General features: G+C 45.8%; 55 protein-coding genes and 1 tRNA gene (2 of these 56 only partly in view). 22 read left to right on the top strand and 34 right to left on the bottom strand.

Translation table 11 applies throughout. The features are described from left to right. The 3 genes in view from IRJ18_RS19505 to IRJ18_RS19495 are tightly spaced (at most 6 nt apart) and all read right to left on the bottom strand, a layout consistent with a single transcriptional unit that may run on beyond the window. A protein-coding gene (locus IRJ18_RS19505; protein WP_194107961.1) for an MlaD family protein crosses the window boundary here: on the bottom strand, positions 1 to 716 show its 5' portion. It extends 52 nt beyond the left edge of the window; only the first 716 of its 768 coding nucleotides appear in the window; its start codon is at positions 714 to 716; the stop codon falls past the left edge of the window. A 6-nt stretch (positions 717 to 722) separates the two neighbouring features. Further along, entirely contained in the window at positions 723 to 1,505 is a 783-nt protein-coding gene (locus tag IRJ18_RS19500) for an ABC transporter ATP-binding protein (RefSeq protein WP_194107960.1), read from the bottom strand. Further along, positions 1,505 to 2,287: an MlaE family ABC transporter permease gene (locus IRJ18_RS19495; protein ID WP_194107959.1), complete on the bottom strand. Its 783-nt coding sequence runs from the start codon at positions 2,285 to 2,287 to the stop codon at positions 1,505 to 1,507. The genes IRJ18_RS19500 and IRJ18_RS19495 overlap by 1 nt, the downstream gene beginning before the upstream one ends. 215 nt (positions 2,288 to 2,502) lie before the next feature. Between IRJ18_RS19495 and IRJ18_RS19490 the strand changes: the two genes are divergently transcribed. From IRJ18_RS19490 to IRJ18_RS19470, 5 genes are all read left to right on the top strand, one after another. Continuing rightward, positions 2,503 to 3,159 (top strand): oxidoreductase, encoded by a 657-nt coding sequence (locus IRJ18_RS19490; RefSeq protein WP_194107958.1) that lies wholly within the window; start codon positions 2,503 to 2,505, stop codon positions 3,157 to 3,159. Beyond that, positions 3,156 to 5,030, top strand: coding sequence for an ABC-F family ATP-binding cassette domain-containing protein (locus IRJ18_RS19485; protein WP_194107957.1), 1,875 nt, complete (start codon positions 3,156 to 3,158; stop codon positions 5,028 to 5,030). The genes IRJ18_RS19490 and IRJ18_RS19485 overlap by 4 nt, the downstream gene beginning before the upstream one ends. Further along, positions 5,031 to 5,279, top strand: coding sequence for a CBU_0592 family membrane protein (locus IRJ18_RS19480; RefSeq protein WP_228072952.1), 249 nt, complete (start codon positions 5,031 to 5,033; stop codon positions 5,277 to 5,279). A gap of 75 nt (positions 5,280 to 5,354) precedes the next feature. After that, entirely contained in the window at positions 5,355 to 7,217 is a 1,863-nt protein-coding gene (mnmG, locus tag IRJ18_RS19475) for a tRNA uridine-5-carboxymethylaminomethyl(34) synthesis enzyme MnmG (RefSeq protein WP_194108291.1), read from the top strand. A 113-nt stretch (positions 7,218 to 7,330) separates the two neighbouring features. Next, positions 7,331 to 8,983 (top strand): Ig-like domain-containing protein, encoded by a 1,653-nt coding sequence (locus IRJ18_RS19470; protein WP_194107956.1) that lies wholly within the window; start codon positions 7,331 to 7,333, stop codon positions 8,981 to 8,983. A gap of 15 nt (positions 8,984 to 8,998) precedes the next feature. Here IRJ18_RS19470 and IRJ18_RS19465 read toward each other — a convergent pair whose 3' ends face one another. After that, a complete protein-coding gene (locus IRJ18_RS19465; RefSeq protein WP_194107955.1) occupies positions 8,999 to 9,514 on the bottom strand; it encodes a gamma carbonic anhydrase family protein in 516 nt (171 codons plus the stop codon). Positions 9,515 to 9,583: 69 nt separating this feature from the next. Here IRJ18_RS19465 and IRJ18_RS19460 point away from each other — a divergent pair. Then, positions 9,584 to 9,656 (top strand) — tRNA-Gly (locus IRJ18_RS19460). Between the two features lie 2 nt (positions 9,657 to 9,658). Here IRJ18_RS19460 and nadB read toward each other — a convergent pair. Then, a complete protein-coding gene (nadB, locus tag IRJ18_RS19455) occupies positions 9,659 to 11,251 on the bottom strand; it encodes an L-aspartate oxidase (RefSeq protein WP_194107954.1) in 1,593 nt (530 codons plus the stop codon). 407 nt (positions 11,252 to 11,658) lie between these two features. On the opposite strand from nadB, the gene nadA reads away from it, so the two are divergent. Beyond that, complete coding sequence (nadA, locus tag IRJ18_RS19450; protein ID WP_194107953.1) at positions 11,659 to 12,651, top strand: quinolinate synthase NadA; 993 nt, start codon at positions 11,659 to 11,661, stop codon at positions 12,649 to 12,651. Positions 12,652 to 12,984: 333 nt separating this feature from the next. Here nadA and IRJ18_RS19445 read toward each other — a convergent pair whose 3' ends face one another. The 4 genes from IRJ18_RS19445 to IRJ18_RS19430 form a co-directional block, all read right to left on the bottom strand. Then, entirely contained in the window at positions 12,985 to 13,401 is a 417-nt protein-coding gene (locus IRJ18_RS19445) for a hypothetical protein (RefSeq protein WP_194107952.1), read from the bottom strand. A 162-nt stretch (positions 13,402 to 13,563) separates the two neighbouring features. Next, positions 13,564 to 14,847, bottom strand: coding sequence for an acetyl-CoA hydrolase/transferase family protein (locus IRJ18_RS19440; RefSeq protein ID WP_194107951.1), 1,284 nt, complete (start codon positions 14,845 to 14,847; stop codon positions 13,564 to 13,566). Positions 14,848 to 14,944: 97 nt separating this feature from the next. Beyond that, a complete protein-coding gene (locus tag IRJ18_RS19435; protein ID WP_194107950.1) occupies positions 14,945 to 15,676 on the bottom strand; it encodes an LOG family protein in 732 nt (243 codons plus the stop codon). Next, the gene (locus IRJ18_RS19430; RefSeq protein ID WP_194107949.1) at positions 15,676 to 15,888 is read right to left on the bottom strand and encodes a hypothetical protein; all 213 of its coding nucleotides are present in this window, start codon (positions 15,886 to 15,888) and stop codon (positions 15,676 to 15,678) included. Before IRJ18_RS19430 ends, IRJ18_RS19435 begins: the two co-directional genes overlap by 1 nt. Positions 15,889 to 16,112: 224 nt before the next feature. Here IRJ18_RS19430 and IRJ18_RS19425 point away from each other — a divergent pair, with 224 nt between their 5' ends. The 4 genes from IRJ18_RS19425 (at position 16,113) to hemN (ending at position 20,840) form a co-directional block, all read left to right on the top strand. Further along, on the top strand, positions 16,113 to 17,300 hold the full coding sequence (locus tag IRJ18_RS19425) for a PAS domain-containing sensor histidine kinase (RefSeq protein ID WP_194107948.1): 1,188 nt from the start codon (positions 16,113 to 16,115) through the stop codon (positions 17,298 to 17,300). Then, complete coding sequence (locus IRJ18_RS19420) at positions 17,297 to 18,349, top strand: response regulator (RefSeq protein ID WP_194107947.1); 1,053 nt, start codon at positions 17,297 to 17,299, stop codon at positions 18,347 to 18,349. The genes IRJ18_RS19425 and IRJ18_RS19420 overlap by 4 nt, the downstream gene beginning before the upstream one ends. An 80-nt stretch (positions 18,350 to 18,429) precedes the next feature. Further along, complete coding sequence (locus IRJ18_RS19415) at positions 18,430 to 19,470, top strand: 2-hydroxyacid dehydrogenase (RefSeq protein ID WP_194107946.1); 1,041 nt, start codon at positions 18,430 to 18,432, stop codon at positions 19,468 to 19,470. Positions 19,471 to 19,472: 2 nt separating this feature from the next. After that, positions 19,473 to 20,840, top strand: coding sequence for an oxygen-independent coproporphyrinogen III oxidase (gene hemN / locus IRJ18_RS19410; RefSeq protein ID WP_194107945.1), 1,368 nt, complete (start codon positions 19,473 to 19,475; stop codon positions 20,838 to 20,840). A 266-nt stretch (positions 20,841 to 21,106) separates the two neighbouring features. Here the strand turns inward: hemN and adhP are convergent, their stop codons facing one another. The 11 genes from adhP to IRJ18_RS19355 form a co-directional block, all read right to left on the bottom strand. Further along, positions 21,107 to 22,141: an alcohol dehydrogenase AdhP gene (adhP, locus tag IRJ18_RS19405; RefSeq protein ID WP_194107944.1), complete on the bottom strand. Its 1,035-nt coding sequence runs from the start codon at positions 22,139 to 22,141 to the stop codon at positions 21,107 to 21,109. 19 nt (positions 22,142 to 22,160) lie between these two features. After that, the gene (locus IRJ18_RS19400; RefSeq protein ID WP_194107943.1) at positions 22,161 to 22,508 is read right to left on the bottom strand and encodes a hypothetical protein; all 348 of its coding nucleotides are present in this window, start codon (positions 22,506 to 22,508) and stop codon (positions 22,161 to 22,163) included. 216 nt (positions 22,509 to 22,724) lie between these two features. Beyond that, complete coding sequence (locus IRJ18_RS19395; RefSeq protein ID WP_317174108.1) at positions 22,725 to 23,414, bottom strand: YoaK family protein; 690 nt, start codon at positions 23,412 to 23,414, stop codon at positions 22,725 to 22,727. A 52-nt stretch (positions 23,415 to 23,466) separates the two neighbouring features. Continuing rightward, positions 23,467 to 24,156, bottom strand: a complete 690-nt coding sequence (locus IRJ18_RS19390) for a sulfite exporter TauE/SafE family protein (RefSeq protein WP_194107941.1) — start codon at positions 24,154 to 24,156, stop codon at positions 23,467 to 23,469. Then, positions 24,156 to 24,575, bottom strand: coding sequence for a FixH family protein (locus tag IRJ18_RS19385; protein ID WP_194107940.1), 420 nt, complete (start codon positions 24,573 to 24,575; stop codon positions 24,156 to 24,158). Before IRJ18_RS19385 ends, IRJ18_RS19390 begins: the two co-directional genes overlap by 1 nt. Positions 24,576 to 24,577: 2 nt before the next feature. Next, positions 24,578 to 25,951 (bottom strand): cytochrome c oxidase accessory protein CcoG, encoded by a 1,374-nt coding sequence (gene ccoG / locus IRJ18_RS19380; protein ID WP_194107939.1) that lies wholly within the window; start codon positions 25,949 to 25,951, stop codon positions 24,578 to 24,580. A gap of 6 nt (positions 25,952 to 25,957) precedes the next feature. After that, the gene (locus IRJ18_RS19375; protein ID WP_194107938.1) at positions 25,958 to 26,860 is read right to left on the bottom strand and encodes a cbb3-type cytochrome c oxidase N-terminal domain-containing protein; all 903 of its coding nucleotides are present in this window, start codon (positions 26,858 to 26,860) and stop codon (positions 25,958 to 25,960) included. A gap of 2 nt (positions 26,861 to 26,862) precedes the next feature. After that, entirely contained in the window at positions 26,863 to 27,051 is a 189-nt protein-coding gene (locus IRJ18_RS19370) for a hypothetical protein (protein WP_194107937.1), read from the bottom strand. A 4-nt stretch (positions 27,052 to 27,055) separates the two neighbouring features. Beyond that, complete coding sequence (gene ccoN / locus IRJ18_RS19365) at positions 27,056 to 29,185, bottom strand: cytochrome-c oxidase, cbb3-type subunit I (RefSeq protein ID WP_194107936.1); 2,130 nt, start codon at positions 29,183 to 29,185, stop codon at positions 27,056 to 27,058. Positions 29,186 to 29,271: 86 nt separating this feature from the next. After that, complete coding sequence (gene ccoS, locus IRJ18_RS19360) at positions 29,272 to 29,433, bottom strand: cbb3-type cytochrome oxidase assembly protein CcoS (RefSeq protein WP_194107935.1); 162 nt, start codon at positions 29,431 to 29,433, stop codon at positions 29,272 to 29,274. Further along, positions 29,430 to 31,826 (bottom strand): heavy metal translocating P-type ATPase, encoded by a 2,397-nt coding sequence (locus tag IRJ18_RS19355; protein WP_194107934.1) that lies wholly within the window; start codon positions 31,824 to 31,826, stop codon positions 29,430 to 29,432. The genes ccoS and IRJ18_RS19355 overlap by 4 nt, the downstream gene beginning before the upstream one ends. 318 nt (positions 31,827 to 32,144) lie before the next feature. Here IRJ18_RS19355 and IRJ18_RS19350 point away from each other — a divergent pair, with 318 nt between their 5' ends. Both IRJ18_RS19350 and IRJ18_RS19345 read left to right on the top strand, forming a co-directional pair. Beyond that, positions 32,145 to 33,131 (top strand): DUF542 domain-containing protein, encoded by a 987-nt coding sequence (locus IRJ18_RS19350; RefSeq protein WP_194107933.1) that lies wholly within the window; start codon positions 32,145 to 32,147, stop codon positions 33,129 to 33,131. Positions 33,132 to 33,148: 17 nt separating this feature from the next. After that, entirely contained in the window at positions 33,149 to 34,930 is a 1,782-nt protein-coding gene (locus IRJ18_RS19345; protein ID WP_194107932.1) for a hypothetical protein, read from the top strand. Positions 34,931 to 34,990: 60 nt separating this feature from the next. Here IRJ18_RS19345 and IRJ18_RS19340 read toward each other — a convergent pair whose 3' ends face one another. The 3 genes from IRJ18_RS19340 to IRJ18_RS19330 are packed head-to-tail and all read right to left on the bottom strand — an operon-like array spanning position 34,991 to position 37,147. After that, positions 34,991 to 35,836 (bottom strand): universal stress protein, encoded by an 846-nt coding sequence (locus tag IRJ18_RS19340; protein WP_194107931.1) that lies wholly within the window; start codon positions 35,834 to 35,836, stop codon positions 34,991 to 34,993. Positions 35,837 to 35,840: 4 nt separating this feature from the next. Further along, positions 35,841 to 36,266 carry a hypothetical protein gene (locus tag IRJ18_RS19335; protein WP_194107930.1) on the bottom strand — a complete coding sequence of 142 codons (426 nt, stop codon included), beginning with the start codon at positions 36,264 to 36,266 and terminating at the stop codon, positions 35,841 to 35,843. 11 nt (positions 36,267 to 36,277) lie between these two features. Beyond that, positions 36,278 to 37,147, bottom strand: a complete 870-nt coding sequence (locus IRJ18_RS19330) for a universal stress protein (RefSeq protein ID WP_194107929.1) — start codon at positions 37,145 to 37,147, stop codon at positions 36,278 to 36,280. 227 nt (positions 37,148 to 37,374) lie between these two features. Here IRJ18_RS19330 and queD point away from each other — a divergent pair, with 227 nt between their 5' ends. Further along, the gene (gene queD / locus IRJ18_RS19325; RefSeq protein ID WP_194107928.1) at positions 37,375 to 37,737 is read left to right on the top strand and encodes a 6-carboxytetrahydropterin synthase QueD; all 363 of its coding nucleotides are present in this window, start codon (positions 37,375 to 37,377) and stop codon (positions 37,735 to 37,737) included. Then, a complete protein-coding gene (locus IRJ18_RS19320) occupies positions 37,734 to 38,528 on the top strand; it encodes a DUF6920 family protein (protein WP_194107927.1) in 795 nt (264 codons plus the stop codon). Before queD ends, IRJ18_RS19320 begins: the two co-directional genes overlap by 4 nt. On the opposite strand, the gene IRJ18_RS19315 is transcribed toward IRJ18_RS19320, so the two are convergent. Together IRJ18_RS19315 and IRJ18_RS19310 are read right to left on the bottom strand one after the other, a co-directional pair. Continuing rightward, on the bottom strand, positions 38,525 to 39,598 hold the full coding sequence (locus IRJ18_RS19315; RefSeq protein ID WP_194107926.1) for a COX15/CtaA family protein: 1,074 nt from the start codon (positions 39,596 to 39,598) through the stop codon (positions 38,525 to 38,527). The two genes, IRJ18_RS19320 and IRJ18_RS19315, sit on opposite strands and share 4 nt — an antisense overlap. A 31-nt stretch (positions 39,599 to 39,629) precedes the next feature. Then, positions 39,630 to 40,115, bottom strand: coding sequence for a pyridoxamine 5'-phosphate oxidase family protein (locus IRJ18_RS19310; RefSeq protein ID WP_194107925.1), 486 nt, complete (start codon positions 40,113 to 40,115; stop codon positions 39,630 to 39,632). A 128-nt stretch (positions 40,116 to 40,243) separates the two neighbouring features. On the opposite strand from IRJ18_RS19310, the gene IRJ18_RS19305 reads away from it, so the two are divergent. After that, on the top strand, positions 40,244 to 41,191 hold the full coding sequence (locus IRJ18_RS19305) for a universal stress protein (protein WP_194107924.1): 948 nt from the start codon (positions 40,244 to 40,246) through the stop codon (positions 41,189 to 41,191). A gap of 214 nt (positions 41,192 to 41,405) precedes the next feature. Here IRJ18_RS19305 and IRJ18_RS19300 read toward each other — a convergent pair whose 3' ends face one another. The 5 genes from IRJ18_RS19300 to IRJ18_RS19280 all read right to left on the bottom strand — a co-directional run bounded on the left by IRJ18_RS19300 (position 41,406) and on the right by IRJ18_RS19280 (position 45,607). Further along, complete coding sequence (locus tag IRJ18_RS19300; RefSeq protein ID WP_194107923.1) at positions 41,406 to 42,032, bottom strand: YceI family protein; 627 nt, start codon at positions 42,030 to 42,032, stop codon at positions 41,406 to 41,408. 14 nt (positions 42,033 to 42,046) lie between these two features. After that, on the bottom strand, positions 42,047 to 42,454 hold the full coding sequence (locus tag IRJ18_RS19295; protein WP_194107922.1) for a hypothetical protein: 408 nt from the start codon (positions 42,452 to 42,454) through the stop codon (positions 42,047 to 42,049). Positions 42,455 to 42,520: 66 nt separating this feature from the next. Next, positions 42,521 to 43,900: a hypothetical protein gene (locus IRJ18_RS19290; protein WP_194107921.1), complete on the bottom strand. Its 1,380-nt coding sequence runs from the start codon at positions 43,898 to 43,900 to the stop codon at positions 42,521 to 42,523. A gap of 11 nt (positions 43,901 to 43,911) precedes the next feature. Further along, positions 43,912 to 44,535, bottom strand: a complete 624-nt coding sequence (locus tag IRJ18_RS19285) for a YceI family protein (RefSeq protein ID WP_194107920.1) — start codon at positions 44,533 to 44,535, stop codon at positions 43,912 to 43,914. Between the two features lie 190 nt (positions 44,536 to 44,725). Further along, positions 44,726 to 45,607, bottom strand: coding sequence for a universal stress protein (locus IRJ18_RS19280; RefSeq protein WP_194107919.1), 882 nt, complete (start codon positions 45,605 to 45,607; stop codon positions 44,726 to 44,728). Between the two features lie 343 nt (positions 45,608 to 45,950). On the opposite strand from IRJ18_RS19280, the gene IRJ18_RS19275 reads away from it, so the two are divergent. Then, on the top strand, positions 45,951 to 46,559 hold the full coding sequence (locus tag IRJ18_RS19275; RefSeq protein ID WP_194107918.1) for a hypothetical protein: 609 nt from the start codon (positions 45,951 to 45,953) through the stop codon (positions 46,557 to 46,559). A gap of 24 nt (positions 46,560 to 46,583) precedes the next feature. Here the strand turns inward: IRJ18_RS19275 and IRJ18_RS19270 are convergent, their stop codons facing one another. After that, positions 46,584 to 47,078 carry a DUF1003 domain-containing protein gene (locus IRJ18_RS19270; protein WP_194107917.1) on the bottom strand — a complete coding sequence of 165 codons (495 nt, stop codon included), beginning with the start codon at positions 47,076 to 47,078 and terminating at the stop codon, positions 46,584 to 46,586. A gap of 144 nt (positions 47,079 to 47,222) precedes the next feature. Here IRJ18_RS19270 and IRJ18_RS19265 point away from each other — a divergent pair, with 144 nt between their 5' ends. Further along, positions 47,223 to 48,065: a DUF2911 domain-containing protein gene (locus IRJ18_RS19265; protein WP_194107916.1), complete on the top strand. Its 843-nt coding sequence runs from the start codon at positions 47,223 to 47,225 to the stop codon at positions 48,063 to 48,065. Between the two features lie 219 nt (positions 48,066 to 48,284). On the opposite strand, the gene IRJ18_RS19260 is transcribed toward IRJ18_RS19265, so the two are convergent. The 3 genes from IRJ18_RS19260 to IRJ18_RS19250 all read right to left on the bottom strand — a co-directional run bounded on the left by IRJ18_RS19260 (position 48,285) and on the right by IRJ18_RS19250 (position 52,795). Continuing rightward, complete coding sequence (locus IRJ18_RS19260) at positions 48,285 to 49,979, bottom strand: sodium:solute symporter (protein ID WP_194107915.1); 1,695 nt, start codon at positions 49,977 to 49,979, stop codon at positions 48,285 to 48,287. A 108-nt stretch (positions 49,980 to 50,087) separates the two neighbouring features. Further along, the gene (locus IRJ18_RS19255) at positions 50,088 to 50,279 is read right to left on the bottom strand and encodes a hypothetical protein (protein WP_194107914.1); all 192 of its coding nucleotides are present in this window, start codon (positions 50,277 to 50,279) and stop codon (positions 50,088 to 50,090) included. A gap of 77 nt (positions 50,280 to 50,356) precedes the next feature. Next, positions 50,357 to 52,795 carry a PIG-L family deacetylase gene (locus IRJ18_RS19250; RefSeq protein WP_228072951.1) on the bottom strand — a complete coding sequence of 813 codons (2,439 nt, stop codon included), beginning with the start codon at positions 52,793 to 52,795 and terminating at the stop codon, positions 50,357 to 50,359. A 266-nt stretch (positions 52,796 to 53,061) separates the two neighbouring features. Here IRJ18_RS19250 and IRJ18_RS19245 point away from each other — a divergent pair, with 266 nt between their 5' ends. The 4 genes from IRJ18_RS19245 to IRJ18_RS19230 all read left to right on the top strand — a co-directional run. After that, on the top strand, positions 53,062 to 53,688 hold the full coding sequence (locus IRJ18_RS19245; RefSeq protein ID WP_194107912.1) for a TetR/AcrR family transcriptional regulator: 627 nt from the start codon (positions 53,062 to 53,064) through the stop codon (positions 53,686 to 53,688). A 2-nt stretch (positions 53,689 to 53,690) separates the two neighbouring features. Continuing rightward, positions 53,691 to 55,055: a TolC family protein gene (locus IRJ18_RS19240; RefSeq protein ID WP_194107911.1), complete on the top strand. Its 1,365-nt coding sequence runs from the start codon at positions 53,691 to 53,693 to the stop codon at positions 55,053 to 55,055. A gap of 18 nt (positions 55,056 to 55,073) precedes the next feature. After that, on the top strand, positions 55,074 to 56,132 hold the full coding sequence (locus tag IRJ18_RS19235) for an HlyD family secretion protein (protein ID WP_194107910.1): 1,059 nt from the start codon (positions 55,074 to 55,076) through the stop codon (positions 56,130 to 56,132). 88 nt (positions 56,133 to 56,220) lie between these two features. After that, a protein-coding gene (locus IRJ18_RS19230) for a DHA2 family efflux MFS transporter permease subunit (RefSeq protein WP_194107909.1) crosses the window boundary here: on the top strand, positions 56,221 to 57,671 show its 5' portion. 91 nt of this gene lie beyond the right edge of the window; 1,451 of the gene's 1,542 nt are visible here — the first part of the coding sequence; its start codon is at positions 56,221 to 56,223; its stop codon lies beyond the right edge, outside the window.

Below are 57,671 nucleotides of genomic sequence, written 5' to 3'. Positions count from 1 at the left end.
TTTTTTATCGAATCCTGGCGTGCTTTTTCTGCCTTCTTCTTTTTATTAAAAAACCCTTTTAAAAGGAAGTTGTGTTGGGCGGCCTTCAGGTCTTCGTTAAGTGTAGCAGAGGTGTTATGCACATTGGCCATAGTGGTTTTTGCCTGACTTACAGTGCTTTCAAGGCTTCTCGCCATCTTATCGCTATTTAATAACCGGCCTAAGCTGCCTTGGCCATTGTTCACTTTATTTACTATACCTCCCAGTCCTTCCGTTATTACGGCGGCATTATCGGCAATTTTGGTAAGCTTGTTTATTACCTTATCCATATCCAGCGGGTTAACTGCGGCTAATTCATCGCCATTTTTTACGCCGACATTGCTTGTACCCGGGCCTATCACCACCAGTTTATCACCCATCAGGCCATCACTGCCAATGCTCATCCTGGCATCTTTTTTTATAAACTTTTTAACGTCGTCGTTTATGGTTAATGTAACCTTTACCGTGGTATCATTAACAATGTCAATACCATCAACAACACCAATGTTTATCCCCGCAAACCGCACGTTATTGCCAACCTGCAAACCGTTTACATTTTTAAACATCCCATGCACATTAAAGGTAGAACTGAACATGCTTTTTTGGTTGCCAATTAAAAATATGCCCAGTAAAAGTACTACCAGTCCTACTACTATAAATCCGCCTATTTTTACTTTTTGTCCGGCTGTGGTTTTCATATCTGTTTAGATAAAATAAGATTTTACAAATTTGTCTGTCGATTTGTGCAACTCCTCAAAAGTGCCCTCCGCAACATATTTTCCATCGTCCATTATCACTACACGGTCGGCCGTAATTTTGGCGCATTCCATATCGTGTGTAATAATTATCGATGTTGTTTTATATTTTTTCTGCATATCCAAAATCAACTGACTGATCTCACGCGAGGTGATGGGGTCCAAGCCCGTAGTTGGTTCGTCATAAAGCATTATTTCAGGGTTCACTATCAGGGTGCGCGCCAGGCCTATCCGCTTGCGCATCCCTCCCGAAAGATCCGAGGGCATTTTTTCCGCAGCGTCGGGCAAACCCACACTTTCTAATATATCATCCACTCGTTGGTCCAGCTCGCTCTGATCGGTTATTTTTAACACGCGGGTTAATGCAAACTCCATATTCTCGCGCACGGTCATACTATCATACAAAGCCGCGCCCTGGAAAAGGAAACCAATTTTAGTACGCAGTTCTTTCAATTCCTTGTCATCCAGTTTATTTACTTCCTGGCCCAATACGTTCAGCGTGCCCTCGTCTGGAGTAAGCAAACCAACCAGGCATTGTATAGTAACCGATTTACCCTGGCCTGAACGCCCCAGCACCACCACATTCTCCCCACGGTGCACTACCAGATCAATACCCTTAAGCACCTGCTTATCGCCGAAGGCCTTTTTTAGGCCCTTTATCTCAATAACTACTTCCTTTTTCCCTTTTGAAGCGGGTTCGTTAGCAACTGCCTTATGTTCAGCTATTTCCATTATTTATAAAATAATATGGTGGTTATTTGCACCACAATCATGTCAATAAAAAATATCCATAACGATGCCGTTACTACTGCTGAATTTGCTGCTATACCCACGCTCTCGGTGCCCCGGTTACTATGATACCCTTTGTAGCAACCCACAAAACCAATGGCAAAGCCAAAAAAGAATGTTTTAATGAGTGCGGGCAGGTAATCGGTATAATCAAGCGCGGCTATACATTTATTAAAATACAGGTAAAGGCTGATGCTGTCCGTAAAGTTCAGTGCCAGGTAACCGCCAAACAAGCTGATGGCATCGCCTATCATAGCTAATAAGGGAATCATAAAACAAGTGGCCAAAATGCGGGTAACCACCAGGTACTGCACCGGGTTGGCGCCCGATACTTCCATGGCGTCAATTTGTTCGGTCACTTTCATACTGCCCAGCTCGGCCCCAATGCTTGATGCTATTTTACCTGCGCAAATAATGGCCGTTATTACCGGGCCAATCTCGCGGATAACCGAAACGGCTAAAGTATGCGGCAACATGCTTTCGGCGCCAAACGATACAAGGGTTGGGCGCAGTTGTAATATAAGCACCAACCCCATAATAAACGAGGTGATACCAACCAGCATCGTAGACCGGTAGCCTATTTCGTAACACTGCCGCACAAATTCAGACCATTCAAAACCGCCGGCAAACAGATTCCTGACAAAGCGCGAAAAAAATACACCTTGTTCGCCCACGCCTTCCAGCCATTTGCGCCAGCCACTTATAGATACTGCCTGTTCTGCCATTTTATTTTGTGTTTTGCTGCTATGTACGGCTGTGATTATATGATTTGATATTTTCACAGTATATAATTGGTCAATTCAGCTTAGTGACAAATGAAGTGGGTATTTGTTTGGGTTAGACCAGTATACGCGGCTAATATGATATTACTTTAACAGAGTGATGCTGCTGCTATAATTCATTCCAATTTAATTATGCGTATTTTTGCAAAAAATTTACTTTGGCCAAAAAAGCGATCATAGTAGGGGCAAGCGGACTGATAGGCAGCAATTTATTGCAGATCCTGTTGGACGAAGATTACTATGAACAGGTTGTTATTGTGGTGCGGAGGGAATTACCGGTAAAGCACGAAAAGCTTACCCAGTTAATTATTGATTTTGATAAGCTGAGTGATTATAGCGGCCAAATTAACGGGCATGCTATATTCAGTTGCCTGGGTACTACCATGTCGCAAACGCCTGATAAAAATGAATATCGCAAAATAGACCATGATTATCCCGTGCAACTGGCACAATTAGCGTTACAAAATGGCGTTAAACAGTTTCATTTAGTATCAGCTGTAGGGGCCAATGCCAAATCATCCGGGTTTTATTTACGGTTAAAGGGCGAAACAGAGAACGATATTATTAAACTTGGCCTGCCATCGTTACATATTTACCGGCCGTCGATGCTACTTGGCAGGAAGCAAAAAGTACGATTGATGGAAACTATCGTATCGGGCATAATGCGTGTTATTGATCCCTTGCTAATTGGCAGTTTAAGTAAATACCATAGCATATCCGCCTCAGTAGTTGCCCGGGCAATGTTTATGCAATCTATTGATAATGAGACTGGTACATTTATTTACCAGTATAAAGAAATAAAACAAATTAAGTGAGTACATATATCTCGGCAGAAAATTTAGGCCATTCTTTTCATGATAACTGGCTATTCAAAAATCTCACCATCGGTATTAACCGGGGGCGCAGGGTAGCGCTTGTTGGTATCAACGGAGCAGGCAAATCAACCCTGCTAAAAATTCTTTCTGGCAAGCTGAAGCCTACCGAGGGTAAATCTGTACAAGCCCGCGATTTAAATATGGGATACCTTGACCAGGACCCGCAGTTTGATAAGGCCTACACTATCAGCGATTATATTTTCCATGCCGACAACCGTCAGCAGCAACTGATACGCGAGTACGAGGAGCTGATGGAAAATGATCCGGAAAATATGGTGGAGTTGGAGCGTATCACCGGCGAGATCAGCGACCTGAATGCCTGGGAATATGAATACCAGATCAAAACTATTTTGGGGCGACTGGACATCCATCACCTCAATCAATCTATCAGTACTTTATCTGGTGGGCAGAAGAAACGTCTGGCTTTAGCCCGGTTATTGATAGAAGACCCCGATATCTATATTCTTGACGAACCTACCAATCACCTGGATATTGACACTATTGAGTGGCTGGAGAAACTACTGACCGAAGGGAACAAAACCATCCTGATGGTTACGCACGACAGGTATTTCCTGGATAATGTATGCAACGAGATATTGGAGATAGATAACGGCAAGATCATCCCTTACTTTGGCAACTATGCCTATTACCTAGAAAAAAAGGCAGAGCGTGAATCGGCAGATGCAGCAGCATTTGCAAAAAACACCAACCTACTAAAAAAGGAACTGGAGTGGATGCGCAGGCAACCACAGGCGCGGGGCACAAAATCCAAAGCGCGTATTGATGCCTACTACGAGTTAGAGGAAAAAACAAAAAACCGCGGACCGAAAGATAAGGTTGAACTAAGTGTTAAAACCGCTCGTCAGGGTAATAAAATATTAGAACTGCACCATTTGGGTAAAAGCTTTAACGGGCAAACTATCATCGGCGATTTTAGCTACGTATTTAAAAAAGGTGATCGGATTGGTTTAGCCGGTAAAAACGGCAGCGGCAAATCAACATTATTAAATATTATTACAGGCGGCATACAGCCCGATAAGGGCGAGGTAGAAAAAGGGGAGACCACTGTAATGGGTTATTTCCATCAGGCGGGTATTACATTTAAAGATGATGACCGGGTAATAGACGTAGTAAAAAACGTGGCAGAGTATATCACCATGGCTGATAAATCTGTCATTTCAGCCTCGGCTTTGCTTACGCTGTTTTTATTCCCACCTAAAAAGCAATATGGTTTTATAGCCAATTTAAGCGGCGGCGAGAAAAAACGCCTGCAGTTAATGAGCTTATTGATGAAGAACCCCAACTTCCTGATACTTGATGAGCCTACTAATGATCTGGATATCGATACCTTAAATGTGCTGGAAGAGTTTTTAATGAATTACTCGGGTGTGTTAATGCTGGTATCGCACGACAGGTATTTGCTGGACAAGTTAACCGACCAGCTATTCATTATGGAAGGCGATGGTGGTGTTAGGATATTTAACGGCAATTATTCATCGTACAGACAGGAACTGGACGACCAAAAGCAACTTTCGCGCAAACAGAGCAACGAAAAGCCTGCTTATGTAGAACCAACGCCTGTAAAAAAGAATAAATTAAGCTTTAAAGAGCAAAAGGAGCTGGAAACAATTGAGGCTGAAATAGCTAAAATTGAAGCTGAAATAACCCGATTGACAGAACAGATGAATTCGGGTGCGATCACCGATCATCAGGAGTTAATAGACTTGGCACGCAAAATAAAGGATATGAGCAGCGAGATGGATGCGAAAAGCATCCGCTGGATTGAATTATCAGAACTAAACGAAGCATAAATGAAGTTATCAGATATCATAGCATCGGTAGGTGTTACCATTTTATTAATTGGTTTCTTTTTAAACCTTACCAAGCGAATTGCTTCAGATAGCAAAATTTATGCAACGCTTAATTTTGTGGGAGCTGGTATGTGTGGAGTATCTTCATATATGATCAGCTTTTATCCATTTGTAATATTAGAAGGTGTGTGGTGCATAGTGGCACTGACATCATTTTTCCGTGTTCCACGTGAAACATCGGCTAAATGATGATTATATAATAGCGTTCCACGTGGAACGTGAAAATAAAATAACTTAATGTTCCACGTGGAACACGGAGGTAAAATGTTTAAGAAATATGATGTTATAGTGGTTGGCGCTGGCCATGCGGGTTGTGAAGCCGCAGCGGCTGCAGCCAATATGGGCTCATCGGTGCTGTTGATTACCATGAATATGGGAACCATTGCCCAAATGAGTTGTAATCCTGCTATGGGTGGCGTTGCTAAAGGGCAAATTGTGCGGGAAATTGACGCTATGGGCGGTTATTCAGGCATAATTACCGATAAGTCGACTATCCAGTTTAGGATGCTAAACCTTAGTAAAGGCCCTGCCATGTGGAGCCCAAGGGCGCAAACCGACCGTATGCGCTTTGCCGAAGAGTGGCGTTTAGCACTTGAACAGACGCCAAATGTCGACTTTTGGCAAGATATGGTATCATCTTTAATAGTAAAGAATAATACGGTTGTAGGTGTGAAAACGTCTATAGGTGTAGAAATTGAAGGCAGTGCTGTAGTATTAACCAATGGCACCTTCCTAAATGGATTGATACATATTGGAGAAAAGCGTTTTGGTGGTGGCCGCACAGGTGAAAAAGCAGCGACAGGCTTAACCGAACAGCTCACTACTTTAGGCTTTGAAGCAGGCCGGATGAAAACCGGAACCCCGCCACGGGTTGATGGACGTTCATTAAACTATGCTTTAATGGAAGAACAATGGGGTGACAGTACCGGGAGTAAGTTTAGCTATACCGATACCGAAGTAAGCAAAGACCAACGCTGCTGCTGGATAACATATACCAATACAGCCGTACACGAAACCCTGAAAGAAGGCTTCGAGAAATCACCCATGTTTACCGGGAGGATTAAAGGTTTAGGCCCGCGTTATTGCCCATCCATTGAAGATAAAATAAACCGCTTTGCCGAGCGCGAAAGGCACCAGATATTTGTTGAGCCAGAAGGTTGGAACACCGTTGAGATCTATGTAAATGGCTTCTCAACCTCGTTACCGGAGGATGTACAATACAGGGCGCTGACTCAAATACCGGGTTTCGAGCAGGCAAAAATGTTCCGTCCTGGATATGCCATCGAGTACGATTACTTCCCACCAACCCAATTAAACCTTACTTTGGAGACCAAACTGATCAGCAATTTATTTTTTGCCGGACAGATAAATGGTACTACCGGCTATGAAGAAGCGGGATCTCAGGGGATGATCGCCGGTATTAACGCGCATCAAAAAGTACATGATAAGCATGAGTTGATCCTGAAAAGATCAGAGTCATACATCGGTGTTTTGATTGATGACCTGGTAACCAAAGGTACCGAAGAACCTTACCGGATGTTTACATCGCGCGCTGAACATCGTTTATTATTACGCCAGGATAATGCTGATATACGGCTTAGCCCGATTGGTCATGACCTTGGCTTGATCAGCGATGAGCGTTTGGATAAGGTAAAAAATAAAATAAAAAATTCGGACGATATTGTAGCATATACCAAAAAAGCATCTATCGGTACAACAGAAGTTAATGGTTTGCTTGAAGAATTAGGCACATCGCCCATAAACCAGGCAGCCAAATTATTTAATTTATTAAGTCGTCCGCAGATTGGTTTTACCGATTTGCGCAGGGTTGATACCTCCTTAGAAAACCTTTTATCGGGATATGATAAAGAAACAATTGAGCAGGCTGAAATAAAAATTAAATACGAGAGTTATTTTGAGAAGGAATTAGAGATTGTAGACCGCATGAAAAAAATGGAAGACAAGGAGATCAATCCCGATTTCGATTATCAAACATTGGTATCCTTATCAAAAGAGGCGCGTGAAAAATTGAAAAAGATAAAACCACGTACTTTGGGCCAGGCATCTCGCATTTCGGGGGTGTCACCATCAGATATTTCAGTTTTGATGGTCCATATAGCCCGGTAGTGATATAAAGATTTGATTGTCAGTTAATTATAAAACATTGTTTTAAATTAATTATTTTTAATTTTTAATATTACGCTTCGTAAAAACATAAAAATCGCTCATATCGCTTAAAAATGGCTTTAAAATTAAAATCGGGATTTTTCCTACAATTATTGGTGCTGCTAATGGCCGTTTTGGTGTTTTTTGGTTGCGCCAGTATTCAAAAACCAATGGGAGGGCCGCGCGACCGCACACCGCCCAAATTATTGCTGGCCACCCCGCTAAATGAAACCCGCAATTTTAAAGCGACATCAATAAAATTAGATTTTGACGAATATTTTAAATTGAGCAGCCAATATCAGGAGATCACCATGAGTCCGGCTTTGGACAAGGCCCTCGAATTTAAGGTCAAGGGAAAAAGCCTACTTATAAATTTTAAAGATACTTTACAAAAAAATACTACCTACGTTATAAATTTTGGTAAGGCCATTGTTGATGTTAACGAGGGTAATGTGCTGAAGAATTTTACTTATGTATTTTCTACCGGTCCGCATATCGATTCGTTAAGTATTTCGGGAACAGTAACTAATACGCAAACCCAGCAAAAAGAAAAGGATGCCACGGTAATGCTTTTTACTCTGAAACAAGATTCGTTGTTGTTTGGAAAAAAGAAACCTGCCATTTATGCCACTACAGATTCGTCGGGGAACTTTACCCTGGGGAACTTGCACGATGGCGACTATCGTATTTACGCGCTAAAGGAAGCATCGCCAAATAAAATATATGATAACGAGAATGAACTGATCGCTTTTTTGAAAAAACCTCTACATATTACCAAAGACACTTCAAACATACAGCTCACCTTATTTAAGCAAGCGCCAGAAAGTTTCAGGGTTGTATCAAAAAACTTTGACCCGGATGGTAAAATGAGTTTTGTTTTTAATATGCCATTGACTGATCCGGGGGTGAAGATCAATTATCCACCTAATATTGATGACCAGAAACTGGTTGATTTTAGCAGGACGAAAGACAGCGCCCAGATATATTTAAGAAACATGGATTTTGATTCCATATCGGTTTCATTCACTGATAAAGGCAAACCGCTGGATACTGTTTATTTGAGAAAAGGCCGAAAGGAAGCTTTCACCAGGACCATTAACTTAACCTACAATATTAATAATGATAGCAAATTAAAGCCTGGGGCCGATTTGAATATCTATGTAAATTCGCCCATTGAAAGCTTTGACCCATCCAGGATCATTCTGTTGGAAGACTCGGTTAGCCGGACAAATTTTACATTGACCAAGGATCCGGTCAGTGCAAAAAAGTTTACCTTAAAATATCGCTGGCGGCAGTTAGTTAAATATCAAATAGCTTTTAACGAGGGTACCTTTGTAAACATTTATGGCGATAAGAATAAACGCCTGGTAAAAAACTTCTCTATTGATAAGCCTGAGAACTACGGAAGTATTGCCCTGAAAGTTACGGTGCCCGATTCAACAGGTAAAAGTTCGTATGTGATAGAATTACTGAACGAACAAAAGGTAGCCATGCGTAAAGACGTAATTACCAAAAACACTACCCTTAATTATAAAGATTACCCTGCCGGTAAATACCAGGTACGGATCACTTACGATACCAACGGCAACGGCCGTTGGGATAGCGGTAATGTAAAAAAGAAATTATATCCCGAACAAATAGTGCTAATACCAACCTTATTTACACTACGCCCTAACTGGGAAGCTGAAGATACGGTAGAAGTGCCTAAAGAAGTGGCTACGCCATAAGGTACTCGGTTTATATTACTTATCCATAAACCAGCCGGAATACATAATGTAGTTCTGCGGCAGCTTATCTAATAATGCTTTTTGTTCCTCAGTCAACGGTTTTATCTTTTTGGCTGGCGAACCGGCATATAGATAACCCGACTCGCAAATTGTATTCTCCAGTACAACCGAACCGGCGCCGATAATTACATATTCCTCTACGACGGCATGATCCATCACTATTGCGCCCATACCTATCAGTGTATGATCTTTTAGCTCGCAGCCATGTACAATGGCATTGTGGCCGATAGATACATTATTACCAATGGTAGTCGCGGCCCGCAGGTAAGTAGCGTGTATCACTGCGCCATCCTGGATATTGGTGTTGTTTCCGATATGGATATAATTAACATCGCCACGAATTACCGCATTGAACCAAACCGAACAATTATCGCCCATAATTACATCGCCAACAATAGTACAGTTTTCGGCGATAAAGCAATCGGCTCCCCAGGTTGGGTTTTTATCATTTACGGGTAGGATAAGTGGCATATGCTAATAATTATTGAATGATTGATTTATGGAATTATGAATATAATTTATATGTTTGACACACCATAAGCGAAAATAGCTCAGCTGGTAGAGCATCAGTTTCCCAAACTGAAGGTCGCGGGTTCGAACCCCGTTTTTCGCTCACTAAAACACCGTATCATGCAATTCCGCAGCATGCTGTGGATAATCCGTTGTATAATGCAATCCCCGGCTTTCTTTCCTCATCATAGCCGATTTTACTACGATATAGGATACCTGTATCAAATTACGCAGCTCGCAAAGTTTTACCGATAGTTTGGTTTGCTTGTAGAAAGATTCTGTTTCTTCGTACAGTAAACCTAAACGGCGCATAGCCCTTTCTAAACGAAAATCTGAACGGACTATACCTACATAGTCATTCATCAGCTTTTGCATTTCACGGATATTGTGGGTAACCAATATATCCTCGTTTAACAGCTTTACACCTTTCTCGTCCCAGTCAGGTATATGATCGGGAATAACGTTATCTTGAAAAGCAGCAACAGCATCTTCATAAATACGATGTGCAAAAACAAGTGCTTCTAATAATGAATTGGAAGCCAACCTATTAGCGCCATGTAACCCGGTAGATGAGCATTCGCCGCAGGCATATAACCTATCTATAGATGATTTGCCCGAATGATCTACCATAATACCACCGCACATATAATGACAAGCCGGCGAAACCGGGATCATATCGCGGGTCATATCAATACCAATATCCAGGCATTTGGCATATATATTTGGAAAATGTTCCAGTATATCTTTTTTACTGCGATGGGTTACATCCAGGTAAACAAAATCCTCGCCTGATTTTTTTATCTCGGCATCTATGGCACGGGCAACAATATCACGGGGGGCTAGTGATCCGCGCTTATCGTATTCCTGCATAAATTCTTCGCCATTGGTGCGTTTCAAAACTCCACCGAAACCACGCACTGCTTCAGAAATTAAAAATGAAGGATATTCTCCCGGATTATATAAAGCAGTAGGGTGAAACTGCATAAATTCCATATTGCGTACTTTACCCTTAGCCCGGTAAACCATGGCCACACCATCGCCGGTGGCAATAGTAGGGTTGGTAGTTATGGCATAAATATGCCCGGCCCCACCAGAAGCCATAACGGTAACCTTCGACAGTATTTTTTCAACCACGTTAGTATGCGTATTAAAAGCATAAATACCGTAGCAGGTTATATCATCGCTGGCTTTATTTACATACTCTCCTAAATGATGTTGGGTGATCAAGTCTACCGCAAAATAGTGGGTCAGTATCTCAATGTTGGGGTTTTTGTGTATTTGTTCTAATAGCGTAGTTTCTATCTCTAACCCGGTAATATCCTTATAATGCAGCACCCGGTATTCGGAGTGTCCGCCCTCTTTTGCCAGGTCATAAAAGCCTTCGTGGGTTTTGTCAAAGTTGGTTCCGTAATCAATAATTTCCTTAATCCGGGCGGGCCCTTCTTCTACCACAATTTCCACAACTTCTCTATCGCACAACCCGTCGCCAGCAATTAAGGTGTCTTCAATATGTTTTTCAAAGGAATCTTCCTTTTTATCAACAACCACCGCAACACCTCCCTGGGCATACTTAGTGTTGCTCTCGTCCTCGTTAGCTTTTGTAACTATCAGTACTTTACCATGTTTTGCTGCTTTAAGTGCAAAACTTAATCCTGCTATACCCGATCCCACTACCAGGAAATCAACATTTTTAGTCATATAAAGGTTAAAGATGTTTAAAAATTGAATGCATGTTAACAAGCCGCTTAAAAGATGTTAATTTTGTGTAAGCAAATACATGATAACTATTTTGATTGTGTAAAAGTGCTGTTTTTCCCTTTAAATTGAATTACTTTTGAGCAATTTACAAGCAGATATACCTGGTTAATTAACATTTTTAAACATAAGAAAATCTCAACAAATAAGTTTTTAATAAAATATTTGATTGTCATAGTTATCTCAAAATCAATCATCTAATAAAATTAAAACCTCAATTATATGTTGATAAATAGTTAAAAACAATATTAGGCGAATTTTCTATTCCAAATTATGCACAGAACTAACACCTTAATAACAATAGGTTTATTTTATATAAATAATTAGTTGTTATTATTTGAATTGTTGAAATGGATACATTAGCAGAAATAAATATCAAAGGATTTGCGGACGAGTATATTGATCCGACACTTGACCTTTTTGATGAAATTGAAAAATTAAAAAAGGAAAAAAATGCAGTTATACTGGCCCACTATTATCAGGAACCCGATATACAGGATATTGCCGATTATATTGGCGATAGCCTGGGCCTATCGCAACAAGCTGCAAAAACCGATGCCGATATTATTGTTTTTGCCGGCGTACACTTTATGGCCGAAACCGCAAAAATACTTTCGCCAACAAAAAAAGTTTTATTACCCGACTTAAAAGCGGGCTGCAGCTTAGCCGACAGTTGCCCGCCGCATTTGTTTAAAAAGTTTAAAGAGCAATATCCCGATCACCTGGTGATCACTTATGTAAACTGTACAGCCGAGTTAAAAGCAATGAGCGATATTGTTTGTACATCAAGCAACGCTATCCAGATTGTAGAAAGTTTACCGGCTGATCAGAAAATAATTTTTGGGCCTGATAAAAACCTGGGGGCATATGTGGCTAAGAAAACGGGTCGCGACCTGGTTTTATGGAATGGCGCCTGTATGGTGCACGAGATATTCAGCCGCGAAAAGATCATTAAACTGAAAGAACGCCATCCGGGCGTAAAGCTGTTAGCGCATCCGGAATGCGAAAATGTAATACTGCAAATGGCCGACTATATTGGGTCGACCACCGGTATACTGAAATATGCTACATCGCACCCTGATAAGGAATTTATAGTGGCTACTGAAGCCGGTATTATTCACCAGATGCAGAAGGATAATCCAGATAAAGTGTTTATTCCAGCACCGCCAAATAATAATTGCGCCTGTAACGATTGTCCGCACATGAAACGCAATACGCTTGAAAAACTTTACCTGTGCTTAAAAAATGAAGCGCCTGAAATAACGCTTCCTGCTGATATTATTGAAAAAGCGGTAAAACCTATTGAAAGGATGCTGGAAATATCGGCAAGGTTGGGGTTGTAAAAGCTTATTATTCCGCGCGTTATTGCTGTAAGGGTTTAATAATTTGGAAACGGATAGCCTTACAAAAGAAGTAAAGTTATGCGCATTAACACCAATAATATGATGTTAAAGCGAAACTATCTCCAAACATATCGTTTGCTGATAAAGGAATATAAACAGGTAAAAGCAAGGGAACATCCACATTCAAGCTTGCTAAGGATTTCTATGAAACTCATAAAAATGAACGGCGAAGCTTTTTTAAGCATTACAACCGGTATAAACAGGACGAGTTTAGTAAAAAAACGCCGGCCACGCCCGGCGTTTTAGGGGATTAATTAGGAGATAAAGCTTTATTTAAGTAGTTGCTTCCTGAGAAAAAGAGATGCTTGCCGAAAGCACCAGCCGGTAGATTTGTTCTTTGGCTGCCCGGAACTCTTTGACCAGGTTGCTCATAAAATATTCCAATTTGACCTGGGTTGCCGCGAGTGATTCCGAGTCTTCGGGGATAATATCCTCTGCCATCAGTTCCAGTTGGGTCAGCTGCCCGGCAAGCAAGTCATCCACTTCCATGGCTTCCAGCTTGTCCAGCAGGCTGCCGCAGGCGATGAGCCTGCCAATGTGTTCGGTATCCTGTAGGCGGCTAATATAGCGATTCAGAAGCTGACGCAGGAAGCTGGTTTCAACCTTAAAAAAGTCGAGGTCGGCACGCCAGCGTTTGGCGATCACGAAATATTGCAGAGACCTTGCGGACATGGTAAAGATTTGTTCCATAGTTTATGCGGCGTTCGTTTCCGTAAAGCTCGTATTCCGAAACCTGTAACCAAATGCCGGAGATCATTAAATTTGATGATCCTCATCATTTCTACGCCTTGGTCTGGCAAGGCATTGTCAGCGTGATGAGCAGGTTGGGTTCGTCGGCAAGTACTTATTCGGTCAGGCGTGTTCGAATCGGTTGAAATAAGCCAGTTCGAGACTTTCGCGATGGTCGGGATGCGCCAGTTCGATGAGCGCCTGGGCCCGCTGCTTCAGGTTTTTTCCAAACAAATTAATGATCCCATGTTCGGTCACTACCCAATGCACGTGTCCACGTGTGGTAACCACGCCCGCACCTTCTTTCAGGAAAGGAACGATCCGGCTAATGCCTTTATTGGTCTGTGACGGCAATGCGATGATCGGCTTGCCCCCGGCAGAGAGCGACGCACCACGAATAAAATCCATCTGGCCGCCTATCCCGGAATACTGGAAGGTGCCGATGGAATCGGAACAAACCTGGCCGGTCAGGTCGATCTCTATGGCGCTGTTAATTGCCGTTACCTTGGGGTTCTGACGGATAATGCTGGTGTCGTTCACATAACTGATATCCATCACGCGGATGCCGGGGTTATCGTTAACATAGTCGTACAATTTACGGGTACCGGTAATAAAGGCGGTCACAGAGCGGCCGACATTAAGCTTTTTACAGCTGTTATCTATAATGCCACGCTGAATCAGTGGGATGATCCCGTCCGAGAACATTTCTGTATGGACACCCAGATGCTGGTGAGTGGTCAGATTTTTCAAGACCTGGTCTGGGATGCTGCCAATACCCAGCTGTAAAGTAGCACCATTCTCTACTAAAGAGGCTACATGATAACCTATCTTCTCGGTGACCGCATTGGTCTCCGCGTCATAGTCAATCTCCGGCAGTTCTGCGGAATGCCAAACCATGGCGTTGATCTTGCTGATATGGAGAAAGCTTTCGCCATGGGTCCTGGGCATTAAAGGGTTGACCTGCGCGACCACATAAGTCGCCATATCGACGGCCGCCCGGGCGATATCGACAGAGGTACCCAGCGAACAGTAGCCGTGTGCATCCGGGGGTGATACCTGAATCAGGGCTACATCAATAGGCAGAATATTTTCGCGGAACAGCTGCGGTATCTGGCTTAAAAAGATAGGCACATAATCCCCGTCATCACTGTTCACCACCTTACGGGTAGCTGCTGAAACAAATAAGGAATTGAAAAAAAAGGATTTGCGGTGTTCCGGGCGGTCGAAGTTTACATCGCCCAGCGTGGTAATGCTGACCAGCTCCACATTGTACAGCTCATGGTGACAGGCCTGCAGGGCTTCCACCAGGCAAATCGGGGTAGCAGCGCTGCCGTGGATAAATACCCGGTTACCGGATGCTACACATTTCAAAGCCTCTGCTGCGGGGATATATTGTATCTCGTTCATTTCAATGATATTAGGTGGTCAAAATTAGAATCCCGGCCGTTCCCAAATACTGATGCGGAACAACCGGGAATATGATATTGGTCATTTCCGGCCAACCTTAGTCCTTTTCGAACAGCCAGCGTAGCGGCTTGCGGCGTTCCTCCGGTTTCAGGCCGAATTCCCGGACGCTTTTTTCGCGAATATATTCCACGGCTTCCGCAATATCATCGGTCACCAGAAAAAGACGGGTATCGGTGTCGCTGATAGTCGCATTCTTTTGCATGACCCGGATATGCTGTAATAACTCCTCATGGTAAGCTTTACCGAAGATAACGATCGGAAAGTTTTTGATCTTGCGTGTCTGAATGAGCGTGAGCGCTTCAAAATACTCATCCAGGGTTCCGTATCCGCCGGGCATAACGATAAAGGCAAAGGAATATTTCACCAGTAGCACCTTCCGGAGGAAGAAGTGCTTCATATAGACCCATTTATCCAGGTAAGGATTCGGCGCCTGTTCAACCGGCAGTTGTATATTGCAACCTACGGACCTGCCGCCAACCTCTTTAGCCCCACGGTTAGCCGCTTCCATAAGTCCCGGGCCGCCGCCAGTGAGGATGGTGAAACCCAGCCTGGCGAATTCACCGGCTGCTTTTCGGGTCAGTTCATAATAAGGATGATCCTCTTTGTAGCGTGCCGAACCAAAAACAGTGATACAGGGGCCTAAAAAATGCAGCCCCCGGAACCCACGGATCAGGTCCAGCATGGTCTCGAAGGTAAATTTCAATTCCTTCAGGCGGGACTGCGGCCCGGCCAGGAATTTAATTTCGGTGTTGATAGCGGTATTGTCCATTAGTAGGGGAATATGATAATTGGTACTGCAATAGCTGCCGGCATGTCTTCTTCTCCACCATTAATAACTGCAAGCGGCCGGGGTAACACCCCGGCCGGCTGGGTTTGCCCGACGATGATGTTTAAATGCAGATGCCGGGCAATGTTTAGCGCCTGTCTTGCCGCGTTCTCCCTGGCTGTCGTTTGGTCTGCGATAAGGAGGATCGATTTCATATTGATGGGTCTGAGATGGTTACGCAAAGTTTGAATTTTTAACAGGCCTGTAATATGATGACCGTCAGTAACAAACCTGCTGCTGGTCAGTTTTTTTAGGGGCAGGCGGCAAAGTGTTGCAAAAAATGACACAGGTCACTTTTTTAACTGAATTATATTATGTTTTTTGTGATCCTTATTCCTAATATTTGTAATAAATATCATTAGCAAGACTGGGTCACGACATGGAAAATGCCGCACTATTAAAAGCAATCATAGAAAATGCGATCGATGGGATCATCACCATTGATGGGCGCGGACATATTGAAACAATCAATCCGGCAGCCTGTAAATTATTCCAGTACGGCCCGGAAGAGGTTATCGGTAAAAACGTATCCGTATTGATGCCGCCCCCCGACCGGGACCAGCATGACCAATATATAGAGCGCTACCAACGTACGCACGAGCCGCATATTATCGGTATCGGCCGGGAGGTTAAAGGCCTTCGTAAAGATGGCTCCGTATTTCCTTTCCGTTTAGGGGTCAGCGAAGTGCCCTTTCCGGGACGGAAGATATTTACCGGTTTTATACATGACCTGTCGCGCGAGAAAGAAGCTGAAGAGCAATTGAAAGAATATGCCGCGCACCTGGAAGAGTTGGTGGAGAACCGGACACAAAACCTGAAGAACGCCATCCTGGAATTACAGTTAGCCAAGGAAGAAGTGAGTTCCTCCCTGGAAAAGGAAAAGGAACTCGGACAATTGAAAAGCCGGTTTGTATCAATGGCCTCGCATGAATTCCGGACGCCACTCAGCGCAATTCAGCTTTCCTCATCGCTGATAGAAAAATATGCACAGCCTTTTGACAACGCAAATATTACCAAGCATGTCGCCAAGATCAAGAACTCGGTAGGCAACCTGACCAATATCCTCAATGATTTTCTGTCGCTGGAAAAGCTGGAGGCGGGAAAGGTGGAAGCCACCAGCCAGAATTTTGACCTGGTCAAAATGTCCGAGGAAATGACTGAGGAGTTGCAGTTGGTCGCCAAGCAAAATCAGAACATTATTTACCAGCATACCGGCACGCTCAGTATGGTGAACCTGGATCCGAACCTGATCAAGAACTGCGTGATCAACCTGATCGGCAATGCCATCAAGTATTCGGGAGAGAATACCTTTATTGAATTTAATACGGAAATCAACGACAAGGCCTGCGTCATCACGATTCGGGATAACGGCATCGGTATCCCTGAAGCCGACCAGAAACATTTGTTCGAAGCATTTTTCCGGGCGCATAATACAGGCAACATCCCCGGAACGGGATTAGGCCTGAATATTGTTTCCCGCTATACCCGCCTGATGAATGGCGAGATCGCTTTCAAGAGCGACGTCAACCAGGGCACTTTATTTAAGATCACTATCCCATTGATATGAAAAAGAAAGTACTGATCATTGAAGATAATAACGATATCCGCGACAATGTCGTGGAGATCCTTGGCCTGGCCGGCTATGAAGTGTACGATGCCGCCAACGGTAAAGCCGGCGTTGACCTGGCGACCACCCATTTGCCCGATATTATCCTGTGCGACATTATGATGCCCGAACTGGACGGCTACGGTGTGTTGCATATCCTGCATAAAAATGCGGAAACCGCGGCGATCCCTTTTATTTTCCTGACCGCCAAAGCCGAACGCGTGGACCTGCGCAAAGGCATGGAAATGGGTGCGGACGATTACCTGACCAAACCTTTTGACGACCTTGACCTGCTGAATGCGATCGAAAGCCGTTTGAAGAAAAAAGAGGTGCATCAGCATTTTTACAGCCGCTCTTTGGATTCACTGGGCAACCTGATCTCCAAGAATGACGGACTGGCGGAATTAAAGAGGATCATCCAGGAACGCAAAAGCCGGCTCTTTAAAAAGAACCAGGTTATTTATTATGACGGCGATAAGGGTGCGGGGCTATACCTGGTGCTGAGCGGTAAGGTAAAAACGATCCGCCTGGCCGAGGATGGGCGTGAACTGATGACAGGCATTTACAGCAATGACGAGTATCTGGGCATTCATGCCATGCTGACCAATGAACCTTATACCGATACCGCTACCGCGCTTGAAGACTGTGCACTTTGCATGATCCCTCGGGACCAACTGGAGCAATTGCTGCATGCTTCACCGGAGGTTGGCCGCGAGTTCATTAAGCTGCTGGCGGATAACATCCGTGAAAAAGAAGAACAGTTGATGCAGTTGGCTTATCATTCCGTGCGTAAGCGTATGGCCGAGGCGATGCTGCGGCTATATCGTCAGCCTTCCGGAGAAAAGGATGGCTTTAAGATCACCCGGGAGGACCTGGCAGCAATGGCAGGTATGGCAACTGAAACGGTCAGCCGGACACTATCCGACTTTAAGGATGAGGGCCTGATAGAGAAAAAAGGCAGCCTGATCACGATCCTGGAGCCGGAGAAACTGGCTAAAATGAAAAACTGATACACATCATATTTTGAGCTGACTCCGCTCATTCCCAGGGTGGCTGCTTTGGGGTAGTTTTGTTTGAAATAAACAAATCGATGAAAGCAGTTGCATTCAGTATTAAGCCATTTGAAAAAGAATACCTGGCTAAGGCTAACCAGAAGAAGCACGATATTACACTGATATCCAACCCCCTTTCCATTGGTACGGCATTGTACGCCAGTGGGAAGGATGCCGTGATCGTGTTTACTAATGATGATGTTTCTGCACCTGTGGTGGAAAAGCTGGCCAGTTTGGGGGTACGTTATATCGTTACCAGATCCTCCGGTACTGATCATATCGACAAGGCTGCTGTTGCGGCTTATGGCATTAAATTAGCCAGTGTTCCATCTTACTCCCCTCAGGCGATCGCTGAACATTCCCTGGCCCTTGCTTTTGCACTAAACCGCCAGATCGTTAAGGCCGACCATCACGCCCATGATTTCGATTTCCGCAATGATGACCTCGTCGGCTTCAATTTTGCCGGCAAGACCGTAGGCATCATTGGCATGGGCAGCACCGGACAAGCCGCTGCGGCCATTTATCATGGCTTAGGCTGTCAGCTGGTCGCTTATGACGAAAAGTTCCCGCGTAATTTCCGTTACGTGAAGCCGGTTTCCCTGGAACATCTTTACCGCCTGGCGGATATCATCTCTATTCACGTTCCTTTAACGGAAGAAACCCGGTATATGATCAACAGTGAGTCGCTTCAGCAAATGAAGCCCGGCGTTATGCTGATCAATACTTCCCGCGGACAACTGCTGCAAACGGCAGATGTACTGGCCGCGCTGGAAGAAAAAAAGGTTGGTTACCTTGGCCTGGATGTCTACGAATTCGAAAAAGGGCTATTCTTCGAGAACCATGGTAACGACCCGGTAAAGGATCATTTATTGCTGCAGTTATTGGGCCACCCCAATGTGCTGGTCACCCCACACCAGGCTTACCTGACCAAGGAAGCGCTCCAGCAGATAGCCGACCAGACCATCCGCAGTCTCGACCTGTGGCAACAAAATAAATGCGTAGGCAAAGCCTGCGCATGCGGCCAAACCTGCAAAACAACCCCTGTTATATCAGATGGCGTAGCCCAACTAAAGAACTGATTATGGAACAAAACTATAAAGCACTGGCCGATAAATACAATGTACCCGTGCCCCGCTATACCAGTTACCCAACCATGCCTTATTGGGACCCGAACACTTTTAACCGCCAAAGCTGGGAAGATTCCGTGCGTTTTTCCTTTACGGAAAGCAATGCAGTATCTGGCATAAGTGTGTATATTCACCTGCCTTTCTGTGAAAGCCTTTGTACTTATTGCGGCTGTAATACCCGTATCACCAAAAATCACGGTGTAGAAGAACCTTATATTGCAGCCGTGCTAAAAGAATGGGCGCTGTACCTTCAAATTTTTGCTGGCACACCGGTTATCCGGGAACTGCATTTGGGCGGTGGTACGCCTACTTTTTTCAGCCCGCAAAACCTGCGCTTACTGATTAGTGGCATCCTAAAAGATGCCTGTGTCCATCCCAGTGCGGAATTCAGCTTCGAGGCCCATCCCGCCAATACTACAACTGACCATCTGCAGGTGCTTTTCGATCTGGGATTCCGCAGGCTGAGCCTCGGGATACAGGACTTCGACCCGCGGGTACAGTTCATTATCAACCGGCACCAAAGCGTAGAGCAGGTCCAGACGGTAACCACCCAGGCACGCGGCATTGGATACACTTCCATCAATTACGACCTGATCTACGGCTTACCGCACCAGAACCTGGAAGGGCTGATCAATACCATGAATATCGTGGCCGGGTTGAGACCGGACCGTATTGCCTTCTATAGTTATGCCCATGTGCCCTGGATCAAACCGGGCCAGCGACGTTTTACGGAAGCGGACCTTCCTAACCCAGAACAAAAGGGCAAACTGCAGGAGGCCGGCCGCATCTTGCTACTGAGCTACGGCTACCAGGAAATTGGGATGGACCATTTTGCGCTGCCCGCTGATGAACTGTTCGCTGCTGAAAGGGATGGCAGACTGCACCGCAACTTTATGGGCTATACCGAGCAGCATACCCAGCTGCTGGTGGGATTAGGCGTTTCTTCGATCAGCGATAGCTGGTACGCCTTTGCCCAGAATGTCAAAACCTTAGAGGAATATTTGTTGCAAGTCAACCAGGGAGAATTGCCGGTTTTTAAGGGGCATGGCTTAAGCGATGAAGATTTGCAAATCCGCCGCCATATCCTCGACATTATGTGCAAACAACGCACCTACTGGGATGCTGAACTGATGGCCTGCGTATTACCTGAAGTGTTGAAACGATTAGAGCCGCTGGAAGCGGACGGACTGGTTTACTTGTCAGATCACGGTTTGCAGGTCACCGAGACCGGGAAGCGATTTTTAAGAAATATCTGTTTATGTTTTGACGCCCGTCTTTGGGCGGATAAACCCGCCACCCAGTTATTCAGCATGGCAATCTGAGCCAAAACTTCTGGTAGTATATGGCCATCCGACCAGGTAGCCGGGGCCAAGGTTCCCCGCCAATTACTTTTGCTTAAGCTTAGCGGAACGCGGTCCACGAAAGGACGCAAGGATGCCCAGAAGAAGCAACAGGCGCGCTAACGGCACGATGTCGATCACCTGGGTATCCATTAAAATTCAGTCAGGTATTTTTGACATCCCGAACCAAAGAACTATCAGGTGTTCCCAGGGCCGACCAACAAAACACCTTTTGCCATATTATAAATTCAGGGCTGGCCTATCTCCAGCACAATACGACCGTCGATCTTCCCTGCTTTCATCTGATCAAAAACGTCATTGATATCTTCCAGTTTTGCTTTATGAATGGTTGCCCTCACCTTGCCTTCTACAGCAAATGCAACCGCTTCCTGCATATCCTTACGGGTACCTACGATGGAGCCACGCACGGTATAACGGTTCAACACGGTGTCAAATATGGACAGATCAAAACTGCCTTTAGGCAGACCGTTCAGGGCGATGGTGCCTTTACGGCGCAGGGCGGAAATACCTTGTTCAAAAGCGATTGGTGACACGGCAGTTACCAGTACGCCATGCATACCGCCAGCTTGTTTTTGCAGGTATGCACCCGGGTCTTCGTTTAGCGCATTAACAGTCAGATCGGCACCCAGTTCGCGGGCCAGGGCCAGCTTTTCGTCAGATACGTCGATCGCCGCCACATGCATACCCATCGCTTTAGCATATTGTACAGCCAGGTGGCCAAGGCCACCAACGCCAGAAATAGCCACCCATTCACCGGGTTTCACTTCTGTTTCTTTCAATCCTTTATAAACAGTTACGCCGGCACAGATGATCGGCGCCATTTCAGCAAAATCAATGCCCGCAGGGAAATGTGCCACATAACGCGGATCGGCCAGCACGTACTCGGCAAAACCGCCATCCACACTGTAACCGCCATTTTGCTGGGTGCCGCAAAGGGTTTCCCAACCGGTGATACAAAATTCACAGCAGCCACAAGCGCTGTGCAGCCAGGGAACTCCAACAATATCACCTTCTTTAACTTCCGTCACATCCGATCCCAGCGCCACAACATAACCAATGGCCTCGTGGCCCGGGATCAATGGCAAATTTGGTTTGACCGGCCAGTCGCCATTACAGGCATGAAGGTCTGTATGGCAAACGCCACAGGCGATCACTTTAACCAATATCTGGTGAGCATGTGGGGTTTTAACAGGTACTTGTTCAATTTGCAGCGGCGCACCGAACTCGCGGATTACGGCTACTTTCATAGTCTGGGGTATCATCTTGGTAGGGTTTAGTGTTTTAAAAAAGGACAAAAGCCAGGATCATGAGCAAATGGATAGCCACGCTTGAAGCGAAAAGCCATAACAGGGTTTTAATACCCGCGCCACCCATGCCTGCGATGATGTTAGCAAAGAATAAGGTCAGCGTTATGAACAGAACAGCTATTGGCGCACCCGCATAATAAATCAATGCAGCCGGTACCGGTAAAAAGAAAACACCCTGAAAAACCAGCGATACCAGGAACCAAAGGGTAATACGGTCAGCCTGGCTTTCCATGAACTGATTCCATTTGTCTATAAATGTGTTGGTGTTGACCGGCGGGGCAGCTTTGGCATCCCACGCGGTGTTTGTAGTTATAGTTGTCATATTAAAATCGTTTGATGCAACAAATATCCGGGTCAGGCGAAAAAACGACCATGACCGCTGCACGATTTAAAAATGATCCTGATCACATTTACCGGCTGGCAACTAATTGGGTGACAGGAAATTTTTGAATATTAGCCGCCGGTAACAGGCATAGAAGGTTCTAACATTTGTTAACGGGTTATATAACTAAAGTGGGAATCACCTTGCCAAAAACCTTTAACCGCCGCGATGGAGAGGACGATGATAATAACGTTTAATATGTATCCTGAATATATCGTAAAAGAGTGCGAAAAGCAGCAATGCTACCGGTACAAGGAACGCATGATAACTCCAATAGTGAAATAGATATGCCCCGGCAAGTGCTCCAGATAAAAAGCCAAAAATGATAATACCCCTCAATTTTACACGCCGATACAATTCCCCATCTCTCATATTCCGTTTTTTGTAAAGTTGTGCTAATTCAATACCAAGGTCGGTGAATGTCCCTGTTAGATGGGTAGTGCGAACCTGAGCCCCGGAGACCATTGTAACTAACGCATTTTGCATGCCCATGATAAATAATAAGCTGCCCGCAAATATTTCCCGGGCGACCAGGCTATGGTGGTAACGATAGCCGAACAAGGTGATCAAAAGAAAGACGATAATTTCCAGCAGTAAGGGGATCACATAAGAAAAACGCCGGTTGCGGCCAATGTGGTTCATAATCAAGCTGGAACAAAATGCGCCTCCAAGAAAAAGCATCATCCAAAGCGCAATTACGCGAGATGCTTTCCAATCTTCCATAACCAACCGCTCAGCAAAAAACGCCGCGTGTCCGGTAACATTGGTGGTCAGCACTGCAAAACCAAGAAATCCGGCGGCATTGGTAAATCCAGCATTCAAACTAAGCAGTGTAGCAATGCTCACGTTATGCCGGTACGTTCGACGTGTCCCTATGTGTCTGAACATAATTATCTGATTAATGACAAATGGCAACGCCTTGCTGTTGCTTAGCAGGGCTAAGGTAAGGAATATCGAGGCTAAGGCCGCGTAATAAGAACCAGCATCCTAAAAAAATCATGAGGAACGGCATCCCTTTATTGATCCGGCGCCGAAATACCGGCCCTATATAGCCTGAGCCGATGGTAGCCAGCAGCATTAAAGGAAATGTACCCGCCCCAAAGCAAAACATATATTGCGCCGAGGCAACCGGCGATGAGGTATTTACAGCACCCACTAAAGCCAAATAGACAAAGCCGCAGGGAAGGAAACCATTTAGGATGCCTACAATAAAATGGCCCAACTGATGGTTGAGCGCATACCGGATCAATTTTTGAATGGGCGAAAGCAGTACCGGCATGAAACTGTTTTGACTTACCCTCATTTTAAACAACCTGGAGAAACCGGCGATGATAATTAACACCCCGCTGATAATACTGACACCTTGCTGTAAGCCGGCCAGCCATAATTGCTTACCCAGCAAGCCGATCAAAAACCCCAGGAGGGTATAACTCAGCACCCGGCCAAAATTGTAAATCAGTTTATCAGCTATCACGCGCCACCAGCCGTTATGAAAGCTGGGTACCGCAAAGGCCAGTGGCCCGCACATGCCGATGCAATGCACGCTACCGAAAAGGCCAATATAAAAGGCAAGCTGGTTGGCCGACATTATAAGCTAAGTTCTTGTTGATATAAATACTGCTTCTTACCGCTTTGCCATTCCAACTGTATATGCCAACGGCCCTTGGCCAGCTGGCCCACGGGTAAAGCAACGGTATTTTGGGTGCGGGTGTTTATGGCATAACCTTTATCCTGTGATGCACTTGAAGGACGGATAAACTTAGCGGTGCCAGTGGCCGGGGCGGTAAATGCAACGATAACCGTATTGACCGTCACGGTGACCTTTGGCTCAGCATGGTCTGTGACAACCTGCCTTTCTTTGGCAAAATCAGCGTTAAAGCCGAGCCCCTTTTCATAGTATTGATGATCGTATTCATCTGCCGGGACCCGGAACATGTAAAAACACATGCTCAGGATGAAGAGCATAAATACGGACATTCCTAATATTAATCCTTTTCCCCAATTCATAATTAATCGTTTACAGGTCCAACAAATGTAGTACTAATGGTTTGTTTAAGCTGCTGCCCCGCATATAACTGCAGGTGGATATCTGTTTTGGCCGTGTGGATATGTGTTGCCGGCACTTCGATAAAGAACATGGTTTTCACCATGCCGCCTTTGGCCACAATTCCCGGTGCCTGAATATATTTGATCCTGATAGCCGGATCGTCTGCACGGATGGCGATCTTCCGGTTTTCATTGGTTTTATTGATGATCTCCGCATTGTAAATATTACTGATATAACCACCGGACTGTTCCTGATAAAGGGTACCCGCGCCGCGCATCACGGTCATGTCCATGTCGCTGCGGCTAAAGATAAAATAGCATAAGACACCAACCATCACCGTGATCACCGCCGCGTAGCCCTTCATTCTTAAAGTGAAGGAAGGCTTTTCTTTTACCCGGATCATGTTCTCTGAATAGAAGCCTATCAGGTTGGTTGGTTTGTTGATCTTGGTCATAACCTCATCGCAAACATCGATACAAGCGGTACAATTAACGCACTCAAGCTGCGTCCCTTTACGAATATCGATACCGGTAGGGCAAACCGACACGCACAGGCCGCAGTCCACGCAATCGCCTTTCAAATTAAAAGGATCGGCTACCTTTTGCAGCTTTCCACGCGGTTCACCCCGCACATCATTATAAGCAACAACCAGTGTATGCTCATCAATTAGTACGCTTTGCAAGCGGCCGTAAGGGCAGATCACCGTACAAACGATCTCCCGCACCTGGCTATAGACCAGATAAAACACCAGGGTAAATACCCAGATACTGGCAAAGCCGATCCAGTGTAGTGTAAGCGGTTCGGTGGCGATCCTGATCAGGTTTCCACTGCCGATCAGGTAGGCCAGGAAAGTATTGGCAATCAGGAAAGAAACCAGCAGGAAGGCGATATGCTTGACCACTTTTTTCCTGATCTTCACATTGGTCCAGGGGCCGGCATCCAGTTTTTTACGTTGATGCGCATCGCCTTCGATCCATTCCTCGATCTTACGGAAAACCATTTCCATAAAAATGGTTTGCGGACATATCCAGCCGCAGAAGATGCGGCCGAAGGCGATCGTGAACAATACGATACAAACCAGAAACACGAGCGAGGCCAGCATGAAGAGAAAAATATCCTGCGGCCAGAAAGCCTGGCCGAGGATCACAAAGTGCCGCTCCATAAAATTGAGCAGCAATAGGGGTTGGCCGCCGATTCGGATAAAGGGGCCGGTAAAAAAGAAGATCAGGTATACATAACTGATAGCCGACCGCCATTTATACAGCAGGCCTTTACGAATGAGTGGATAGATCCATTTTCGTTCATCTGTTTCCTTCTCCGCTAATAATCCACTCATTTCGTTTTAATTTGAGGCCATTTTTTGACCGGTTTCTTCTTCTTTGTTCCCTTGCGGTGCTTTGGCATTAGCCGGGTGGCTATCTTTTAAAGATTCGATATAATTCGCCACATCGGCGATCTGTTTAGGAGAAAGCTGCTTTTCCCAGGTCGGCATCCCTTTGGCAGCTACACCATACTTAATAGTTTTAAACAGGTCATTGATCTTACCGCCATGCAGCCAATACTCATCTGTTAAGTTCGGCCCAACATTTCCCTCAGCATTAGCACCATGGCAGGGCGCGCAGGTTTGACTGAAGATAGCCTTACCCGATGCTAACACCGCAGGATCGGCAACCAGTTTCACCGTATTCTCGTCTACGCGGTTAGCCGACTTACTTAAGTATTCTTTTTTAGCAATGTCCGCCTGGGCTACCTCAGTTTTATACTCGTCGTACTGTAGTTGTCCTATACCGAATACGTGATAGATCAGCAGGTAGCAAAATCCGAAAACGATTGTACCGTAAAACAACCACATAAACCAGGCTGGTGTCGGGTTATCCAGTTCCTGAATGCCATCATAATCATGTTCGATCAGGATAGACTTCTCTTCCGACATCGGCTTCAGGGAAAGTAATTTCAGCAGCTTTTTATTTTCTTTTACTTTGGGTTCAGTTGTGGCCTCTTTAGACGGATACCGCATTTCTGCGATCTCCGCCGGGGTGTGGCCCTGAAGACGCAGGATGGTATATTCCATTGCTTTAAAGGCACGGATTAAAACAAGGAAGGCAACAACAAATAGCAACAACATACCTACAATAAGGCCATAGCCGATATAATTTTGCATGCTTCCGCTAATCAAACTGTCGCTTTTTGCGCTTGCCTGCTGAATAGATAACAGGCATATCGGTATAATTAATAGCTTCTTCATGGTTAAGAAAGATTTGAAGGTTGAATTTCATCCCCGTCCTGTAACGGCAGGCTGCTCATGTGATCGATGTGGGCCTTCCGTATGCGCAGCAGCAGGAATGCCACAACGATAAAGAATACCAGGAAGATGCCCAGTGAAGACAGCAGGTAAACCTGGTGCCCGGATATATTTTCTGTGAATTGCTTAAACATGGTGTTAATTATTATTGGCGGTTTTATTTGCTTTAATGTCGGTTCCCAGTCTTTGCAGATAAGCTATGATGGCGACGATCTCCTTATCTTTTTTAACTTTTATATGGTCGATATAAAGATTATCGGAAATCTCTTTAGCCTGTTTCTCCAGGTCAGCATTGGCTTGCTGATCATAACCTTTCGCATATGGCACACCCAGGGTTCGCATCGCCCTTATCTTTGCTGCGGTGGTGCTGGTATCCAATTTCTGGGTCAGCAACCAGCCATATTCCGGCATTATACTGCCGGGCGACATCAGCCGTGGATCCATCAGGTGATTATAATGCCAGGCATTACCATATTTACCACCCTCGCGAGCCAGGTCAGGCCCGGTACGTTTGGATCCCCACAGAAAAGGGTGGTCATAAACAAATTCTCCGGCTTTACTGTATTCGCCATAGCGCTCTGTTTCAGAACGGAAAGGCCTGACAGTTTGAGAGTGACAGTTAGAACAGCCTTCCCGGATATAAATGTCCCGGCCCTGCAATTCCAGCGGCGTGTACGGTTTTACACTGGCAATCGTAGGTATGTTAGAGGAGATCGTCAGCGTCGGCATCAACTCAATCATCGAGCCGATCAGAATAACAACCAGCGACAACACCATGAACTGTATAGGCCTGCGCTCCAGGCGACGGTGCCAGCTGCCTTCTTTTGCAACAGTAGCTACCGGTTCCAGTGGCATCGCCTGGGCGGCTTCATCAGCTACAAGGCTACCTTGCTTAGCTGTTTTGACCAGGTTAAAGGCCATCACAATTACGCCCAGCAGGTAAATGCTACCGCCTATTGACCGCATTACGTGCATCGGGATGATCCGTAAGGTGGTTTCCAGGAAGTTAGGATACTTCAGCATCCCCTCAGCGGTAAACTCTTTCAGCATCAGGCTTTGGGTAAAGCCAGCCCAGTACATTGGTACTGCGTAAAAGATGATGCCCAGCGTACCGATCCAGAAGTGAAAAGCGGCCAGTTTTTTCGAATAAAGTTCCGTTTTATAAATGCGCGGAATCAGCCAGTATAAGATAGCGAAAGTTAAAAACCCGTTCCAGGCCAGTGCACCAACGTGCACGTGGGCAATAATCCAGTCGCTGAAGTGGGCGATACTATTGATCTGTTTTAGAGAAAGCATCGGCCCTTCAAACGTGGCCATACCGTAACCGGTTAAGCCAACAACCATAAATTTCAGGACCACATCATCACGCACCTTGTCCCACGCGCCGCGCAGGGTAAGCAGGCCGTTGATCATACCGCCCCAGCTTGGTGCAAGCAGCATAATAGAGAAAGCCACACCTAATGATTGTGCCCAACCCGGCAAGGTGGTATACAATAAGTGGTGAGGGCCTGCCCAGATATAAATAAATATCAGCGCCCAAAAATGCAGGATACTTAATTTATAAGAATAGATTGGCCTGTTAGCCATTTTAGGCAGGAAATAATACATCATGCCCAAGTAAGGCGTGGTCAGGAAAAACGCAACTGCGTTGTGGCCGTACCACCATTGCACCAGTGCATCCTGTACACCTGCGTAAACCATATAGCTTTTAAAAGCAGAAACCGGTAACTCGAATGAGTTAACGATATGTAATACGGCAATAGTGACAAACGTGGCGATATAAAACCAGATGGCCACATACAAATGCCGCTCACGGCGTTTGATGATCGTACCGAACATATTCCAGCCGAATACCACCCAGATCACCGTAATGGCGATATCTATCGGCCATTCCAGTTCCGCATATTCGTGGGAAGTGGTTAGCCCTAAGGGAAGTGTAATTACCGCGGAAAGAATGATCAGCTGCCAGCCCCAAAAATGGATATTACTCAGCCAGTCGCTGAACATACGCGCTTTCAGCAAGCGCTGCAGGGAATAATAAACACCCATAAAAATGGCGTTTCCCACAAAAGCGAAGATCACCGCATTGGTATGCAGTGGCCGGATACGCCCGAAGGTAGTAAACTGGTTGTGCATGTTAGCACCAGGATGATATAACTGGATAGCGGCGATGAGGCCTACCGTCATACCAATAATGCCCCAAATTACGGTAGCGATACCAAAATTTCGGACGATCTTGTTGTCATAATAAAATTTTTCCGGCTGCATAAAGTATTGTCTTTTTTATGGGTGTAAAACTATAAAGGGGCTTGGAGTGACAGAATGATGACAGTTGTTTTTAAAAGTGATTTAGGTCACTTTTCTTTCTCTTCGGGTTGTTCATCTTCCAGCAGGATACGCATGGATGGCGTATACAGGTCATCGTTCTGGCCTGTTCGCTGCGCCCAAAAAAAAGCGCCGAGAAAAACCAGTGCCAGCAGGACGCTGCAGCCGATGAGGAAATAAATAATGCTCATAACAATTTTCTCCTTTTAGCAGTAAAGTGGGTGGCCAGTGTAGTAAATGAAATAATGGTCGCAGTGCTTAGCGGCATTAGTATCGCTGCGATCAGCGGGGAAAGTTTTCCGGTGACCGCATAAGACAGGCCGATAATATTATAGGTCAGGGAGATTAAGAAAGATAAATGAATAATGATCACTGTATCCTTAGAGAATCGCAGAAATAACGGCAGTTTTTCAAACGACCGGCCGTCGAGTATCGCGTCGCTTCCCGGTGAAAAGTTATTAACGTTGTCGGTGACGGCGACGCCCAGATCACTTTGACGTAATGCCCCGGAATCGTTCAGTCCGTCGCCAAGCATCATGACCTTTTTACCTTGCTGTTGTATTGCTGCTATAAAATCGAGCTTTTGCTGCGGCGACTGCCCGAAGTGCATACGGTTGCCCTCCCCAAAATACTGGAGCAATTCGTGTTTTTCCTGATCCTGGTCCCCCGACAGCAGGTAGAGCTGGTAGTCAGGTTCGAGGGCGCTTACCTGTTCCATACCCTGGCGGTATTCATGTTTAAATCCAAAATACCCCAGGTACTGGCCATCAATCATCAGGTGTACGCGGGTCATATCGGCGGCCTCGTGATAATTTCCGAACAGCAGTTTGCCGCTGCCGATCCTCAGTTCGCGACCCTTCACCCTGGCGGTGATGCCCTGGCCGGGTATTTCGGTATAATCGCTGACCGCCAATCGTTCCTGTTCGCCGAAATAGCAGCAGATCATTCGGGATAACGGGTGCGTGGAGTTTGCGCAGGCACTGTAAATTAGCCCGACCTGTCCATCGCTGAGCTGGCTTTGCAGCTCGGTATTCCGGCCATTGCCGGTGGTAATGGTGCCCGTCTTATCCAATACGATGGTATTAATCTTTGCCAACTGCTCAACCACCGTGGTGTTTTTCAGATAAAAAAGGTTGCGGTCGAAAATACTGAGCGCTGCCGACATGGTGAATGGCGTACTTAGTGCCAGTGCACAAGGGCAGGCTACGATGAGCACAGCAGTAAAGGCGTCGATACCACGGCGCAGGTCTGTAAACACCCAGGCCAGCAGTGCCGTCAGGGCGATCACGATCAAAATGACCGTAAAATATTTGCTGACAGTCTCGTTAAATGTCCGCATACGGTTATCCTGCTTGCGAGTAAAGGCTTCATTATTCCAAAGTTGGGTCAGGTAACTTTGGGAAACCGGTTTTATGACCTCCAATTCAATGGATTCACTGGTTTGGCGGCCACCGGCATATATGATCTCGCCCAGGGTCTTGCCCACTGGAACAGACTCACCGGTCACAAAACTGAAATCGATCAGGGCATTTCCTTTTAACAATATGGCATCGGCTGGTATGATCTCGTTGTGGCGGATCAGTATCCGGTGACCCGGGCGCAGTTCCGATAAGGGTAATGGTTTTTCAATGCCTTTTTCAAGGGTTTGAACCGCTACTGGGAAAAAAGAACGATAATCTCGTTCAAATGAGATATGATGATACGTCTTTTGCTGTACGAATTTGCCGACCAGGAGGAAGAAAATCAGCCCGCAGAGCGTATCTGCAAATCCAGCTCCTGTATGGGTCAGAACTTCTGCCGCTGTCCTGATAAACAGGACGGCGATACCCAGGGCCAGCGGGAAATCGATATTCAGTATCTTTTTTCTCAGGTTTTTCCAGGCCGAGGTAAAATATGCACGGCCACTGAAAAACACGACCGGCAATGTAAATGCCAGGTTTATATAGCCAAAGAAATGTCGAAAGGTCTGTTCAAAGACCGAAAGGCCAAGATACTCCGGGAAGCTGAACAGCATGACATTTCCAAAGCAGAAGCCGGAGACAGCGATCCGTTGCACAAGGTTACTCTTTTCGGTCTTTTGCTGTTTCTTGATGATATCCTGCAGGCTGATCAGCGGTTCGTAACCGATATCAAAAAGCAATTCAACCAAGCCGCGCAGGCTGATCTGTTGGTGGTCGAACCTGACCACCAGCTGTTTTTTTAAAAAGTCGACCCTTGCATAGTGGATCCCGGGATTGAAGCGGCTCAGCTGTTCCAGCAGCCAGAGGCACGAGCTGCAATGGATATGCGGAATATATAAGGTGATGATCGATATGCGGTCATCATGAAAGTCCAGTAATTCGTTGATGATAGATGGCTCCTCCAGGTATTCGAAGCGTTTATCCAGCTTATCGCGCGTGGCACCCGGGTGGTCGTTATACCGGTAATAGTTGCACAGGCCGCTGCTTGAAAGGATCTGGTAAACATTTTGACATCCCTGGCAGCAAAACTGTTTATTGTCCGCCAGATACAGGTTAGTTTCACATGCGTCACCGCAGTGATAGCAGTTAGTTTTTACCGCTGGTATAGTTTCGGTCATTTTCATGTTTTAATGGTTCAAAAATGCGGGTTCGCCGGAACCGGGGGAATGACCATCGTCGGTACAAAATATGATCTGTGTCACTTTTTGAGAAAAGTGTGACCATAGCCCTAAATTCAGGTGGGTTTAACCGCTGTCCGTGAATAAAAATAAACTGGTAAATCTGCGGGAAACAAGTGGAGCCGGGTTGTCATACAAGGCAGGCCAGTTGCCGCGGTGTATACGCCAATCCGGCTTAATTAATGACATACCCTGCGGCAAAAATGACCTTCATCATTTTTTGGGGATACCCCCTTGGGTAAATTTGCCAATTAACTCTTGTGAATGGACATACCTAAGATATTAGATATAACCGCTGTTGAAGAAAGCCTGAAGGGCGCTGTCCTGCTGGAAAAATTCGGGGCCCTGCCTTTGGGTGGGCATATGGTATTGAATCATGACCGGGAACTCAAACCATTTTATTTCCAGTTGCTCGAATATACGGGCCGGAGTTTTAGCTGGAAACAATTGGAGAACGGGCCGGAGATCTGGCGGGTCAAGGTCGGTAAACGATCGAGTGCGCATTGCGATGACAGCATTGGCCAGATGGTCACCAATGATTCTCGTAAAGCTGCTGTATTTAAAGAATTGGGCATAGACTTCAGTTGCGGGGGAGCCAGCACCCTTACCGAGGCTTGTGAGGTACTGCAACTGGATGTGGACATGGTCCTGTTAAAGTTAAAAGGTGATTTGCCGGCGACGAGCTATCCGGCTATGGATTTCCCACATTGGGACACCGGCTTTTTTTGTAAATACCTGATCAACCTGCACCACGGATATGTACGGGCCAACCTGCCATTCCTGCTGGAAATGTGTGAGAAAATATCCCAGGCTTACGGAGCGAAATATACCGAACTCCGTGAAGTACAGACGCTGGTGAAGCAAGCGGCGGAAGGATTGGCCGCCAATATGAAGCAGGAAGAAGAATTTCTTTTTCCCTACCTCACCGATTTAGCCTATGCGCTGAAATCGGGAACACGGCTGGCCGCACCTGAGCAAGGTTCGCTAAGGCCGGTCATTTATGCGATGGAAGCAGCCCATGAGCGGATCTATGATACCTTTTCCCGGATAAGGCAGCTTACCAATGGCTACCAGGTTCCAGATTATGTCACACACGGTTTCCGGATACTCTACAAAATATTGCAGGAATTCGAAAATGACCTGCAGATGCATTTGCACCTGGAAAACAATATCCTTTTTCCGGCTGCTATCCGGAATGAAAACGAACTCCTGTTCCGGCAATTACAGGTTGAACCCACTTTTAAATCTTAACACAAACCTCATCGATTATGAGCCATACATTTCACATACCGGTCTTAGGACTGGGCTATTCTATAGATACCCCATTAAAGGTTGCCCGCTATGGCATATCTTCGGTGATGTCGATCGTCGATGACGAGCTGATCGAAAGGATGCGAATCTATCATGCCGCCGAATGCGGTGAAATATTTGAGCCGATTGGCAAAAAAGAACCCGATGCGCGGGCCAGGCGGATCACCGCTTATCTCGATCTGGTGGCCCGGCAGGTAGACTGGCAATTCGCAGCAATGCTGGAATTACCCTTCGAGCCGGGGAACGACCTGTGCCGTTATTTTGAGTTGCTGCCGGAAAATGCGCGATTGCGCCAGGGCTACGAACTGATGCAGGAATTTAAGGACCCGGAGCAGCGTCATTATTTTCAGGGCCTGCTTAAAAGTGAGATGACCCCAGGGGCGATAGATGTCAATATCATGTCGAAAGTGGATAAGATGAATTATGCAGCCGATGGCCAAGCCCTGGGCGACCAGTTCACCGACGCACTGGCTGCGCTCCGCGGTTTTGCAGAGAGCCGGCTGGCTTCCTCTGTTGTCCTATCGGCAGGATTGAACCCCCGCCTTTACAGTTACCTGGAATCTTTTGATTGCTTCCTTCCGGATACTGACGGAAAACTACGCAAAAAAGTCACCCTAAAGGTAAGCGATTTCCGTTCGGCCTTTATTCAGGCTAAGTTTTTGGCGAAAAAGGGCATTTGGGTTTCCGAGTTCCGCGTAGAGTCGGGTTTGAATTGTGGCGGCCATGCTTTTGCGACAGAGGGCTTTTTACTGGGGCCTATCCTCGAAGAATTTAAGCAAAAACGTCAGGAAATGGTAGCCGAGTTGTTTACCGGTTACCAGGCAGCCTTACTGGAAAAAGGAATTACGATTGCCGCCGCGCCTGCGCAGCGGTTAAGCGTTCAGGGCGGCATCGGCACCGCGGGTGAGAATCATTTCCTGATGCAGCACTACCAGGTGGATGCAACCGGCTGGGGCAGCCCTTTTCTGTTGGTGCCGGAAGTGACCAATGTGGATGAGGCTACCTTGCAGCAGCTGGAGCATGCCGGCGAAGAAGAATTTTACCTGAGCGGGGCATCTCCATTGGGTATCCTATTCAATAATTTTAAAAACAGCACTGCCGAGGTACAGCGGCTGAAGCGCCTGGAAAATAATCGCCCGGGCAGCCCCTGCACCAAGAAATATTTATGTACTAATACCGAATTCACGGAGCAGCCCATTTGTACTGCTTCGCGGGAATACCAGCACCTGAAACTGCAACAGCTGGATACACTGGAACTTAGTGAACCTGAATATGAGCAGCAATACCAGATGATTACGGAGAAGATCTGTTTATGTGAAGGGCTTTGCGCTTCCGCCTATTTAAAATATGATCTATTGAAACCCCGTGAGAATAAAGCTGTCGCTATCTGTCCAGGGCCGAACCTGGCTTATTTTTCCCGGATCTATTCCCTGGAAGAAATGGTGCGTCACATTTATGGTGAGCTTGACTTGTTGGGTAAGATCAAACGCCCGCATATGTTCATCAAGGAGCTAAATTTGTATATCGATTACCTGCGCACCGACCTGCAGGCACAATTAAAGGGCTTGACCGATAAAAAACAAAAACAGCTAACCAAATTTAAGGCGCAATTACAGGATGGGATCAGCTATTACCGAGACCTGTTCAGCAAGCAGGCCGACCAAACCTCAGCTTTGATCCAGGACTGGATCAGCGAACTGTCCATGTCAGAACTGGAACTGAGTCAGATTGAGGTCTGATCAGGCCATCAAAAAAGGCCGCTCTTTTTCAGAACGGCCTTTTGTTTAATGATATTTTTTTCAGGGGCGTTTAGGCATGATGATTACCGGAACGGTGATGTGATAGGCAACGTCAGCATTCTGGCCGCGCTTAAAAAAGCTTTTCATTTCCTCCTTCGGACGTAACATCAGCGCCATGATATCTGTAGGCTTGTTCGCTTTCAGCCATTTCCAGTCGCGGACAGACTGGCTGTCATCGATGCTGCGAAAATAAACACCACCGCAGTTCAGGTCACGGTAAAGCGCGGTTTGCAGTGCCTGTTCCTTAGTTTGTACCTCTTTGTCCGGCTGGGTTCTGCATAAATGAGCGACCATCAGTTCAGATCCAAACGATTCCATCAGTTCCCCTAATTCTCCAATGCTTTGGATATCTTCCCCTTTCAGTGTGGTCGCATAAGCGATCTTTTCAGGGTTCATCCTAACCGTGTCATGAGGTACAACCATGACTGGTATTCTGGCCCAGTCAATGACCCGGTTGCAGGTATTGCCCAATATATAATTGGCCAGTTCTTCCCCATCGGGTACACCAGTTACCACCATGGCAATATCGGTATGCCCATCAATAGCAGTCATAATATCTACCAGTTCGGTATGCCCGGCGTCAAAGCTGATCTCCGGTAACCTGCTGCCGGTAAAGGAACTTGCGGCCAATTCCTGCTCCAGTTGCAGGGCATAAGCGGCCAGGCCATTATCCGCAGTTTCCTCCATTTCTGGTTCTCCGCAGGCGGCCTGCAGTTGTGGGACGGTTGCTGGTATAAGATTAAATAACAGGACATTAGCTTTCATTTTTTTTGCCAGGTGCAGGGCATAACGCCCCGCTGTATGGGCGCCTGAGCTTTGGTCGGTCAATACGGCTATCGTCTTCATGGATTTAGGATTGTGCAGTGGTCAGGTTGCCCGCCATAACGGTTTCGGCATAGGCAAAAAGTTCTTTTTTGGTCTTTTTGATTCCCGCGAATAAGGCGGTCAGCCCATTCTGCAGGTCATTATAGCGATCCAAAAAGGTCAGGTCCATGGGTTTTTTATTATCGCCAATATAAGGTTCCAGGAAACCCAGGAATTCTGGGACGGCACACCTCAAGGTCATCAGCTGGTTTTCCTGTCCTTCGATTTTTTGGCGGAATTCCGCCGCTGATCCAAAGCTTTCCGTAGCCGCGGCATCATATTTCAGCAGGATGTTCCGGAAGAACCGGGCTTCATCTTCTAAAAAAGAAATGTCATCCTGCCAGTGGCGGGCCAGGATATATAATTCCTGCAATTCAGTTTCCAATTCGGTATCTGGTGGTAGGTTACTCATGGCTATATTTTTTAATTTTTATGATCTGGTCCCGGGAATACCAGCAGCGGCAGCTGTAGGTGACCGGCCATTTGTTTCGTATGACTGTGGGCGAATAATTCGCCGAAAAGATTGCGGGGTTGATGCACCATGGCCAGCATATCGATCTGACCGTGGTCGCATATCCAATCCAGGCCTTCGTCAACGCAGTCGTTTCGGATGAGGCGGTAATAGATATTTGGGTAATCGGCGTTATTGGATATGCCCAACAGGTAATCAGCTATCTTTTCCTTTAAAGCAGGACTTTCGTTTTTTTCACTGCAGATATGTACAAGCAGTACCTCAGCATTGAGTTGCCTTGCCCAGTAAACCAACTGGTAGATGTGTTCAAGGTCGTTTTTCGGGTCTTTAAATTCGGTAGCAAAAGCGATTTTTTTTACCGGGCTGAATTTTGTGCCGGGGGCAACCAGGAGCACGGGCTTGTCTGCGCTGTCAATCAGGTTGGAGGCATGGTTACCCACCAGCAGGTCACTGAATAAGCCACCTTGATGGGTGCCGCTGACGATCAGCGCGTGGTCTGGCGTTGCTGCCAAATCCTTTACTACGTTGGCCATGATGCCGGGCTGGCTTTTGCAGCTGACCACCGGGCGAAAGCCGTCTGCAGGTAACGAGGAGTCCAAGGCTTCCTTAAAATCGTGCAATGCCGTTGCGCTGTCATCCAGTAACAATTCATATTCTTCGTCCTGACAGAAGACTATGCCTGCCTGCGGGATCTCCGCGGGTATGATGATGGCGTGGCATAGCAGGACATTCGACCGGACCCGCCGTGCCAGTTGATAACCATAGCGGGCGGCGTCTTTTGAACCTTCGGAAAAATCAGTGGCAATAACAATTGTTCTCATGCTGTTATACACTTGTTTTGTTGATGTAAAGTTGGGGATTGACCACGGGGTAAAAAGTGATGCGCATCACTTTTTACCGTGATCCTGTGCGGTGTCGGAAATGCGGTTTCTCTTTAAAAGCCAGTACTGAGATCAGGAAATTTTATGACCCTGCGCATTTTCCGGACGGTGGCTTCGCTGCAACTTTGGGTGGTGAAAGCTGATAGGCTGCACTAATTAAACGATCTATGACCATATACAAGCAATTCACGTTCGATGCCGCCCATTTTCTGCCCGATGTACCTGAAGGGCATCGGTGCCGTCAAGTACACGGCCACACCTATTACTTAACTATTTACGTGACAGGGACTGTCAGTACAGAAGAAGGATGGGTGATTGATTTCAAAGACTTGAAAGCCGTTGTTAAACCGCTGGTTGATCAATTGGATCATACCATGCTAAATAAGATCGAAGGGCTGCAAAACCCGACCGCAGAAAATGTGGCCCGCTGGTTCTGGCAGGGTATCCAATCGGAAATACCCGGATTGAGCAGGATCGAATTAAAGGAAACGCCGACCTCGGGTGTTATTTATGAAGGGGAGGATCAATGATCAGAAAAGCGGCCTTTCTGGATTCGTTGAGTCGGCAATACGAGCAAGGGCTTGCAGAGGAATGCGAAAAATATAACCTGTGCCGTAGCTGTTCTGCTGACCGTTTGGTTACTGACCTGCCGCCTATCCTTCAACGTTATCTGTCTGATAGCGGCTATATCGGTAAAGAAACATTGATCTGTTGCCAGATGGTTTGGAAGGAAGCTGCGCTGCGAATGCATCCCGGTAGTCGCTGGACAACGGTGAGCTGCCGGCAGATCAACTTTTTACCGTCCCCTGCCAGGCTGGTACTGATGCGGGCCCGCCTGTTCGGTTTTCTGCCATTTACTGCCCAGGATATTTTCCAGGACGGACATGGTGGATTGCTCGTCCGCCTGCTGGACAAGCTGCGCGTAGCAGAAGGTACTGGCCCGTTGATGGACCGCTCTGAACTGGTGACCGTGTTGGCGGAAATGATGATCATCCCCGCCTATGCGCTTTGCCGCTATATCACCTGGCGGGAGATCGATCCGCTTACCATAGAAGGCACCATCAGTATCCAGGATGTGACAGCAAAAGGTATATTTTACTTTAATACCGACGGACTGGTGGAGCGATTTGAAACTCTTGACCGCTATTACAATAACAACGGTACTTATCAGAATTATCCCTGGGTGGCTATGGCGGAAAAATATAAGGTTCGCGGTGATATCCGGTTCCCCTCTGTGTTCCAGGCACTCTGGAAGATGCCGGGAAGGGAGCATGTCTATTTCAAGGGAGAGATCGCCAGGTTGCAATTCAATAGCTTTTAGCCTGCTTCACTTAAGCCTGTGCGCTGCCTGCTAAAATACAGGGCAATGAACAGGGTGATCCATAATAAGATCGCATTTAACTGGTGGAACGAGGCATACCAGATTAAGTGCGCTGAACTGCTTTCCAATAGGGAAGCGATCCCTAAAAGTATCTGAAGCAATGTGAGCAGCAACGGCCATTTCCGCCAGCGGTTTAAGAAGTAATCCGGGCTGGTCTTGCCCGCCAGTACATACCAAATAAGCATACCCGTTAAGATCAGGTACGCATAAAGCCGGTGAACGAACTGGATCAGCAGCGGATCATTGCAAAACTGGCTGATGAACCCACCAGGCCGGAGGTGGACGGGTGGAAAGAAATATCCGTTGATTGATGGCCAGGTTGGCGCGAATAAGGCCGCATGTGTTCCGGCCATAAAGGCACCATAGGTCAGTTGCTTCAGCAACAGCAATATTAATACCATCGTGAGGACATGTAACGCGCGGTAATTACGGGTCTGAGTTCCTTTTACCCTCAGGCGAAGTAGTAACCAAACCATAGCCGCCAATAAGATCAGCGCGAGCAGGAAATGTACGGCCAGCCGAATGTGGCTAACGCGGACATCCGTGTCGTTTAATCCACTTTTAACCATCAGCCAACCAGCGATAGCTTGCAAAATTCCGATCAGGAATATACCTGTCAATGGCCAGATTAATATCCTGCCGATCACCCGCCGGTAAAACAGCCAGGCAAATGGCAGCATAAAAACGACTCCCAGCAAGCGCGCCCACTCGCGGTGCAGCCATTCCCACAAATACAGGTATTGATAGCCGCTAAGCGTCAAATCTATGTTTTGTTTTTTAAATTGCGCGATCTGCCGATATAAAGCAAAACTTCTTTCCCATTCGGCATGACTAAGCGGCGGTAAGGCGCCCAAAAAAGGCTGCCATTCGGTAATGGATAGCCCTGAACCGGTCAAGCGGGTTATGCCGCCCAACAGGATCTGAATGATGACCATCCCGATGCCCAGAGCCAGCCAGCGACTGACCTGACGGTTGACTTTTGCAGTTTCAACGGACATTTGTTCCTTCATTTTTTAGCATTAGTGTAAATGCCGACGATGCTCATGGCTGTTCAAAACGGCCAGAAAGCTGTTCAATATGAATTTTGTAGATGATAAGCCGGACTTTAGTCCCTACGTCGCTATCCTTTTCGGTGATCCCATGTGCAGGGTGATCACCCGGGTTTCTGGACAAAGGCATCAGTCGGTGAATTAACCCCTGCTGCAGCCGTTCCTTTTCAGCTAACTCATTTACTTCTTCGAAGCGGCCCTGAATGATTACGCTTTTCCAGTTAAAGATCGTATGAACCCGATCTACCTCGAAGCAGACCGCCGGGTTGAGGCGCATCATCCGTATCTTTTGACCTTCAGCCGATTGTCCGTAGATGTAGGAGCCGCCGAAACCATAATTTACCGGCACGATATATGTTCTACCCTCGGCATGGCAGGCAATTCTGCCGGTCACCTGCTCTCTTAGCAGTTGCTCATTTGTGTCTGATCGAGTTCTCCCAGCATTTGTTTTGTTTTTAACATCAAAAATAAGCTTCATTCGCCCCCAAAAAAATGACCAAAGGCGAAGCTAAATGTGACCATGATCATATCTGTTTGGTATCTGTCATCATTGCCTATGGTTTGAAGTCTCCTGAAATTTACGCTCATTAAACTCCACAAAAGCAAATGAAAAAACTACTGATACTCACTGACTTTTCTCCGGCCGCTCATAATGCCGGCCTGTATGCGCTGCATTTGGCTCAGGAATTAAAGCATAGCCTTATATTGTGTAATTGCTGGCTGAGCCCTACGGAAGCACCCGGAGTAGCACAGGTGGCTTGGCCACTTGCCGATGATCGATTGATAAAACGGGAAGTGGCTGACCAACTGAAGGCTGAAGCCAAAAAACTGACGGAGAAACGACATGAACCGGGACAGCTTTTCCCGGATCTTTTCAATCCGCCGCTGGCCTGTATATCAGAAGCCGGCGAATTGACCGAGGTATTGGCAAAAATTACCGAGGACCAGCCAATAGCCATGGTAGTTATGGGTTTATCAGGCGCCGGAAGCCTTGAACGGCTTTTTATTGGCAGCCATACTAAAAATGTCGTTAATAAAGCCACTTATCCGGTCTTGCTGGTTCCCCGGGATTTTATTTTCCGTCCCATCCGGCGGATCGCGTTCGCTACCAGGCTGGATAAGGGTGATATTGCTGTCCTGCATTCATTGGCCGGCTTGACAAAGGCCTTCCAGGCCGAGATCGATATATGCCACGTCTCCGATGAAAAGTTCGAGGAGGGAGAAGATAAATTCAGGGCGGATATCTTTATGTCGGAACTATGCGCACGTGTGAACTATGCGAATATCCACTATCATCATATCAAAAGTATGGATGTGGATCATGGGCTTGACTGGATATACGAACATAGCCAGACGGACCTGGTGGTTATGGTTCACCAGCACCATGGCTTTCTTCATCGCCTGTTTGCCCGAAGTCACACCCAACAGTTGGCCAAACATATCGACCTGCCGCTTTTGGTTTTCCCGCCCGCCGAGGTGCTGCCCTGTAATGCGGACAGCCAAACCCGCCGTTGTCCAGATAAAACCCGCCGTTTACCCCAGCCTTTAAACTGATGATGTGGGTGCACACCTCACCACCATTTTATCCCGTGCGCCCTCGGCGGCGATGTATATCGCCGCACGGATCGCATATTCATTGGATTTAGAAAACATAATGATCGGATTTAATCAACGTCCTGTAAGGGGTTACTTGGGAACGTTCCTACAAAGATTCAAGCTTTGCTGTTCATGGGGACATGACCAGGGTCCACGCTAAAATGGATGCTGGTCAGGTAGCTACTTTACTTTTATCGAAGCGGGTGATCGCCAAATGAAAAGTAATGCTGAGCTTATCATTGGTTTTGATCATGCCGCCTAATTTACGCGGGGGGATCAGGTTGAAATCTGTGAAGGTGACATCACGTGTGCCCAACAAATGAATTTCTCGCTGAGAATCGGTGGAAACCTGATAAGCAATCTCAAAGCGTTTTTTCATGCCAGCCAGTTCAATATCAACGAGGCCGGTGATAATTTCCAGTTGTATAGCATGTGCGGGCATTTTGCTGAGCGAAAGGAAACTGATCCTTAGTACCGGTATCAACGGTTCTTTCAATGTCTTGCGAAGGTCATTGGTCATGATCGCATTATGACAGTCAAAGCTCCGTATCTTCAAAACAACGGTACCCGAAAGCGCAATGTTCCCCCGCTCTTTGGTCAGTGTGAGGGTATCTGTTTGACCGTAACCGGGAATATCGCAGGCAAATTTATTGATGTTGGTACTCCCGTTAATTGTTAAGCTGCTCGTTTTATTAATCAACCATTTTTCAGCATCACCCGGGTCGGCAGTTTTTCGTGTGCTGGTAAATCCGGTCAGCAACAACAGCATCATCAACCATCCTAAATTTGCGAAGCGCATAGCTGTAGTTTTGATCAGGGATTGATTTTAGCGAATACCATTCCCGCCAACGTGGCTTGGACCAACCCATAAAAGAACCAGCTGCTTACCATAGCAACGGTAATATCCAGCGCGCTGAAAGATATCCACATGACCGGTAGCAGGGCAATGAAGGCATAGACTAGGCCGAATTCGATGCCTCTTAAAATGAAGTATCCTTTGAACATCCCTTTGAACCGGTCCCAAAACCACGAAAGCGCAAAACTGAATACAAAAGCATGGAGATAAAAGAGTATATCCCGGCTGCCGTCGGAATTGAACAGTGGATTAAAATATTCAGTAAAAAGCGATGGGAAATATTTGACGGCTAGGTAAAGGCTGCCATAGCTTAGCACAAACAATGTACAACCAGCGATCAATCCGGAAAGCAGGATCCTTTTCATGTTAATGGAGGAGGGAAATAAGCCCTCTTAAACTTTAAGAGGGCTTAGAATTAAAGCTTTGGTTGGTTAAAACGAGATCGCTGCCTGAATGACCAGACCGCTGAATTTGCCGCCGTTAAAAAGGCTGGTCGCATCATAGCCTTTATACTGCTGGCTCACGTACTCGCCTTTCATCATAATGTTTTGGGTAAGAAACCAGCCGGCAGATGCTGCAGAGCGGTTGACCGTTACATCGCTGCTGTTGCCGGTAATGGTTGCGTTCACGGTGTCGTAGCGGTAACCAATCCAGAATTTTTCTGTTTCAGCCGGGAAGCGGTAGACCAGGTCGCCTGCATATTGTTTGGCAGTGCGGTTGCTGGTTTCAGTGATTGCACGGCCCTTGGCGTTTTCAATCGTTCCGAAAAATTCAAGCCCTTGATATTTCAGGAACAGGTTACCCATGAAGCTATGATTCTCCTCGCTGAAGCCTGGATTGAACCTGCCGGAAAAGGCATTATAATCGACAGCCTGTGTCAGCGTGGTTCCCGCCGCGGTTATCGGGTTTGACATCACGTTAAAGTAGTTCGAGCCAGAGCGGTCACCGCCGAAAAGGGTGTTGCTGTTCGCACTGCTAACCGTATAGAACGATCCTGAGATCCTCAATCTGAAATCGGGGTTCAATTGTTTGTCGTAACCCAGTTTACCCAAAAATGCCGGTGGGAATTTATTCACCTGGCCTGTTGCTGCATCTATCTTTGTTGGCGCGATGGTCACCGCATTCAGTTCGCCATCTGTAATACCGCCCATAGCGAACAGCCCTGTTTTCTGGCATTTGTAATACACATGCATCCCAATCTCGGTAGCGAATTCGTCCATTACATAATTCTCTATGAATGGATTGTAGATCGTGTTTCCCCCATCCGATCTGCGGAAATGCTGATCGCCATAGTCCACATCAGATTGGCCGACCACGAAAGTTACGTTTTTCATGATACCATCTACCAGCGGGCTGTGCAGGAAGGGCATTTTGTCGATCTGTAAATAGCCGCCTTTTACCCAGGTATCCTCATGGTGCCTGGCAGAAAGGTAAGAGGTCAGGTTCAAACGGATACCATCTGCTAATTGGACATCAAAGATAAGGTTGGCCATAGGCAGGTTAAAGCCGTTATACAAAGGCGTAATACTGTTTACGTCGCCGGTTGATGTACCTACTGTTTTGATAACCGGGGTAGCTGTATTGGAAGCTTTCAGGGTTTGGTAGGCCAGGGTAAAGCCACCCCCGATATTTACTTTAAGGCCAGTGAATTTTATGGTATCCATTTTACTGGTTTCAAACACGTTTATACCCTTTTTATTATTGGGCCGGTAAAACTGCATTTGCGCGTCCTGTGCATGGGTAACAATGGGGGTAAAACCGATCCCTGAAAGGGTTATGGAAGCAATCAGGATTAAATATTTATTTTTCATAACAGTGATTTTTATAAGTTTTTAGTTAATAGTTGATTGTTTTTGTAAGTTAGGTTGAATTGGATGGTCAGGTCGTTTTTGACCTTCATGGCGCCCAGCATAAAGCTTGGTGGCTCAATCTTATAGTCGGTAAGCTTCAGGTTCTCAGAACCGGTGACGGTGATCGTATTATCCGGGTTAACCGTAGCCGTGATATTCATTATGATAGTTTGGGTAACACCCGCGATGGTCAGATCGCCTGTCGCTTTTACCTGATACTTATTCTTTCCGGCCGGGTTTATGGTGGCAGAGGCCAGCTTATAGGTAACCTTTGGATATTGGTCGGCCTTCATCGTTTTGTAGGTCCTGCTGTCCATCGATTCATGTTCGCTTTTCAGGCTTTTGGCATTTACTGAAAAGGTGAAGGCGGCAATGCTGTGAAGCTGGTTCTCATCGATCTTGAATTCCCCCTGGCTCTCCATGGCTGATGACGTCAATGTCCAGTCATGCACATTTGATGAACCGAGCACCTTGATAGTAGCATCTTTCTCAGGGGTTAATCTGAACGTCTGAGCCGGCAACTGCTGGGATGTTACGCCTGTGATGATTGCTGCGAACACCAGGGCGAACACTGTTTTTTTATGGAAGTGATTCATAACATATTGTTTTAATTACGGCTCAAAAGTAGCCTGCTCTGCCGGGGTGGAGAATGACCGTAAGGTGCCTCGAAAAGTGATAGGGGTCACGGTAAATTATATGTTTTTATCCTTAATTGTGACTGTCGTCAAATAAAAAATGCCAAAAGCACATAGCTCCAGGCATTGCTGTAAAAATGGGCAAAACGTATTAAGCGACCTTTACTGTGGTTCCTTTCAAATTAGCCGGAAAAACCAACATCGGGGTTTTTAACTGTTCTGCCAACCTTTTGGTCACGCTTTTTTGAAACAATTTTTGAAAAACATTACGCTTGCGATGGATCAGTACCATTAGATCGATATTAGCCTGTTCTACCAGCCATTCCAGGCCCGCAGTCACGCTTTTATTTTGGATACCCAGGTATCTGACTTTTACGCTTTTGATCTGCGCGCTGCCGCCTTCTACATGCCGTTTCAGGATGTATTTTTCTGTAGGTTCACCCAATACCGCCTCGCCGATATGGGTAATGGTAATTTCCGAGTCGAATAGGTTACCAATGTTGAACAAGCGGTCAAAAATCTCCGGATTGTAGCGTTCAAGATCGCTTGCAAAAACGATCTTCCGGAACCCACCAAAAGGAGCCTGGTAGGGCAGCACCAATACCGGACAGTTAATACTGTCGATGATCTGGCTGGCATGATCGGTATTTACCCAGGCAAAAAAGTCATCCTTACTATGGGCGGCAATAACAGCCATCAGGATACCTTGTTCAGCAATTAATTCATTAACGGCAACCATTAAATTACCGCCTATACTGCATTGCTGAATAGTAGGTTTAAAAGAGCCGTCGTTTACCGTGTACAAACTTTGCTGCAGTCGGCCGGCCAGTTCACTCAGGTCACTCTTGCTTTGTTTTTCCAGCGAATCGTAAATTTGATCTACGAACTCCGATTGATGTACGCGCGATTGATTTTGGGGATATACATTACACAGCAAAATATTTGCTTTGGCGATACTGGCCAGGTTTAATGCATAATACGCCGCGTGGTTATCCTTGATGGTAAAGTCCGTTAATACTAATATCGTGCTCATCATTTCATAAATTAAGTGTGCTTTTTGCCGGTTTTTGTGCAGGTTTCTGCCTGACAAAAGTCCGGACTAATACCCATTGCCGGAGTGATTACCGTTACCCTAAAAAGTGATTCTTGTCAAGGCTGATATTCCCTGAACGGAGCCGATTGATGGCTTTGCGAAAAGATCCCTGTTTAAACTTTTTAAAAAAAGTTATCCTTCACAATTAGCGCCGATCTTACAGAATTGAATTTTAACAAATAATAAAAACGCTATCCTGTTTCCGATTACTAAATCCTTACAGTAATGACGTGGATTTTTACTTCTAAAAACACTTATCCCTTCATTATTGTATTTACAGTATATGAAAGCACATCAGCATATCCCGCCACAAAAAGAAGGCCGCCAAACAGATTTTGGCGAAGCTGTTGAAACTAAAAATTCGGAAGAAGCACATCAGCTATTTTTAATGGCCCGCGCTAAAATGCTTGATATTACCAACTGGCATAATTACTGCGATGGCGCTTCATCAAAATTTGGCCTTGTTGATAAAGCAGGTAATTTATTGCACGGCGCTGCACAAATTGGCGATCATTTTTATATAGACTTGCCGGCTACACCAGGCTCTGATGCGGGAGATGGTTTGGAATGGGTAGTGATTGAAAAAATAGCTGAGAAAGGGGATAAAAACAGTGAAGAAGAATATATTATTATGATCGTCAGGCCGGTACCTGATCCCAGAAAACACGAAAAAGAAACAGCACACTTTTATAGTAATGTATCTACCAGTACATTTATCGTATCGCGAACTGGTTTAACTGTTCATGCCGAAGTGCATGGCCGTAATGAAGTACCGAATAACCATGACGTTGATTTACACGATACGATCAGGAACACCGCAATAGCTTTATCGGCACGTATAGGTTTATCAGGCCCGCAGTGGAAAAAACTGGCCAAAGGTTTATTGGAATAACTTAAGGTACAATATCTTCCTCGTCTATTTTTTTGTGTATTTCCTGTATGTCGTCATCTCTTTCATTGCTTCTAATTCTTTGTCCGTTTCCGTTTTAATACCAAGTTTCTGATGAATTTCATGCACCATATTTAACAGCTTGGTAATTTCTTCTTCGGCACGTACGTTTATTTCAAAATCAATTTGCTGTTTAATTTTATCAATACGGCTTTGGCGATTTTGATTGATCAGTACCGAGACCGAAAGTATAATAGCAAAAATGGATACCACCATTTCCAATATTGGGAATGGAAAAGTATCAAACGGCTTCAAGCCCGGAATGAAGTTAAGGTTCCAGCATATCCATACTATAAAAAAGGTTATACAGGCAATCAGGAATTTAATGCTGCCCAGCATATAAATAGTAAATCCCGCCATTTGGTCGGTAGTGGTTTTCGTAAATTCGAGCGCCGATTTTAGCTCTGTCTCAACAGTATTGCTGCTTATTTTTTTTTGCACAGCTTTTTTACTTTTTCCCATAAACTTCAGATAAGGAATTTATAATGAAGATACGGTTTATATTAAACAACGGTTGGCCTGTATCCAGCGTATAATAAAAGTGGGTTTTGCACATCATTGTAAGCCTTTAATATTTATACCTTTATCAATAAAAAACTGATCAACATGAAAAAGACCTTTATCAAATTACTTACCATTGTTATGGTATTTGCCGCCTGTAAAAGCTTTGCACAGGTTACCCCGGCACCAAGTTCAACCCAGGTTATTAACCAACAATTCGGTTTAGGAAAAATTATGCTTACCTATGCCCGCCCAAATGTAAAAGGCCGTAAAATTTTTGGGGGCATGGAGCCTTACGGAACCGTTTGGCGTACCGGTGCAAACTCGGCTACGGTTATAAAATTTTCTGACGATGTGATTATTGATGGTAAGAAAGTGCCGGCCGGCGAATATGGCTTGTTCAGCATCCCGGGTGTAGATGAGTGGACCATTATTTTGAATAAAACTGCTAAGCAATGGGGCGCTTATGCCTACAAGGAAGCTGATGACTTTTTACGCTTTAAAGTAAAAACCGATAAGCTAAAAGACCTTACCGAAACAATGACCCTTAATTTTGTGAATGTAACGCCAACCACTTGCGATTTGCAAATGAAATGGGAACATTCGGGTTTTGCTTTCCATATAGTAACCGATATTGATGCTAAAGTAATGGCCCGCATAGATTCGGCTATGAATACCGACAAAAAGCCATACTTCGAATCGGTGATCTATTACTACAATAACAACAAGAATATGGACAAAGCACTCACCTGGGTTAGGGAATTAGAGAAAAATCCAAAGATGTCTATATACGTTTCAAAACTATGGGAAGCACGTATACTTTTAAGAAAAGGCGATAAAGCCGGTGCTATTGCCGCCGCTGAAGCCGGCCGGGATGCCGCAGCTAAGGATAAAACCGACGAGTACGTGCGTTTAAATAATGAAGTTATTGCACAGGCTAAGAAATAGGACCTTGATTTATCCCCTTTGTCATTGCGAGCGATAGCGTAGCAATCTCGTAATACGCAAATCAAACTATGAGATTGCCGCGTCGCAGCGCTCCTCGCAATGACAAGGACTAAAAATTTTGGGGCGCATTGCGCCCCCTTTTGTTAATAATTTGCGCGAATAATCAGTGTGATTCAGAGGTCATTTAAATTCCCCTTTGGTAGAATCCTGAAAATCCTGCTAATCTTTTAAATCCCGGTTCAGACAAATAGTTACTATAAAAGCAATCCCTATCACCAAAAAACAACCAATAGGGTTTAGCCACAAATAAGCTATGGTTTTGCTAAAACCTAATGCACATACAATGCCTTCGGTAATTAAAGCGGCCACAAATACAGCCGTCCCGCCAATGCGTTTAAAATAGAAGGCCACAACAAATACACCCAATATAGTGCCGTAGATGTAACTGCCTAACAGGTTTACGGCCTCCAGCAGGTTACCCATCTTACCCGCAAACAAGGCCATACCTATACATACCAATCCCCAAAATACCGTAGCAAGGCGCGACGCAAGCAGATAGTTGGCTTCGGAAGCGTTGGGGTTGATAATGCGTTTATAAATATCCACCACGGTAGTAGATGCCAGCGAATTGAGTGCGCTTGCGGTTGAACCCATAGAGGCAAGGAATACAATGGCAATTAAAAGCCCAATTAGGCCCACTGGCAGGTTTTGCTTAACAAAGCTAAGGAATACGTAATTGGTGTCGTCGGTGTTGGCAGCGGGGCTGTTTTGCTTCATTAATTGAATGCCCTGGTTGCGGATAAGGGTTGTTTGGTCATCGGCGGCTTTTAATCTTGCTTGTGCGTCGGCAATTACTTGCTGGTTGCCGGTGTTTAAAGCATTAGTAAGTTCAATGCTTTTTTGCTGGCGCACTTTGGAGAAATAAGTGTATTGTTGTTCAAGCCCTTCGTAAGCCGGGGCGTACCGGCTTTGCTTTACCTGGCTTACCTCGTAGTTATTAAAGAACATAGGTGGCTTATTAAACTGGTAAAAAGCGAAGACCAATACACCTATCAGCAATATCAAAAATTGCATAGGTATTTTTATCAGCCCGTTCATAATTAAACCCAAACGGCTTTGGGCCACCGAACTGCCCGCCAAATAACGGCCCACCTGGCTTTGGTCGGTACCGAAATACGATAATTGTAAAAAGAAACCACCTATTAACCCGCTCCAAACGGTATAACGATTGTTCCAGTCAAAATGCCAGTCAATCACATTCATTTTGCCCATTTTACCGGCAAGGTGCAGCGCGTTACTGAAACCCACACCATTGGGTAATAGCTTCACCACCATTACGCCTGCAAAAAACATCCCGAAAAAAATAATGCTCATTTGCAAAACCTGCGTATACGAAACCGCTTTGGTGCCGCCATAAACGGTATAGAAAATAACCAGTCCGCCTATAAACAGAGTGGTATAAACCACACTCATATTCAAAATGGTAGATAAGATAATGGCAGGTGCATAAATAGTAATACCGGTAGAAAGCCCGCGCTGCACCAGGAAAAGGAACGAGGTAAGCGCGCGGGTCTTAAGATCAAAACGCTGTTCCAGGTATTGGTAGGCGGTATAAACTTTTAGCTTATGAAAAATAGGGACAAAGGTGATGCACAGCACGATCATGGCCAGGGGCAACCCGAAATAGAACTGCACAAAACGCATCCCATCGGTATAGGCTTGCCCGGGGGCTGATAAGAAAGTGATAGCACTGGCCTGTGTGGCCATTACAGAAAGGCCGATATGGTACCAGGGTAAACTGCGGCCGCCAACCAAAAACTGATCGATGTTTTTATTGCTGCCGCTTTTCCAAACACCAAAGCCGACAATGGAGAGCAGTGTTACAACCAGTACTATCCAATCGGTAATGCTCATTTAAAATACAGGGTAATGAGCCAGAAGATAAAAACTAAAAAAACTAGCCATACAGCCACAATGGTGTAAAACTGGTTCCAGTTACGTATAAATGATGGTAATTCCCGATCAGGCGTCGACACGGCCTTTAACCAAAGTATTCAGGAAAAGAACGGCGAATAAAAAGCCAACAATAGCGCCGGTAATTAGGTAAACCGGGCTGATCTCGATCATCGATGCTGTAAGCAAACCGCCCAATACACCTACAAGGTAATACAGGTTGTTAATATTCTCTTTCTTTTCGTTATGATGATGTGCCATAGTGTTTAAAATAATGCCGTAAAAATAGGGGATAAATGTTTAATGTGCAAATACGTTGTTTGTCCATGGACTTGCAGCTATTTCTCCTTCTTCAACTTTACCGGCTTTGGCGGCGCGCTCATCATATTTACAAACAAGCGGTATGCCCCCGGTACACCCGCCGGCAATTCACGGAAGAAATCCAGCGAGGTATAAACAAACCGGCCCTGGCCATAATCGGTGGTGATCATTGCGCCATTATTAGGCGCCATCCCGTTGTCGTTCATTTCAAACGGGGTTTGATATTTGGGATCTATCTTATCTACAAAATATAAGCCGCGTTCCTGTATCCAGCCGTCAAAATCGGCCTGGGTGATTTTATTAGGGAAGGTAACCAGCGGGCTGTTAGGATTAGTAAAAGTAACTTTTGCATTTTCATCGGTAACCCGTTCATTTCCTACTATGAAAGGATACGGGCCAATTTGGCCGGTCACCAAATTATTAAAAGTATTATATTGCACCACCAGGTTGCCGCCACGTTTCACATATTCCATCAATCGGGGCTGTTCAACCACCAGCCGGGTGTTCACATTAAAAGCACGCACTCCGGTGATAATAGCATCATATTCCGACAGGTTGCCTGTCATGATCTCGTTTTCCGTAAGCAGGTGTACATCATAGCCCACTTGTTTTAAGGCCTCAGGGACAAGGTCGCCTGCACCGGCTATATAGCCAATTTTATGGGTTCCCGCATTCAGCTTCAGGTCGATACTAACCAACTTAGCCTGTGCCGGGGGGAATAAAGTAATATTAGGGATATGATCATAACGGATACGCTGAATACCAAGCGATGAGGTTTTGCCATTAATTTCGGCTACCGCGGTCAGCACCGCGCTTTTTTGCTGGTTATCTGTCGGGCTTACTATAAATTGTGCCGACCACTCATCTCCCTTCTTTTTATCAGTAAATGTAATTTTCGCCCGGGTGATACTCCAGCCCGCTATAGGTTGCAAGCTAACGCTTCCGCTACCAGCAACAAATGCCTTCAGGTTTAATTGTACAACTTTTTGCTGCTTACCCGCAAATACATATACAGGACTGGCCACATTGGCTACAATGGGCGGGGTAATTTCTACCGGCTGGTAGATCTCGCCTTTGGCAGGATCTACGTATTTGTACATGAGCTTCCTGCTCACTTTTATTTCCTTCCCGGCAACCGAAAAGTTTATCCAAATGCGCGGCTCATCCGGGTTTTCGGGATTACCCACTTTTGTTTCATTGTTAATAGTATAGGTGCCTATAGGATGAGGGGATTCCAGCCAGTAGGGTTGTGATGTTTTTTCAGCCTTTACTTTTAAGGCAATGGTTTTTAATTGATTAATATTTAATTCCATTCCCTTTATCACCGTCATATCGGCTAATGTCGCGCTAAAGCTCTCGGGTTTTAAATTTAAACCAGAACGGTTGATCATTTGCAAACGGACATTCATGCTATCGCCAACGGCATAGGTCGGCTCGCTGGTGGATGCTTCAACCCATAATCCTGCGCATTGCAATATCAGTTCGCTTAACTCTTTGGTTTTTTGTTCACGCCAGTAAGTATCCTGCAGCTTTTCAACCTGGCCAAGCACCTGCACCAAACCCTGCACAGATTTTTCCGGGTGCTCGTCATCAAAGCCCTTCTTGATCGCGGCAATTTCCGATGCTATTTCCTCTCCGCCCGGTACACGCCCCCAGGTAGTATTTACCCCATCCATCAGATCGGTTTTGGGCGCATCGCCTAAAATAGTAGTAAAATATTCGAAAGATTGCCCGCGTTGCGCGGCCGATCCAAAGCCCTGCGTTTTATGGTTGCTGCGGCTTTCGGCAGCAATTTCGCCGTAGCTTTTGCCCAGTAATGGGTTGTAGCCGCCAACATCAACTTTAAACTGATCCTCGGCCGTGGTGTTGTTCCCGCCAAAGTTAAAGGTGTTCCACAATAAGCGTTTGGCCTGCCATGGCTGTACGTACTGCAATTGTTCCGGAAAGCGTTTCGGGTCTGCCGCGGCGCTAAAGGCTTCCTGCGCCAATATGGCCGAAGATGTATGGTGCCCGTGTCCGCCCCGGCCATCGGTCGGGAAGCGGCAGATCATCACATCGGGGCGAAACCTGCGGATCACCCAAACCATATCGCCTAATATCTTTTCGCGGTCCCATATCTTCAGGGTTTCTTCGGGGCCTTTGCTAAAGCCAAAATCATTGGCGCGGGTAAAAAATTGTTCGGCGCCGTCAACCCGGCGGGCGGCTAATAATTCCTGTGTGCGTATTAACCCCAAAAGCTCGCTTTGCTCGTTACCTATCAGGTTTTGGCCGCCATCGCCGCGGGTAAGCGCCAGGTAGCCGGTGCGGTAATGTTTCTCTTGTGCCAGGTAAGTGAGCAGCCGTGTATTCTCATCATCGGGGTGGGCGGCAATGTAAAGCACGCTGCCCAGCACCTGCAGTTTGTTTAACGATTGTTTTACGGCGCCAATATTGGCGGGAGGCGCAGTTTGTGCCAAAACAGTATTTGCGAATAGCAAACATACAAGGGCTAAATATTTCAATTTCATTGATAAACAGAGGATATAGGCAAGAGTAATTAATAAATTTTGAAAAAGGTTAAAATTAAAAACAAATATAATCGTCAGTAATTATATAAAGAGTTAATCATTTGATTAAAAATTTGTGATTGATAATCAGATATTTAAATAGTGTTTACATAAACATGACAGAGAGTTAATATATTAATCAATCGTTTGATTAATTTTGTGCCGTTAAAAAGAATATGGACAAGGATAAAATAGACAAAAAGGACCACATACTGGATGTAGCCGAAAGGGTATTTTCAGATCACGGGTTCGACGGCGCTTCTACCCGGATGATATCGGGCGAGGCGGGTGTAAACATGGCTATGCTTAATTATTACTTCGGCTCTAAAGAAGGTTTGTTCCTGGCGGTGATTAACCGTAAAATAAGCAGCCACAAAGAGGCATTGCAAAACATAGCTACAGATAATACGCTTTCGCAATGGGAAAAGGTATCGGAGTATATTGATATCTACAGCGAAAAGATAGTTACTAATAACTGTTTCCAAAAATTGCTGTACCAGGAAATGGGCATGAACCGCCGTACCGAACTTGCCGAAAACGTGCGGAATATATTGATGCAAAATGCACTTGGGCTTCGCAAGATGTTGCAGGATGGAGTTGATAAGGGCGAGTTTAAGTCTGACATAGATGCTGATATGGTGGTGGCTACCTTATATGGCACCAAAAACTATATAGTAAATATGCCGCTAATGACATCGGCCCTGTTGGGGTGTGACATACAGGATGATAAAGTGCTGGAGCAATTTAAGCCCAGGATGAAATCTTATATGAAAAACTTATTAAAATGCTACCTACTCAAATAAACATGAATACACAAACAAATGCACTCCATAAGCTCCTTCGCTTTTTAAAGGCGACGGGGATTATTGCGGCAATGATAGCGATGATGCTGATTATTTTAACATTAGTAGCTAACGCGCAGGACCGCACAATTACGCTGGATGAGGCCATTAAACTTGGCTTGCAAAACAGCAAAACGTTAAAAATGTCGCAGTCTAAAATTGACCAGGCAGTGTCGGAATATAACCAGGCAAAAGACAGGGCCCTGCCAACAGGGAATGCCAGTTTTGCGTATAACCGGGCACAAATACCAGCGCACACACTTGATTTTGGCGCTGGCGACCCGATACATCTGCCGTCATCAGCCAATGCTTACTTAGGTATTGCATCGGTTAACGAAACTATTTGGGCCGGTAACCGCCTAAGGTATGCCCGCGAAAGTACCGATTTGCTGGTGCAAGTTGCCAAACTGGATGCCGACAAGGATAAAGATGAAATAAGTTACGATGTAATAAACGCATATTATGGTTTATACAAAGTGCTGCAAAGCAAAAAGGTTGTTGAAGCTAATCTGAAAACTATAGATGCGCAGATTAAGCAGGCAAACCGCTTTTTTGAACAGGGTTTGGTTACCAAGAACGATGTATTGCGTTTTCAACTGCAACGGTCTAACATAGAATTGAACGGGATTGACCTGGAAAGTAACCGTAAGATCATTAACTATAACCTTGATGTATTACTGGGCCTGCCCGAAACCACCCAGCTAAACATTGCACAAATTACTGAAGCAAATAAGCCCTTAGCGCCGCTATCAACTTATATTGATACCGCCATGGCCAACCGCCAGGAATTTAAACAGTTCGACTTGCGTACACAAGCTGCCGAAACCAATATCAAATCTATCCGTGCAAACCAATCGCCAACGCTGGCTGCCAGTTTGGGCGGGTATTATGTTGATGTATCGGGCAACCCTATCCCGCAAAGCGGCAAGTTTATTACCCCAATAACCGCGGGTTTAACCCTATCGTGGAACTTCGGCTCGCTTTGGACAAACAAGAATAAAGTAGCCGAGGCACGGATAGAGCGCGATCAAACCGTAATTGGTAAGGACATTGCTTTAGATAACATTAAAAATGAAGTGAACCGCAACTATCAAAACTATATGATGGCGGTGAACAAAATAAACTTGCTGCAAACCAGCATCGCGCAAGCAGGAGAGAACAACAAGATACTGGAATCGAAATATCAAAGCAACGTGGCTTCGGCTACCGACCGCGCCGACGCGGAAACCCTGCTTTATCAGGCACAAATAAACCTTGAATTGGCTAGGGCCGATGCGGGTTTAGCTTACTATACATTATTAAAATCAACCGGAAAACTTATAAAATAATACAAACTCAGAATTACAATGGCAAAAGAACAAACTACCCCGCAGGAACCTAAAAAGAAAAACAAGGTGATCCCGATCATTTTGGGCCTGGTACTGTTAGGGGGCATCATATTCGGGATAAAAGAATATATATACTACAGCAAGCACGAGGACACCGACGATGCACAAATTGACGGCGATATCAGCCCGGTTGTGGCACGTGTTGGCGGCTATGTGGATAGCATTTTCTTCGAGGAAAATCAGCATGTAACCAAAGGCCAGGTATTGGTGAAGATAGATGACCGTGATTACAAAGTGAAACTGGAACAGGCCATTGCCGCCAAACAGGGCGCTGGCTCAAGCACCGGCGTTAACCAGGCGCAGGTGTTATCGCAAACAGCCAATTCGGCAAGCGCTCGGGCGCAGGCATTATCGGCACAGGCACGGTTAGAGAAAGCCAATAAAGATTATGCCCGTTATGCCAACCTGGTAAAAGACGGAAGCATAACCCAACAACAGTTTGATCAGGCCAAAGCCGACCGCGATGTAGCCGAAGCTACTTACAAGGCCGCACAAGACCAGTATAAAGCTTCGGTTGAGCAAATTGGCGCCACCCGCAGCCAAATGACCGTAATTAATACGGGTGTAACCCAAAGGCAGGTTGATATTGATTACGCCAAACTGCAATTAAGTTATACCACTATTAAAGCACCGGCCAGTGGCATTACTTCCAAAAAAGCCATACAGGTTGGTCAGTTAGTGCAGGCGGGACAAACCCTGTTTTCTATAGTGAACGATAATAGCATATACATTACCGCCAACTTTAAGGAAACACAGTTAGAGAACCTGCGTAACGGTGAAAAAGTAGAGGTAGAGGTAGATGCTTACCCTGATTTGAAAGTTGAAGGGACAGTATACAACTTCTCGCCCGCTACAGGCGCCAAATTCTCGTTACTGCCGCCGGATAATGCTACCGGTAACTTTGTAAAGGTGGTACAACGTGTGCCGGTAAAAATAAAAATTAACGCTGCTAAAGATGTGATGGAAAAATTGCGTCCGGGCATGAGCGTTAAAGTTTCTGTGATCTATAAAGACTGATTTAAGTCGTGAGTGCTGAGTCTAAAGTTTTAAGTCATTATAAACTTTAGGCCCCAGACTTTGGACTAATAAATATTAAAACAAAATTATGGCTGAAACTGGCTTTAAAAAGTGGATCATCACCATTACGGTGATCGTGGCTTCGTTACTGGAGCTGATAGATACCACTATTGTAAACGTTTCGCTACCACAAATTCAGGGTAACCTGGGCGCAACCCTCGAGGATGTGGCCTGGGTAGTTACCGGCTATGCCGTAGCGAATGTTATTGTTTTGCCAATGTCGGGCTGGCTGGGTGCCCGTTTCGGGCGGAAAAACTATTTCCTAACATCCATTATCGTTTTTACCATTGTATCGTTCTTATGCGGTAACGCCCACAGTATGACCGAATTGATCCTCTTCCGCGTTATACAGGGTTTTGCCGGAGGTGGTTTAATATCTACCGCGCAGGCTATCCTTTTGGAAACCTGGCCGCGCGAACAAATTGGTACGGCTACGGCATTATTTGGCCTGGGCGCGGTGGTGGGCCCCACAGTAGGCCCAACCATTGGTGGCTGGATAACCGACCATTATGCCTGGCCATGGATATTTTATGTAAATATCCCGGTAGGGACACTCGCGGCCTTTTGTACCTATACATTTATAAGGGAAACACCCAAGGATGAGAAAAAACCGGTAGACTGGTGGGGTATTGCGCTGCTGGCTATAGCCGTGGGTAGTTTGCAAACCGTGCTTGAAAAAGGCGAGAGCGAAGACTGGTTTGCCAAAACTTATATTTTAGTATTAACCATAGCCGCGGTGCTGGGTACCATCCTGTTCATTTGGAGGGAACTGAGTACGGACCACCCGATTGTGAATTTCAGCATCCTCCGGCACCGAAGTTTTTCGGTGGGGATGTTCACCTCCTTTATATTGGGTTTTGGGCTATATGGATCGGTGTTTGTTTTCCCGGTATTTTGCCAGAACCTGCTGGGCTTTTCGGCGCAGCAAACAGGCGAATTATTGTTCCCCGGGGGCTTATGTACCATTATGATGATGCCTTTTATTGGTAAGATGCTGAACAAAGGCATACCGGCGCAATTTATGGCTACCGCGGGCATGTTTCTTTTCTTTTTGTTCACCAATATGCTGAGCCACAGTACGCTGGCCACCGGCGAAAAGGATGTATTGATACCATTGTTAATACGCGGTGTTGGGATGGCGCTGTTATTTGTGCCTTTAACCACATTAGCCATGGCCGACCTGAAAGGGCCCGAATTAGGCCAGGGGTCGGGCTTAAACAATATGGGCCGTCAATTAGGTGGTTCGTTTGGGATAGCCGTACTAACCACAATTATACATACCCGTCAGGGCTTTCACCGCAGTAATTTGCTGACGAATATAAACCAGTATAACCCACTGTTTAACGATCGTTTCAACACTTTGCTGCATGGGTTTATGGCCAAAGGTAAATCGCTGACAGACGCCACCGTGATGGCCTATAAAGCCATTGAAGGCATGGTGATAAGGCAATCGTTACTGTTAACCTACGATGATGCTTA

This window comes from Mucilaginibacter boryungensis, assembly GCF_015221995.1.
Lineage (GTDB): Bacteria > Bacteroidota > Bacteroidia > Sphingobacteriales > Sphingobacteriaceae > Mucilaginibacter > Mucilaginibacter boryungensis.
Note: the sequence above shows the minus strand (reverse complement) of the source record. Positions and strands in the feature narration are given on the sequence as shown.

Excerpts from the sequence above, each read along its gene's own strand:
- IRJ18_RS19500 (WP_194107960.1), bottom strand. The coding sequence starts at position 1,505 with ATGGAAATAGCTGAACATAAGGCAGTTGCTAACGAACCCGCTTCAAAA.
- IRJ18_RS19495 (WP_194107959.1), bottom strand. The coding sequence starts at position 2,287 with ATGGCAGAACAGGCAGTATCTATAAGTGGCTGGCGCAAATGGCTGGAA.
- IRJ18_RS19480 (WP_228072952.1), top strand. The coding sequence starts at position 5,031 with ATGAAGTTATCAGATATCATAGCATCGGTAGGTGTTACCATTTTATTA.
- mnmG (WP_194108291.1), top strand. The coding sequence starts at position 5,355 with ATGTTTAAGAAATATGATGTTATAGTGGTTGGCGCTGGCCATGCGGGT.
- IRJ18_RS19470 (WP_194107956.1), top strand. The coding sequence starts at position 7,331 with ATGGCTTTAAAATTAAAATCGGGATTTTTCCTACAATTATTGGTGCTG.
- IRJ18_RS19465 (WP_194107955.1), bottom strand. The coding sequence starts at position 9,514 with ATGCCACTTATCCTACCCGTAAATGATAAAAACCCAACCTGGGGAGCC.
- nadB (WP_194107954.1), bottom strand. The coding sequence starts at position 11,251 with ATGACTAAAAATGTTGATTTCCTGGTAGTGGGATCGGGTATAGCAGGA.
- nadA (WP_194107953.1), top strand. The coding sequence starts at position 11,659 with ATGGATACATTAGCAGAAATAAATATCAAAGGATTTGCGGACGAGTAT.
- IRJ18_RS19445 (WP_194107952.1), bottom strand. The coding sequence starts at position 13,401 with ATGGAACAAATCTTTACCATGTCCGCAAGGTCTCTGCAATATTTCGTG.
- IRJ18_RS19440 (WP_194107951.1), bottom strand. The coding sequence starts at position 14,847 with ATGAACGAGATACAATATATCCCCGCAGCAGAGGCTTTGAAATGTGTA.
- IRJ18_RS19435 (WP_194107950.1), bottom strand. The coding sequence starts at position 15,676 with ATGGACAATACCGCTATCAACACCGAAATTAAATTCCTGGCCGGGCCG.
- IRJ18_RS19430 (WP_194107949.1), bottom strand. The coding sequence starts at position 15,888 with ATGAAATCGATCCTCCTTATCGCAGACCAAACGACAGCCAGGGAGAAC.
- IRJ18_RS19425 (WP_194107948.1), top strand. The coding sequence starts at position 16,113 with ATGGAAAATGCCGCACTATTAAAAGCAATCATAGAAAATGCGATCGAT.
- IRJ18_RS19420 (WP_194107947.1), top strand. The coding sequence starts at position 17,297 with ATGAAAAAGAAAGTACTGATCATTGAAGATAATAACGATATCCGCGAC.
- IRJ18_RS19415 (WP_194107946.1), top strand. The coding sequence starts at position 18,430 with ATGAAAGCAGTTGCATTCAGTATTAAGCCATTTGAAAAAGAATACCTG.
- hemN (WP_194107945.1), top strand. The coding sequence starts at position 19,473 with ATGGAACAAAACTATAAAGCACTGGCCGATAAATACAATGTACCCGTG.
- adhP (WP_194107944.1), bottom strand. The coding sequence starts at position 22,141 with ATGATACCCCAGACTATGAAAGTAGCCGTAATCCGCGAGTTCGGTGCG.
- IRJ18_RS19400 (WP_194107943.1), bottom strand. The coding sequence starts at position 22,508 with ATGACAACTATAACTACAAACACCGCGTGGGATGCCAAAGCTGCCCCG.
- IRJ18_RS19390 (WP_194107941.1), bottom strand. The coding sequence starts at position 24,156 with ATGTCGGCCAACCAGCTTGCCTTTTATATTGGCCTTTTCGGTAGCGTG.
- IRJ18_RS19385 (WP_194107940.1), bottom strand. The coding sequence starts at position 24,575 with ATGAATTGGGGAAAAGGATTAATATTAGGAATGTCCGTATTTATGCTC.
- ccoG (WP_194107939.1), bottom strand. The coding sequence starts at position 25,951 with ATGAGTGGATTATTAGCGGAGAAGGAAACAGATGAACGAAAATGGATC.
- IRJ18_RS19375 (WP_194107938.1), bottom strand. The coding sequence starts at position 26,860 with ATGAAGAAGCTATTAATTATACCGATATGCCTGTTATCTATTCAGCAG.
- IRJ18_RS19370 (WP_194107937.1), bottom strand. The coding sequence starts at position 27,051 with ATGTTTAAGCAATTCACAGAAAATATATCCGGGCACCAGGTTTACCTG.
- ccoN (WP_194107936.1), bottom strand. The coding sequence starts at position 29,185 with ATGCAGCCGGAAAAATTTTATTATGACAACAAGATCGTCCGAAATTTT.
- ccoS (WP_194107935.1), bottom strand. The coding sequence starts at position 29,433 with ATGAGCATTATTTATTTCCTCATCGGCTGCAGCGTCCTGCTGGCACTG.
- IRJ18_RS19355 (WP_194107934.1), bottom strand. The coding sequence starts at position 31,826 with ATGAAAATGACCGAAACTATACCAGCGGTAAAAACTAACTGCTATCAC.
- IRJ18_RS19350 (WP_194107933.1), top strand. The coding sequence starts at position 32,145 with ATGGACATACCTAAGATATTAGATATAACCGCTGTTGAAGAAAGCCTG.
- IRJ18_RS19345 (WP_194107932.1), top strand. The coding sequence starts at position 33,149 with ATGAGCCATACATTTCACATACCGGTCTTAGGACTGGGCTATTCTATA.
- IRJ18_RS19340 (WP_194107931.1), bottom strand. The coding sequence starts at position 35,836 with ATGAAGACGATAGCCGTATTGACCGACCAAAGCTCAGGCGCCCATACA.
- IRJ18_RS19335 (WP_194107930.1), bottom strand. The coding sequence starts at position 36,266 with ATGAGTAACCTACCACCAGATACCGAATTGGAAACTGAATTGCAGGAA.
- IRJ18_RS19330 (WP_194107929.1), bottom strand. The coding sequence starts at position 37,147 with ATGAGAACAATTGTTATTGCCACTGATTTTTCCGAAGGTTCAAAAGAC.
- queD (WP_194107928.1), top strand. The coding sequence starts at position 37,375 with ATGACCATATACAAGCAATTCACGTTCGATGCCGCCCATTTTCTGCCC.
- IRJ18_RS19320 (WP_194107927.1), top strand. The coding sequence starts at position 37,734 with ATGATCAGAAAAGCGGCCTTTCTGGATTCGTTGAGTCGGCAATACGAG.
- IRJ18_RS19315 (WP_194107926.1), bottom strand. The coding sequence starts at position 39,598 with ATGAAGGAACAAATGTCCGTTGAAACTGCAAAAGTCAACCGTCAGGTC.
- IRJ18_RS19310 (WP_194107925.1), bottom strand. The coding sequence starts at position 40,115 with ATGAAGCTTATTTTTGATGTTAAAAACAAAACAAATGCTGGGAGAACT.
- IRJ18_RS19305 (WP_194107924.1), top strand. The coding sequence starts at position 40,244 with ATGAAAAAACTACTGATACTCACTGACTTTTCTCCGGCCGCTCATAAT.
- IRJ18_RS19300 (WP_194107923.1), bottom strand. The coding sequence starts at position 42,032 with ATGCGCTTCGCAAATTTAGGATGGTTGATGATGCTGTTGTTGCTGACC.
- IRJ18_RS19295 (WP_194107922.1), bottom strand. The coding sequence starts at position 42,454 with ATGAAAAGGATCCTGCTTTCCGGATTGATCGCTGGTTGTACATTGTTT.
- IRJ18_RS19290 (WP_194107921.1), bottom strand. The coding sequence starts at position 43,900 with ATGAAAAATAAATATTTAATCCTGATTGCTTCCATAACCCTTTCAGGG.
- IRJ18_RS19285 (WP_194107920.1), bottom strand. The coding sequence starts at position 44,535 with ATGAATCACTTCCATAAAAAAACAGTGTTCGCCCTGGTGTTCGCAGCA.
- IRJ18_RS19280 (WP_194107919.1), bottom strand. The coding sequence starts at position 45,607 with ATGAGCACGATATTAGTATTAACGGACTTTACCATCAAGGATAACCAC.
- IRJ18_RS19275 (WP_194107918.1), top strand. The coding sequence starts at position 45,951 with ATGAAAGCACATCAGCATATCCCGCCACAAAAAGAAGGCCGCCAAACA.
- IRJ18_RS19270 (WP_194107917.1), bottom strand. The coding sequence starts at position 47,078 with ATGGGAAAAAGTAAAAAAGCTGTGCAAAAAAAAATAAGCAGCAATACT.
- IRJ18_RS19265 (WP_194107916.1), top strand. The coding sequence starts at position 47,223 with ATGAAAAAGACCTTTATCAAATTACTTACCATTGTTATGGTATTTGCC.
- IRJ18_RS19260 (WP_194107915.1), bottom strand. The coding sequence starts at position 49,979 with ATGAGCATTACCGATTGGATAGTACTGGTTGTAACACTGCTCTCCATT.
- IRJ18_RS19255 (WP_194107914.1), bottom strand. The coding sequence starts at position 50,279 with ATGGCACATCATCATAACGAAAAGAAAGAGAATATTAACAACCTGTAT.
- IRJ18_RS19245 (WP_194107912.1), top strand. The coding sequence starts at position 53,062 with ATGGACAAGGATAAAATAGACAAAAAGGACCACATACTGGATGTAGCC.
- IRJ18_RS19240 (WP_194107911.1), top strand. The coding sequence starts at position 53,691 with ATGAATACACAAACAAATGCACTCCATAAGCTCCTTCGCTTTTTAAAG.
- IRJ18_RS19235 (WP_194107910.1), top strand. The coding sequence starts at position 55,074 with ATGGCAAAAGAACAAACTACCCCGCAGGAACCTAAAAAGAAAAACAAG.